The organism is uncultured Cellulomonas sp. (genome assembly GCF_947494015.1).
GTDB lineage: Bacteria > Actinomycetota > Actinomycetes > Actinomycetales > Cellulomonadaceae > Pengzhenrongella.
The window spans coordinates 1-57,671 of the sequence record NZ_CANLTL010000002.1 but is presented as its reverse complement, the minus strand read 5'-3'; the positions used below and the strand labels follow the sequence as shown (position 1 = coordinate 57,671).

44 protein-coding genes (1 of these 44 running past the window's edge) are annotated in these 57,671 nt (G+C 75.7%); 17 read left to right on the top strand and 27 right to left on the bottom strand.

Features of this window, described 5'->3' with window-relative positions:
• Nucleotides 1–1,367: the 3' portion of a PQQ-binding-like beta-propeller repeat protein gene (locus Q0840_RS02105; RefSeq protein WP_298455640.1), read on the top strand. It extends 106 nt beyond the left edge of the window; the window shows 1,367 of its 1,473 coding nt (coding positions 107–1,473); the start codon falls outside the window, past its left edge; it ends in the stop codon at nt 1,365–1,367.
• Nucleotides 1,368–1,544: 177 nt separating this feature from the next.
• Nucleotides 1,545–2,516 (top strand): YafY family protein, encoded by a 972-nt coding sequence (locus Q0840_RS02100; protein WP_298455637.1) that lies wholly within the window; start codon nt 1,545–1,547, stop codon nt 2,514–2,516.
• 30 nt (nt 2,517–2,546) lie between these two features.
• Here Q0840_RS02100 and Q0840_RS02095 read toward each other — a convergent pair whose 3' ends face one another.
• From Q0840_RS02095 to Q0840_RS02080, 4 genes are all read right to left on the bottom strand, one after another.
• On the bottom strand, nt 2,547–2,900 hold the full coding sequence (locus tag Q0840_RS02095) for a GntR family transcriptional regulator (RefSeq protein ID WP_367183056.1): 354 nt from the start codon (nt 2,898–2,900) through the stop codon (nt 2,547–2,549).
• On the bottom strand, nt 2,897–3,790 hold the full coding sequence (locus tag Q0840_RS02090) for a hypothetical protein (RefSeq protein WP_298455634.1): 894 nt from the start codon (nt 3,788–3,790) through the stop codon (nt 2,897–2,899). The genes Q0840_RS02095 and Q0840_RS02090 overlap by 4 nt, the downstream gene beginning before the upstream one ends.
• A gap of 88 nt (nt 3,791–3,878) precedes the next feature.
• Nucleotides 3,879–4,907, bottom strand: a complete 1,029-nt coding sequence (locus Q0840_RS02085; protein ID WP_298455631.1) for an LLM class flavin-dependent oxidoreductase — start codon at nt 4,905–4,907, stop codon at nt 3,879–3,881.
• Between the two features lie 37 nt (nt 4,908–4,944).
• A complete protein-coding gene (locus Q0840_RS02080) occupies nt 4,945–5,865 on the bottom strand; it encodes a serine/threonine-protein kinase (protein WP_298455629.1) in 921 nt (306 codons plus the stop codon).
• A 271-nt stretch (nt 5,866–6,136) separates the two neighbouring features.
• On the opposite strand from Q0840_RS02080, the gene Q0840_RS02075 reads away from it, so the two are divergent.
• Complete coding sequence (locus tag Q0840_RS02075; protein WP_298455626.1) at nt 6,137–7,318, top strand: ferrochelatase; 1,182 nt, start codon at nt 6,137–6,139, stop codon at nt 7,316–7,318.
• Nucleotides 7,315–8,094 (top strand): hydrogen peroxide-dependent heme synthase, encoded by a 780-nt coding sequence (hemQ, locus tag Q0840_RS02070; RefSeq protein WP_367183055.1) that lies wholly within the window; start codon nt 7,315–7,317, stop codon nt 8,092–8,094. The genes Q0840_RS02075 and hemQ overlap by 4 nt, the downstream gene beginning before the upstream one ends.
• 153 nt (nt 8,095–8,247) lie before the next feature.
• Here the strand turns inward: hemQ and Q0840_RS02065 are convergent, their stop codons facing one another.
• On the bottom strand, nt 8,248–9,903 hold the full coding sequence (locus Q0840_RS02065; RefSeq protein WP_298455624.1) for a S8 family serine peptidase: 1,656 nt from the start codon (nt 9,901–9,903) through the stop codon (nt 8,248–8,250).
• A gap of 369 nt (nt 9,904–10,272) precedes the next feature.
• On the opposite strand from Q0840_RS02065, the gene Q0840_RS02060 reads away from it, so the two are divergent.
• The 3 genes from Q0840_RS02060 (at nt 10,273) to Q0840_RS02055 (ending at nt 15,946) form a co-directional block, all read left to right on the top strand.
• Nucleotides 10,273–12,813, top strand: a complete 2,541-nt coding sequence (locus Q0840_RS02060; protein WP_298455622.1) for a bifunctional diguanylate cyclase/phosphodiesterase — start codon at nt 10,273–10,275, stop codon at nt 12,811–12,813.
• A gap of 212 nt (nt 12,814–13,025) precedes the next feature.
• A complete protein-coding gene (locus Q0840_RS19020) occupies nt 13,026–13,352 on the top strand; it encodes a DUF4232 domain-containing protein (protein WP_367183063.1) in 327 nt (108 codons plus the stop codon).
• Nucleotides 13,353–13,531: 179 nt separating this feature from the next.
• Nucleotides 13,532–15,946: an excinuclease ABC subunit UvrA gene (locus Q0840_RS02055; protein WP_298455619.1), complete on the top strand. Its 2,415-nt coding sequence runs from the start codon at nt 13,532–13,534 to the stop codon at nt 15,944–15,946.
• A 5-nt stretch (nt 15,947–15,951) separates the two neighbouring features.
• Here Q0840_RS02055 and Q0840_RS02050 read toward each other — a convergent pair whose 3' ends face one another.
• Nucleotides 15,952–17,169, bottom strand: a complete 1,218-nt coding sequence (locus Q0840_RS02050; protein WP_298455615.1) for an EAL domain-containing protein — start codon at nt 17,167–17,169, stop codon at nt 15,952–15,954.
• A 318-nt stretch (nt 17,170–17,487) separates the two neighbouring features.
• Between Q0840_RS02050 and Q0840_RS02045 the strand changes: the two genes are divergently transcribed.
• Both Q0840_RS02045 and Q0840_RS02040 read left to right on the top strand, forming a co-directional pair.
• Nucleotides 17,488–19,062, top strand: a complete 1,575-nt coding sequence (locus tag Q0840_RS02045) for an alpha-L-arabinofuranosidase C-terminal domain-containing protein (RefSeq protein ID WP_298455613.1) — start codon at nt 17,488–17,490, stop codon at nt 19,060–19,062.
• A complete protein-coding gene (locus tag Q0840_RS02040) occupies nt 19,055–20,200 on the top strand; it encodes an FAD-dependent monooxygenase (RefSeq protein ID WP_298455611.1) in 1,146 nt (381 codons plus the stop codon). The genes Q0840_RS02045 and Q0840_RS02040 overlap by 8 nt, the downstream gene beginning before the upstream one ends.
• A gap of 10 nt (nt 20,201–20,210) precedes the next feature.
• On the opposite strand, the gene Q0840_RS02035 is transcribed toward Q0840_RS02040, so the two are convergent.
• From Q0840_RS02035 to Q0840_RS02025, 3 genes are all read right to left on the bottom strand, one after another.
• On the bottom strand, nt 20,211–21,302 hold the full coding sequence (locus Q0840_RS02035; RefSeq protein ID WP_298455608.1) for an LLM class flavin-dependent oxidoreductase: 1,092 nt from the start codon (nt 21,300–21,302) through the stop codon (nt 20,211–20,213).
• A 60-nt stretch (nt 21,303–21,362) separates the two neighbouring features.
• On the bottom strand, nt 21,363–22,679 hold the full coding sequence (locus Q0840_RS02030; RefSeq protein ID WP_298455606.1) for a Glu/Leu/Phe/Val dehydrogenase: 1,317 nt from the start codon (nt 22,677–22,679) through the stop codon (nt 21,363–21,365).
• Between the two features lie 226 nt (nt 22,680–22,905).
• Nucleotides 22,906–23,691, bottom strand: coding sequence for an aldo/keto reductase (locus Q0840_RS02025; RefSeq protein WP_298455603.1), 786 nt, complete (start codon nt 23,689–23,691; stop codon nt 22,906–22,908).
• Between the two features lie 147 nt (nt 23,692–23,838).
• On the opposite strand from Q0840_RS02025, the gene Q0840_RS02020 reads away from it, so the two are divergent.
• Nucleotides 23,839–27,174, top strand: coding sequence for a bifunctional proline dehydrogenase/L-glutamate gamma-semialdehyde dehydrogenase (locus tag Q0840_RS02020; RefSeq protein WP_298455601.1), 3,336 nt, complete (start codon nt 23,839–23,841; stop codon nt 27,172–27,174).
• A gap of 18 nt (nt 27,175–27,192) precedes the next feature.
• On the opposite strand, the gene Q0840_RS02015 is transcribed toward Q0840_RS02020, so the two are convergent.
• From Q0840_RS02015 to Q0840_RS01980, 8 genes are all read right to left on the bottom strand, one after another.
• Nucleotides 27,193–27,726, bottom strand: coding sequence for a TspO/MBR family protein (locus Q0840_RS02015; protein WP_298455598.1), 534 nt, complete (start codon nt 27,724–27,726; stop codon nt 27,193–27,195).
• Nucleotides 27,727–27,800: 74 nt separating this feature from the next.
• Entirely contained in the window at nt 27,801–28,841 is a 1,041-nt protein-coding gene (locus Q0840_RS02010) for a LacI family DNA-binding transcriptional regulator (RefSeq protein WP_298455595.1), read from the bottom strand.
• Nucleotides 28,842–28,952: 111 nt separating this feature from the next.
• Nucleotides 28,953–30,005: a LacI family DNA-binding transcriptional regulator gene (locus Q0840_RS02005; protein WP_298456553.1), complete on the bottom strand. Its 1,053-nt coding sequence runs from the start codon at nt 30,003–30,005 to the stop codon at nt 28,953–28,955.
• 28 nt (nt 30,006–30,033) lie between these two features.
• A complete protein-coding gene (locus Q0840_RS02000; protein ID WP_298455592.1) occupies nt 30,034–31,506 on the bottom strand; it encodes a GH1 family beta-glucosidase in 1,473 nt (490 codons plus the stop codon).
• Entirely contained in the window at nt 31,503–32,411 is a 909-nt protein-coding gene (locus Q0840_RS01995) for a carbohydrate ABC transporter permease (RefSeq protein ID WP_298455590.1), read from the bottom strand. The genes Q0840_RS02000 and Q0840_RS01995 overlap by 4 nt, the downstream gene beginning before the upstream one ends.
• Nucleotides 32,408–33,397 carry a carbohydrate ABC transporter permease gene (locus Q0840_RS01990; RefSeq protein WP_298455587.1) on the bottom strand — a complete coding sequence of 330 codons (990 nt, stop codon included), beginning with the start codon at nt 33,395–33,397 and terminating at the stop codon, nt 32,408–32,410. The genes Q0840_RS01995 and Q0840_RS01990 overlap by 4 nt, the downstream gene beginning before the upstream one ends.
• 227 nt (nt 33,398–33,624) lie before the next feature.
• Nucleotides 33,625–34,938 (bottom strand): ABC transporter substrate-binding protein, encoded by a 1,314-nt coding sequence (locus Q0840_RS01985; RefSeq protein WP_298455585.1) that lies wholly within the window; start codon nt 34,936–34,938, stop codon nt 33,625–33,627.
• Between the two features lie 334 nt (nt 34,939–35,272).
• Entirely contained in the window at nt 35,273–35,773 is a 501-nt protein-coding gene (locus Q0840_RS01980; protein ID WP_298455584.1) for a DUF2505 domain-containing protein, read from the bottom strand.
• 233 nt (nt 35,774–36,006) lie between these two features.
• Here Q0840_RS01980 and Q0840_RS01975 point away from each other — a divergent pair, with 233 nt between their 5' ends.
• A complete protein-coding gene (locus Q0840_RS01975) occupies nt 36,007–37,467 on the top strand; it encodes a sensor histidine kinase (protein WP_298455581.1) in 1,461 nt (486 codons plus the stop codon).
• A gap of 108 nt (nt 37,468–37,575) precedes the next feature.
• Here the strand turns inward: Q0840_RS01975 and Q0840_RS01970 are convergent, their stop codons facing one another.
• A complete protein-coding gene (locus tag Q0840_RS01970; RefSeq protein WP_146906877.1) occupies nt 37,576–37,824 on the bottom strand; it encodes a WhiB family transcriptional regulator in 249 nt (82 codons plus the stop codon).
• Nucleotides 37,825–38,048: 224 nt separating this feature from the next.
• Here Q0840_RS01970 and Q0840_RS01965 point away from each other — a divergent pair, with 224 nt between their 5' ends.
• Nucleotides 38,049–38,660, top strand: coding sequence for a hypothetical protein (locus Q0840_RS01965; protein WP_298455572.1), 612 nt, complete (start codon nt 38,049–38,051; stop codon nt 38,658–38,660).
• A gap of 17 nt (nt 38,661–38,677) precedes the next feature.
• On the opposite strand, the gene Q0840_RS01960 is transcribed toward Q0840_RS01965, so the two are convergent.
• The 5 genes from Q0840_RS01960 to Q0840_RS01940 form a co-directional block, all read right to left on the bottom strand.
• The gene (locus Q0840_RS01960) at nt 38,678–43,468 is read right to left on the bottom strand and encodes an FtsK/SpoIIIE domain-containing protein (RefSeq protein WP_298455569.1); all 4,791 of its coding nucleotides are present in this window, start codon (nt 43,466–43,468) and stop codon (nt 38,678–38,680) included.
• Between the two features lie 90 nt (nt 43,469–43,558).
• On the bottom strand, nt 43,559–46,234 hold the full coding sequence (locus Q0840_RS01955) for an ABC transporter permease (RefSeq protein WP_298455567.1): 2,676 nt from the start codon (nt 46,232–46,234) through the stop codon (nt 43,559–43,561).
• Nucleotides 46,234–46,989 (bottom strand): ABC transporter ATP-binding protein, encoded by a 756-nt coding sequence (locus tag Q0840_RS01950; RefSeq protein WP_298456550.1) that lies wholly within the window; start codon nt 46,987–46,989, stop codon nt 46,234–46,236. Before Q0840_RS01950 ends, Q0840_RS01955 begins: the two co-directional genes overlap by 1 nt.
• Nucleotides 46,990–47,250: 261 nt before the next feature.
• On the bottom strand, nt 47,251–47,988 hold the full coding sequence (locus Q0840_RS01945; RefSeq protein ID WP_298455565.1) for a response regulator transcription factor: 738 nt from the start codon (nt 47,986–47,988) through the stop codon (nt 47,251–47,253).
• A gap of 69 nt (nt 47,989–48,057) precedes the next feature.
• Nucleotides 48,058–49,266 carry a sensor histidine kinase gene (locus Q0840_RS01940; protein WP_298455561.1) on the bottom strand — a complete coding sequence of 403 codons (1,209 nt, stop codon included), beginning with the start codon at nt 49,264–49,266 and terminating at the stop codon, nt 48,058–48,060.
• 153 nt (nt 49,267–49,419) lie between these two features.
• On the opposite strand from Q0840_RS01940, the gene Q0840_RS01935 reads away from it, so the two are divergent.
• From Q0840_RS01935 to purE, 4 genes are all read left to right on the top strand, one after another.
• Complete coding sequence (locus tag Q0840_RS01935) at nt 49,420–50,112, top strand: response regulator transcription factor (RefSeq protein WP_298455558.1); 693 nt, start codon at nt 49,420–49,422, stop codon at nt 50,110–50,112.
• Between the two features lie 3 nt (nt 50,113–50,115).
• Nucleotides 50,116–51,444, top strand: a complete 1,329-nt coding sequence (locus tag Q0840_RS01930; protein ID WP_298455555.1) for an ATP-binding protein — start codon at nt 50,116–50,118, stop codon at nt 51,442–51,444.
• 70 nt (nt 51,445–51,514) lie between these two features.
• Nucleotides 51,515–52,693, top strand: a complete 1,179-nt coding sequence (locus Q0840_RS01925; RefSeq protein ID WP_298455552.1) for a 5-(carboxyamino)imidazole ribonucleotide synthase — start codon at nt 51,515–51,517, stop codon at nt 52,691–52,693.
• Nucleotides 52,690–53,217: a 5-(carboxyamino)imidazole ribonucleotide mutase gene (gene purE, locus Q0840_RS01920; protein ID WP_298455549.1), complete on the top strand. Its 528-nt coding sequence runs from the start codon at nt 52,690–52,692 to the stop codon at nt 53,215–53,217. Before Q0840_RS01925 ends, purE begins: the two co-directional genes overlap by 4 nt.
• A gap of 16 nt (nt 53,218–53,233) precedes the next feature.
• On the opposite strand, the gene Q0840_RS01915 is transcribed toward purE, so the two are convergent.
• The 3 genes from Q0840_RS01915 to Q0840_RS01905 form a co-directional block, all read right to left on the bottom strand.
• Complete coding sequence (locus tag Q0840_RS01915; RefSeq protein WP_298455547.1) at nt 53,234–53,884, bottom strand: DedA family protein; 651 nt, start codon at nt 53,882–53,884, stop codon at nt 53,234–53,236.
• Between the two features lie 210 nt (nt 53,885–54,094).
• Nucleotides 54,095–54,349: a helix-turn-helix transcriptional regulator gene (locus tag Q0840_RS01910; RefSeq protein WP_298455545.1), complete on the bottom strand. Its 255-nt coding sequence runs from the start codon at nt 54,347–54,349 to the stop codon at nt 54,095–54,097.
• Nucleotides 54,346–55,008 (bottom strand): DUF2975 domain-containing protein, encoded by a 663-nt coding sequence (locus Q0840_RS01905; RefSeq protein ID WP_298455543.1) that lies wholly within the window; start codon nt 55,006–55,008, stop codon nt 54,346–54,348. The genes Q0840_RS01910 and Q0840_RS01905 overlap by 4 nt, the downstream gene beginning before the upstream one ends.
• A gap of 154 nt (nt 55,009–55,162) precedes the next feature.
• Here Q0840_RS01905 and Q0840_RS01900 point away from each other — a divergent pair, with 154 nt between their 5' ends.
• A complete protein-coding gene (locus Q0840_RS01900; RefSeq protein ID WP_298455539.1) occupies nt 55,163–56,422 on the top strand; it encodes an acyltransferase in 1,260 nt (419 codons plus the stop codon).
• Here the strand turns inward: Q0840_RS01900 and Q0840_RS01895 are convergent.
• A partial coding sequence (locus Q0840_RS01895) for an LCP family protein (RefSeq protein ID WP_367183054.1) occupies nt 56,370–57,671 on the bottom strand: 1,302 nt, incomplete at its 5' end. The genes Q0840_RS01900 and Q0840_RS01895 overlap by 53 nt on opposite strands.

Genomic DNA, 57,671 nt, shown 5'->3' with positions numbered 1-57,671 from the left:
CGGCGCTCGGCCGGGTCCCGCGCGAGGTCGCGATCACCGCGGTCGCCGCGATCCTGCTCGGCGGCAGCGGGGTCGCGGTCGCCCGGGTCGGTGCCGAGCGTGCGCTCGACGCCCGGCTGGCGGACGTCCCGGGGCTGACCTCGTCCCTGGCGGACCCGCTCCGCGAGGACTGGCGCGCGGCGGGCGGCGGCCTGGTCGCGACGACGGACGACCTCGTCGTGAACTGGGACGCCGATGCGCTGGCCGTGGTCGGGACCGAGCTGGACGACGGCTCCACGCGGTACTCGACACCGGGGGCGTGCCAGGTCGCCACCACCGACGGCGCGCTCGCGGACCGGTACGCCGCGGCCGGCTCGACCCTGCGGGTCCGACCGGGCGACGTCCTGGTGTGCGTCGAGGGCGGCGGCATGCGACCGCCCGGCGCGACCGGTGCGCAGCCGGCGTCCGCGCACGTCGTCGACCCCGCGACCGGCCGCACCCGGCACACGATCGCGATGCCCGCGGGCGACATGTGGCAGGTGGTCGACGGCGACCTGGTGAGCATCGGGCTCGATGCGGAGCGGCGCGTGGTGGCCGGCCGCTGGTCGCTGCGCACGGGAGAGCAGCGGTGGGCCCACCACGGTGCCGAGCCCGCCCCCGAGGTCCCGGCCGCCGCCGGGTGGGGATGGAGCTCGACCGGGGCGACGATCGGCCTGGACCTCGGCACCTGGTCGGTGGCCCTGGACCTGGCGACCGGCGCCGCGACCGAGGCCCCGGCGGGCGGCCCGGCGTCCGTGCCCCCCGAGCGGGTCGGCCTGCCCGACGGCCGCTGGCTGGAGTACCGGCCGTCGGGCTCCGGCGCGTACCGGACCACGGTGCACCCCGCCGACGGCGGGCGGCCCGTGACCGTGCCCGGCATCGTGCCCCCGCTCGCCGTCGACGACGGCTCCGTGCCGGGCGCCGTCCCGGCTCTGGACGTCGACGGCGCGAGTGCCGACTGGCGGCTCGGGCTGGTGGACCTGGCCACCGGCCAGCAGCGCTGGACCTCCGAGGTGCAGGGCGGGGAGATCGGGGTGCTCGGCGGGGTGGTGCTGCTCGCGGACGGCTCGCGCACGGTCGCGCTGGACGCCCGCACGGGGGACGTGCGGTGGGAGTCGGCGCCAGGCTCGACGCCGTACTTCGCCGGCTGGGAGATCGTCACGGACGGCCGCCGCATCCTGGTCGCGGAGGGCGCCGGTGCCGACCGGGAGATCGCCGCCCGGGACGTGCGGACCGGTGAGCGGCTGTGGAGCATGGCGCCTCCTGTCGCGGAGGGCGCCCTGGTGCCGCTGCCCGACGGCACGGTGCTCGTGGTGGGTCCGGGGGAGATGGTGGCGATGCGTCCCTGACGGGTCGGCGGCAGGCACGAGCAGCCGTGGACCCGGACGAGACGGTGATCGAGGGGAGCGCCCGGATGTCTCCAGGCGACCGAGCGGTGCGGCGGCCGGCCGCACCCGCCGTCGTGCTCGTCGCATCCACCACCATCGGCCCGCGCCGGGCGGGTGACGAGGTGACGAGGTGACGGCGTGAGCGTCGAGGCGACCACCGAGCGGGTGCTGCGGCTGCTCGCGCTGCTGCAGCGCCGGCCGACCTGGACGGCGGCCGATCTCGCCGCCGAGCTCGGTGTCACCGACCGCTCGGTGCGCCGGGACGTGCAGCGGCTCCGTGCGGTGGGCTACCCGGTGCACGCCACGGCCGGCGTCGGCGGCGGCTACCGCCTGGGGGCCGGGACCCGGCTGCCGCCGCTGCTGCTGGACGACGAGGAGGCGATCGCGACCGCGGTGTCGCTGCGGCTGGCGTCCGGGGGGACGGTCGCGGGCGCCGCCGAGGCCGCGCTGCGTGCCCTGACCAAGCTCGACCAGGTGATGCCGCCGCGCCTGCGCGCCGAGGTCCGCGCCGTGCACGGCGCCACCGACACGCTCGTGGGTCCCGGCCCGCAGGTGGACGCCGAGGTGCTGGTGACGATCGCACGGGCGTGCCGGGACGCCGTCCGGGTCCGGTTCGGCTACTCCGGCCGCGACGGCGCCGCGCAGGACCGCACGGCCGAACCGGTCCGGATGGTCACCACCGGGCGCCGGTGGTACCTGATGGCCTGGGACGTCGACCGGGCGGACTGGCGCACCTTCCGCCTGGACCGGATGCGCGCCGTCACCGCGACGACCTGGCGGTTCGCGCGCCGCGAGCACCCGGACCCGGTCGAGCACGTGCAGCGGTCGGTGACCGGGTCGCCCTACCGGCACCTCGCGCGGGTGCGGGTGCACGCGCCGCCGGACCTGGTCCGGGCGCTCGTGCCGCCGCAGGTCGGCCGCGTCGAGGACGACCGCGACGGGTGGTGCGTGCTCGTCGTCGGCGGGGACGACCTCGGGTGGCTCGCGGCGCACGTGGCCCAGCTGGGCTTCCCGGCGCAGGTGCTCGAGCCGGCTGAGCTCCGCGCGGCCGCGGCCGAGCTCGCCCGGCGCGCGGCTGCGCTCGCCGAGCCGCCGGACCGCCCGGCGTGACGCCGGCGCGCGCGGGGCTCGCCGGTGGCCTCACCCGAACGCGTCGCGCACCAGGCGCAGCGCGCCGTCCACGTCGAAGCCGAGCTCGCGCAGGCGCCGCGCGTACTGCTGGGCTGCCAGCGCCCCCTCGCGGTCGCGATCGCGGCCCCGGGTGGCCACGAACGTCCCGTGCCGCCCGCGGGTCTCCACGACGCCGGACTGCTCGAGCTCGCGGTACGCGCGGGCGACCGTGTTCACGGCGAGCCCGAGGTCCCCGGCCAGGCGGCGGACCGTCGGCAGCCGGTGCTCGGGCGGCAGCGTGCCGTCCGCCACGAGCTGCTCGATCTGCCGCTGCACCTGCTCGTAGGGCGGGACGTGCGAGGCGGGGTCGACGACGAGCATCATGCGTGCGTCCGCTCCGTGGGCTGCGGCCACAGCCGGGTGCGGAAGTGCCGCTGCGGTTCGAGCGCGAGGCTGACCAGGGTGGTCAGGAGGCCGCCGCAGACCAGGACGAGGACGGCGCCGGCGACCAGGCCCACCGCGGGGTTGGCCGGCCAGCCGCCCTCGAGGCCGTCGCCGACCACGGCCAGCAGTGCGAGTGGCAGCCCGATCCCGAGGGCGAGCACGGCCCCGAGCATGTCCCGCAGGGTGTTCGAGCGCAGGGCGTCGTCCCAGGCGAGCTCGAGGGGCGTCATGGCGACCTGGGGGCGGTCCAGCAGTCGCGCGGCGGCCAGCTCGTAGGCCGCCATGACGGCCGCGGGCACGACGGCGGCCGCGACGACCAGCACCCACGGCAGGGGGCCCACGTCCAGACCGGCGCGGGGCGCCGCGCCGATCGCCACGGCGACCGCGAGCGACACGCCGGCGAGCACCCAGCCGCCCCACCGCTCGTGGCGGGCGACGTAGTCGCTGTGGGCGGGGGTCGACGCGCGCGCGATCCGGGCGCCGTCGCCGGGCACCCGGGTGGTCTCGCGCCAGGCCGCGGCCCCCTGCCCGAGGGCATGACCGCCGGCCGCCACGCACAGCGCGACGAGCCCACCGATCGCCAGGCGGTCCGGCCGGGCCGCGGCGAGACCGACCGTCAGGAGGGCGAGTCCGGCGAGCGCACCCCGGGCACCGGCCCGCTGGCGGCCGGCGAGCCGGCGGGCGACCACGGGCTCGAGGTCCGGCGGGAGCCCGAGGTCGACCCGGCGGGCGAACGCGTGCGCCGTCCGGGTCCGGCGAGGGCCCGTACGGTACAGAGCGCCGGCGGCGACCGCGGCGAAGAAGGCGATGAAGAAGGCGGTGTCGAGCACGTCGTCCTCCGTACTTGTCGCAGGTTTGTCGCAACCGTAGCACGACAAACCTGCGACAAACGAGCACGGCGACGGGCGCCGCTCCGGGCTAGCTCGTCGAGCCGTCGCGGACCAGGGGCGCGACCTCGGTGCCGAGCAGCCGGATGGCCTCGAGCACCCGCTCGTGGGGCAGCGTCCCGACGCTGAGGTGCAGCATGAACCGCTCGATCCCGAGCCACTCGCGCAGCTGCAGGATCTTGGCCGCGACGGCGGCCGGGTCGCCCAGCACGAGCGACCCCGTCCGCGAGCGCATGGCGTCGAACGCGGGCCGGGTCATCGCGCCCCAGCCGCGCTCGCGGCCGATCACGGACATCGCGTGGGCGTAGGACGGGAAGTACTCCTCGCCGGCCCGGTCCGTGGTGGCTGCCACGTAGCCGTGCGCGTGCACGGCGATCGGCACGGGGCTGTGCCCCGCCTGGGCGACGGCGCGCCGGTGCAGCTCGGCCAGCGGCGCGAACTGCTCCGGGCGCCCGCCGATGATGGCCAGCGCCATGGGCAGCCCGAGCGTCCCGGCCCGGACGACCGACTCCGGGTTGCCGCCGACGCCGACCCATACCGGCAGCGGCTCGCGCTCCGGGCGCGGGTACACGCCCTGGTCGTGCAGGGCGGCACGGTGCCGCCCGCTCCAGGTCACCCGCTCGGAGTCGCGGATCGCGAGCAGCAGCTCGAGCTTCTCGGTGAACAGCTCGTCGTAGTCGTCGAGGGAGTACCCGAAGAGCGGGAACGACTCGACGAACGAGCCGCGGCCCGCCATCACCTCGGCGCGGCCGCCGGACAGCCCGTCGAGCGTCGCGAAGTCCTGGAACACGCGTACCGGGTCGTCCGAGCTCAGCACGGTGACGGCGCTGGTGAGCCGGATGCGGCTGGTTCGGGCGGCCCCTGCGGCCAGCACGACCGCCGGGGCCGACGCCGCGAAGTCGGCCCGGTGGTGCTCGCCGACGCCGTACACGTCGAGCCCGACGCTCTCCGCGCACTCGATCTCCTCGACCACCTGCCGCAGCCGCTCGCCGTGCGCCGTCGGGGCGCCGGTCACCGGGTCCGGGTAGGTCTCGGCGAAGGTCGTGATCCCCAGCTCCACGTTCCGGCTCCCGGTGTGCTCGTCGGTGGTCAGGTGGTCAGGTGGTCGGTGTCGCATCGGTGCCGGCGGCCGCCTCGGCCTCGTCGAGCGCCGGGCGGCGCAGGGTCCGCAGCCGCTCGGCCACGGCCGACGGCGTCGGGCGGTCGTCCGGGTGGGGTGCGAGCATCGCCGTCAGCAGCGCCCACCAGCCGCGGCCGAGGCTGCGCGGCACCTCCACCGGCTCGATCAGGCGCGCGAGGGAGCTGGTCAGCGGCGCTCCGGAGTAGGCGCGCTCGCCGGTGATCGCCTCCAGCAGCACCAGGCCGAGGGAGTACACGTCCGACGCCGGCCCGAGCGGCTTGCCGAGCGCCTGCTCCGGGCTGAGGTAGCTCGCGGTGCCCAGGGTCGCCTCGGTCGGGCGGGCATCGGGGTGGGCCGAGCCCCGCTCGGACTGGGCGATGCCGAAGTCGGCGAGCTTGACGGTGAGCACCGGGGCATCGGGGTCGCCGCTGAGCGTGGCCTCGTCGGTGATGAGCACGTTCGCCGGCTTGATGTCGCGGTGCACCACCCCCGCCGCGTGGGCATGCCCCAGGGCGTCGGCGAGCTGCCGGCCGACGTCAGCCACCTCCAGGGGGGTCAGCGGCTCGTCCTCGATGCGCTGCTGGAGCGTGGGGCCGTCGACGAGCTCCATGACGAGGAAGGCCAGCGGCTCCGAGCTGGGGCCGGTGTCCGCCCCGACGTCGTACAGGGCGACCAGGCTGGGGTGAGACAGCCCGGCCAGCACGCGCGCCTCGTCGGCGTAGCGGCGAATGTCCTGGGCTCCCGCGCCGGCCAGCGAGAAGATCTTCAGCGCCACCGGGCGTCGCAGGCGGTCGTCCGTGCCGCGGAAGACGTCGCCCATGCCGCCGCTGCCGAGGTGGCTCTCGAGCCGGAACCGGTGGCCGAGGGTGGCACCGACCAGCACGGCGTCGTGCACCATGGCCGCTCCTCCCCGCCCTGCGCCGGCCGTGGGCCGCCGCGCTCGGTCGATCCGGCCGCCGGCGAGCGGCCGCGTGTGCCCCTGCCCGACGCTAGGAGGAGCAGACGCCGGATGCACCCCGGCTCGCCGAGGACCACCCGTCCGGCTGCGGCCGTCACCGGTCCGTGATCTGCCCCGCGCGGCACGTCGCGACCCGACGTGTCGACAAGATCACGGGCGGCGGACGCCTCCCAGCGCGGGCGACGTCGGCGGGCGGTGCGAGAATCGTGGCGTGTCCTCACCGACTGCGCCGCGCACGCCCAGCCCCTACGACGCCCTGCTGCTGTTCTCGTTCGGCGGGCCGAACGAGCCCGACGACGTGCTGCCCTTCCTGCGGAACGTGACCCGGGGCAAGAACATCCCCGAGGAGCGCCTGGTCGCCGTCGGGGAGCACTACTACCACTTCGGCGGTCGCAGCCCGATCAACGAGCAGAACCTCGCGCTGATGGCCGCGCTGCGCGCCGAGCTCGAGCGGCGCGGTGTCGACCTGCCGGTCGCGTGGGGCAACCGCAACTGGGAGCCGTACACCACCCAGGCGCTCGCCGAGCTGCGGGACGCCGGCGCGACGCGGGTGCTGGCCGTCGTGACGAGCGCGTACGGGTCGTACTCCGGCTGCCGCCAGTACCGCGAGAACCTCGCCGCGGCGCTGGTCGAGCTCGGGGCGACCACGCCCACCGGCGACGACGGCAGCGCGGGCCTCGTGGTGGACAAGCTGCGCCACTACTTCAACCACCCGGGCTTCGTGCGGGCCAACGCCGACGCCGTCGTCGAGGCCTACACCCAGCTCGCCGAGAAGACGGGCCAGGACCTCCCGGGGGTGGCGGGGTCGGCCCCGCTGGTGTTCGTGACCCACTCCATCCCGGACACCATGGAGGAGGCCTCGGGCGCGCAGCGGCCGAGCTACCGCACCCAGCACCTGGACGTGGGCGGACTGATCGCCGCCGAGGTCGGCGAGCGGCTGGGCGCTCCGGTCCGGTGGTCGCTCGCGTTCTGCTCGCGGTCCGGCCCGCCGAGCCAGCCGTGGCTCGAGCCGGACGTCAACGACGTCCTGACGGAGCTGTCCGAGGCCGGTACCCGCAGTGCGGTGATGTCGCCGATCGGGTTCATCTCCGACCACATGGAGGTCGCCTACGACCTCGACACCGAGGCCATGGAGACCGCCGGCGAGCTCGGCATGACCGCCGTCCGCGCGGGCACCGTCTCGACCCGGGCGCCGTTCGTCGAGGCGCTGGTGGACATGGTCCTCGAGCGTGCCGCCGCCGAGCGCGGTGAGGAGGTCGAGGCCGTCACCGTGGGCTCGCTCGGGGCCTGGCCCAGCCCGTGCCGGCCCGGCTGCTGCCGGCTGCGCGCCGGTGAGGACTCCGGCGTGCCCGCCGCGTGCGGCTCCGACCCGGTCACGGCGGTGACCCGATGAGCGCCCGCGACGAGCGTCCCGGCGCCGGCGACCCGTCCGGGGCCGCCTCGTCCGCCGCGCCCGTGGGCGGCCACGCCCCCGATGTCGCCGACGACGTGAACAGCCGGATCCGCTACGCGATGTGGTCGGTCTTCTCCCTCGAGGTCCCGCTGCCCGCCGACGACGCCGAGCGGCTCGCCGTCGTCGTGCAGGCGGAGACGGCGATCGCCGAGGCCGGCGGTGACCTCGTGGTGCGTGGCTGGTACGACGTCGCGGGGCTGCGGGCGGACGCCGACCTCATGGTGTGGTGGCACGGCGAGACGGTCGAGGCCGTGCAGGGCGCCTACCAGCGACTGCGCCGCAGCCCGATGGGTCGCTACCTCATGCCGGTGTGGTCGGTCGTCGCCCTGCACCGCCCGGCGGAGTTCAACCGGGGTCACGTCCCGGCGTTCCTGGCCGGTGAGCCGCCGCGCGAGTACCTGTCGGTGTACCCGTTCGTGCGGTCCTACGACTGGTACGTGCTGCCCGAGGACGAGCGCCGGACCATGCTGATCGAGCACGGTCAGGCGGCCCGGGACTACCCCGACGTCCGCGCCAACACGCTGTCCGCGTTCGCCCTGGGTGACTACGAGTGGATCCTGGCGTTCGAGGCCGACGAGCTGCACCGCATCGTCGACCTCATGCGCGAGCTGCGTGCCACCGAGGCCCGCCGGCACGTGCGTGAGGAGATCCCCTTCTACACCGGTCCGCGGGTCACCCTGCGGGCGTGGGCGGACAAGCAGCCGGTCGAGGACTGAGCGCGGCGCTCCCCGGGGCAGCCGGAGGACGTGCCCGGCTGCCCGCCGGGCGCTGAGACCTCACCGTCCCGCCGGGGCCCGGCACGGCGACGGGCGGGCGGCACCGAGCTGGTCTCGGTGCGGCCCGCCCGCAGGTGCTCCTCGGCGGTGCGATCAGCTCCAGGCCGAGCCCGACCAGCGCGCCCGCTCCCACGAGGCGTCGCTCCACCGGGCACGCGACCACCGCGCGCGCTCCCACGAGACGTCGGACCAGCGGGCGCGGGACCAGGTCTCGCCGGACCACCGGGCACGCGACCAGCCCTGCGAGGTCCAGCCGTCACCGCTCCAGCGCGCGCGGTTCCACGTGCCGCCGGACCAGGTGGTCCCGGCGGCGGACTCCCGAGCCCAGGTGGTGGCGTCCCACGGCTGACCCTGCACGTCGACCTCGCCGACCAGCAGCGCGCCGGTGGTCGGGTCGACCAGGTTCGCGCCGCCGCGGGCCAGCTCGAGCGAGCCGGTGCCGGTGGCGACGGGGAAGGACTGCCGGGCAGCCAGCGGGGTGGCTGCCGGCGTCTTGGAGCCCGCGGCCTTCTTGACGACCTCCACGGCGTCGTCGACGTCGATCTGGCCCGCGCCGGCGTCGATCGGGTCGGCGTTGCCCTTGAGCTCGGTCGCGCTCTGCATGAGAGCGGCCTTGACCTGGTCCGGTGTGAGCTCGGGGTACGCCTGCACCATGAGGGCGACCGCACCGCTGACCACGGCCGCCGCCTGCGAGGTCCCTGAGCCGCGGAAGAGCCGACCGGACTGGTCACCGGCGACGCGGCCCTCGGGGTGGTTGAGGTCGACCCACGAGCCGGGGCCGCGCAGACCGACCACGGAAGCGCCGGGTGCCAGGAGGTCGACGTGTCGCTCCTGCGTGCCACGTGAGGAGAAGTCGGCGACCCGCGGGTGCTTCGTCCACCCGTCCACCTTGAGGTTGGCGTCGCTCGCGCCGACGGCGAGCACGTACGGGTCGATGGCGGGGTTGGTCAGGCCGTTCGCGTCCCGACCGCCGTTGCCGCCGGACACGACGACGATCAGACCCTTGCGCCAGGCGTTCTCGGCGGCGGCGGCCAGCGGGTCGGCCTCGTAGGGCTGCAGCGCCTCGGTGCCGAACGACAGGTTGACGACGCGGACGTTCATCCCGTCGTCGTCCTTGTGCTCGGTGACCCAGTCGAGCGCGGCGATGACCTGGCTGACGTCGGTGCTGCCGTCCGTGCTGGCGAGCTTGAGCGCCAGGACCTGTGCGTCCGGAGCGACACCGAGCTGGACGGAGGCGTCCCCCGCCTTGAGCGCGCCCGACCTGGGGTCGACGGCGGCAGCGTCCTTGGCCGCGATGATGCTGGCCATGTGGGTGCCGTGCCCGAAGGTGTCGTACCCCAGCTCGGTCTGGCTGTTGTTCTCCAGCGACAGGTCCGGCCCGCGCACGATCTTCCCCGGTGCGTCCAGTCCGGCGACTCCGGCCACACCGGAGTCGATGACGGCGACGGTCACGCCCTGACCCGTGACGGGTCGCCCCTGGGCGTCCTTGGACTTCCACACGTCACGGGCGCCGATGGCGTCCGTGATGGTGTACAGGGAACCCGGGTCCTTCTTGGCATCATTCTTGTCGTACCAGTCGAGCGACTTCTTGTCGGCCTTCTCGTCGCCCCACGTCGTACCGACGACATCCGTGTCCGTCGGCGGCTTCGGTGCTCCCGCGTACGCGGGACCGGCCACCAGGGTGCTGGCGCACACGGCCCCGGAGACCGACACGAGCAGCCAGCGCCGCGGGCTTCTGCCCAGTTTCATCATCCGATTCCCTTCGGAAAGCGCGGCGGGTCCGCCGCGCGGAATCAGTATGGACGCGGGATTCAGAAAGCCCTCGGGAGCCGGCGTCGACACCACTCCGTCGGCTCAGCGGCGGCGTCGGACCGACCGATTTGGGATACCCGTACGGCGCACAGCACGTCCACGTGCCGCACCGGTCGGTGCCGTCGCAGGCGCGGCCGCGGACGACCCTCGGACCCGTGCTGGCCGGACCCCCCGTGGGGGCACCGGAGGGGAGCAGCCACGCGAGTGCGGCGCGCTCGGGAGCGATCGACGTCCCGGGACTCCTGGCCGGGGACCCGGGGCTGCCGATAGGGCGGCCACAGAGACGGACGGGGCGGGGGAGCTGACGTGGAACACCGAGGGACGACGGACCATCCGGCGGCTGACGCGCTCGGCCGCCGGGTGGTCCGGTGGTTCGCGGGTCCGATGGCGCTCACCGGCGCACTGACCGTCGCGCTCCTGGTGACGGGGACGCTGCTCGCTGTGCGCCTGCCGTCGGCGCCGCTGCTGCCCGTGCCGGCCGGCCCCTCCACGATGCTCGCAGCGGTCGCGGGGCTGACCGTCATGTTCTTCCTCACCGAGCTCGGCCAGGCGCGCATCGAGGTGCGCAGTCAGGCGTACTCGTTCTCGCTCTCCGGCGTGCCGTTGCTGCTGGGGCTCCTGTACTGCCCGCCGCACCTGCTGCTGGCGGCACGGCTGGGCGCGGCGGTCGTCGCGTTCGTCGTCCAGCGCGTGCCCCCGGTGAAGTTCGCCTTCAACACGGCGAGCTACCTGGTGGATGTGGGCGCCGTCATCACGTTGACCCACCTGCTGGTGGGCGAGCGGTCGCAGCTGTCGTTGGCCGCCGCAGGCCTGTGCTTCGTCGTGCTCGCCATGGTGGACCTGCTCATGAGCGGTCTGGTGCTGGTCGTCATCCGCGTCAACGGCGGCCCGGTGGGACGCGACGACGTCGTCGAGGTGCTCGTGTCCGCCGGCGCCTTCGTGGGGCTCAACACAGCGATCGGGCTCATCAGCGCGGAGCTGCTCGTCTCCGGGTCGCTCGGCATGGTGCTGCTCGTCGGCGTCGCCGTCGTGGCCGCGCTGTCGTACCGCGCCTACCTCGTGCTGCGCCGCCGACACCGGTCCCTGCAGGACCTGCAGGACTTCATCCGCCTGGGCGAGGGCGCGGGCGACGTCACCGAGCTCGCCCGGCGCCTGCTGCCCAAGGTCCGGGACCTGCTGCACGCCGAGCGGGCCGAGCTGACCGTCCCCGGTGGCGACGACGGCCCCGACACGGTCCTGTGCGTTGCCGAGGACGGGGTCCTGGTCGTCGCCGAGGCCGCCACAGCCGCGGGTACCGAGACGCTGGCTGTCCCGGTCGAGGCGGCGGCCACGCGGGGGACGCTCGCCGTCCTCGACCGACTCGGGGACCGCACCCGGTTCACCGACGACGACCTCGCGCTGCTGCGGACGCTCGGCGGCCATCTCGCGGTCGCCCTCCACAGCGTCCGGCTGCTCGAGCAGCTGCGCTACGAGGCCACGCACGACGTCTTGACCGGCCTGGCCAACCGCGCACTGCTCGCCGACCGCCTGGCCGACCTGATGGGCGGCCTCCCGGAGGCCGGCCGGGTCAGCGTGCTGCTGCTCGACCTGGACCGGTTCAAGGAGGTCAACGACGCCTTCGGGCACCACGTGGGGGACCGTCTGCTGCAGGTGGTCGCGCACCGGCTGGTGGAGGCCGTCCCGCCCGGCTGCACCGTCGGGCGGCTCGGGGGCGACGAGTTCGTCGTCGTCATCCCGCCGTCCCTGCACCCGGAGAACGAGGCGCTCGCACTGGCGCAGCGCATCACCCGCTCGCTCGGGCAGCCCGTCGAGCTGTCCGACGCCGCAGTCACCACCGGTGCGTGCGTCGGGGCCGCCGTCGCGGCCGACGGCCAGGACGGCGCGGACCTGCTTCGCCACGCCGACACCGCGATGTACGCAGCCAAGGACGCCCGCCTGCCGGCGGTGGTCTACACCGACCGCCTGGACGAGGGCCGTCGTGAGCGGCTCGCGCTGCTGGTGGACATGCGTGCCGCCCTGGACGACGACCGGTTCGACCTGCACTTCCAGCCCAAGCTCGACATCCGGTCCGGCGTGGTGACCAGCGTGGAGGCGCTCGTCCGCTGGCAGCACCCGACCCTGGGCCCGGTGTCGCCGGCCGTGTTCATCCCGGTCGCGGAGTCGACCGGCCTCATCGAGGAGCTGACGCAGACGGTGCTGCTCAAGGCGCTGCGGCAGTGCCGCCGGTGGCGCGACGCGGGTCACGACATCGCGGTCGCCGTGAACCTGTCGGCCCGGAACGTCAACGACCCCCAGCTTCCCGAGCGGGTCGCCGCGGCGCTCGCCCTCGCCGGCGTCCCGGCGCACCGGCTGATCCTCGAGATCACCGAGAGCAGCGTCATGGGCGACCCCGAGCGCACCGTGCCGACGCTCGAGCGGCTCGAGGCGATCGGCATCACCCTGTCCCTCGACGACTTCGGCACCGGGTACTCGAGCCTGGCGTACCTCCAGCAGCTGCCGGTGGCCGAGCTGAAGATCGACCGGTCGTTCCTGCTGGGGCTCGCCCGCCAGGACGACGCGAAGGCCAGCCGTGTGCTGGTGCGCAGCATCATCGGCCTCGGGCAGAGCCTCGGGCTGAGGGTGGTGGCCGAGGGGGTCGAGACCGTCGAGATCCTCGACGAGCTGCACGGACTCGGCTGCGACCTCGCCCAGGGCTACCTCGTCTCGCGTCCGGTGCCACCCGCGGAGCTCGTGCCGGCGGTTGAGCGTGCCGGGTACCGCACGGCGCGCATCGCGCCGGTCACGCTCCCGACGCAGTCGGCGCGTGCCGTGCTGCCGCGGTCGTCGGCGCGCCAGGTGGTTCCCTGAGGCACCCGCGACAGCGCCGACGGCGCCTGGGACCGACACCTGCTCGGTGGCGGACGGACGGCCCCGGGGCGCTGAGCGCCGCGCTCGCCGGAACCGTCCGGGAGGCATGGTTGATCGCCTGGGGCGACGTCTAGAGGCATGACCCGGAGACCACGTACCCGTCAGGCCCTCGTCGCCCTCGTGCTCGCCGGGGCCGTCTCGACGGTGCCGGCCTGCACCGGGGACGGGGGCTCGCCGGGCACCGGCGCGCTCCGTGCACGCTGCAGGGCTGGCCCGGGGTGTCATTCGTCGCTGAGGGCGACGGCACACAGCTCGGCGCCGGCACGGCCGACCCCGACCGTGCCGGCGAGCGACCCACGATCACCCCGGACCCCGGTGCATCGGCGCGGGCGCCGCTCAGCATCGCCCGCGCCGCGAGCCTCCCGGGGACGAGTGCGACCCGCAGACGCCGGACGGCATCCGGGTCTACCCGCCGGGCGAGACCGATCCCTTGGACCTCGCGCAGTCGCGGCACACGGCGGGCGCGGACGACGACGTGACTCTCCGGGCGTGCGCGCCTTCCTCCCCGTCACCGGCTGAGCCGCCCCGTCGATGACTTCGCCGGCACCGGCCGGTCTGCACCGTGTCGCCTCGACCGGCCACTCCCGCGCGGCGTCGGCGACCGACAGAATCGACGCGTGCGACGTCGTCGTGCGCCCGCGACCCGATCGGAGACCCCATGACCACGGCCACGAGGACGTCGTCGAGCACGTCGTCGAGCACGGACCCGCACGCGTCCTCCCACGCCGCCGACAGCCACGACGTGATCCGGGTGCACGGGGCGCGGGAGAACAACCTGCGGGACGTCCGCATCGAGATCCCCAAGCGCCGGCTCACGGTGTTCACGGGTGTGTCCGGGTCGGGCAAGAGCTCGCTGGTCTTCGGGACCATCGCCGCGGAGTCGCAGCGGCTGATCAACGAGACCTACAGCGCGTTCGTGCAGGGCTTCATGCCCACGCTGTCCCGGCCGGAGGTGGACCTCCTGGACGGACTGACCACGGCGATCATCGTCGACCAGGAGCGCATGGGTGCCAACCCGCGGTCCACCGTCGGCACCGCCACCGACGCCAACGCCATGCTCCGCATCCTGTTCAGCCGGCTCGGCCGGCCGCACATCGGCGGCCCCGGCGCGTACTCGTTCAACGTGCCATCCGTGCGGGCCAGCGGTGCGATCACGGTCGAGCGGGGACCGGGCAGGACCAAGGCCGAGAAGGCGGAGTTCAACCGGCTCGGCGGCATGTGCCCGCGCTGCGAGGGCATGGGGTCGGTCACCGACATCGACGTGTCCGCGCTGTACGACGACACGAAGTCGCTCAACGAGGGCGCGCTGACGATCCCGGGCTACAGCATGGAGGGCTGGTACGGCCGCATCTTCCGCGGCTGCGGGTACTTCGATCCCGACAAGCCGATCGCGCGGTACACGACGAAGGAGCTGCACGACCTGCTGCACCGGGAGCCCACCAAGGTCAAGGTCGACGGGATCAACGTCACCTACAGCGGGCTGATCCCGGCCATCCAGAAGTCGTACCTGTCCAAGGACGTCGACGGCCTGCAGCCGCACATCCGCGCCTTCGTGGAGCGGGCGGTCACCTTCACGACCTGCCCCGAGTGCGACGGCACCCGCTTGGGCCCCGAGGCGCGGTCGTCGCTGATCGACGGGCGGAGCATCGCCGACGTGTGCACGTGGCAGATCAGCGACCTGGCGCAGTGGGTGCGCGGCCTCGACGAGCCGTCGGTGGCCCCCCTGCTGACCGGTCTGCGCCACCTGCTGGACTCGTTCGTCGAGATCGGCCTCGGCTACCTCTCGCTCGACCGGCCGGCCGGCACCCTGTCCGGCGGCGAGGCGCAGCGCACCAAGATGATCCGGCACCTCGGCTCCTCGCTCACCGACGTCACGTACGTCTTCGACGAGCCGACGGTGGGGCTGCACCCGCACGACATCCAGCGCATGAACGACCTGCTGCGCCAGCTGCGCGACAAGGGCAACAGCGTGCTCGTCGTCGAGCACAAGCCCGAGGTCATCGAGATCGCCGACCACGTCGTCGACCTGGGGCCGGGTGCCGGCGCCGCGGGCGGTGAGGTGGTGTACGAGGGCACGGTGGACGGGCTGCGCACCAGCGGCACACTGACCGGCCGGCACCTCGGCGACCGCGCCTCGCTCAAGGCCCAGGTGCGGACGCCGACGGGCGCCCTGGAGGTGCGCGGGGCGACGTCGCACAACCTGCAGGACGTCGACGTCGACATCCCGCTCGGCGTCCTCGTGGTCGTGACCGGCGTCGCCGGGTCGGGCAAGAGCTCCCTGGTGCACGGGTCGGTGTCCGGCCGGGACGGCGTGGTGTCCGTCGGCCAGGAGGCGATCCGGGGCTCACGCCGGAGCAACCCGGCCACGTACACCGGGCTGCTCGAGCCGATCCGCAAGTCGTTCGCCAAGGCGAACGGGGTCAAGCCCGCCCTGTTCAGCGCGAACTCCGCCGGCGCCTGCCCCGCCTGCAACGGCGCCGGCGTCATCTTCACCGACCTCGGGATGATGGCCGGGGTCGCCAGCACGTGCGAGGAGTGCGAGGGCAGGCGGTTCGGCGCCGAGGTGCTCGAGTACCACCTCGGTGGCCGCGACATCAGCGAGGTGCTCGCGATGCCGGTCACCGAGGCGCAGTCGTTCTTCGCCGAGGGCGACGCGCGCACGCCCGCCGCCCTGGCGGTGCTGGACCGGCTCGCCGACGTCGGCCTCGGCTACCTGACGCTCGGCCAGCCGCTCACCACGCTGTCCGGCGGCGAGCGGCAGCGGCTGAAGCTGGCGACCCACATGGGGGACAAGGGCGGGGTCTACGTGCTCGACGAGCCCACCGCGGGCCTGCACCTGGCCGACGTCGAGCAGCTGCTGGGGCTGCTCGACCGGCTCGTGGACTCCGGCAAGTCGGTCGTCGTCGTCGAGCACCACCAGGCCGTGATGGCGCACGCCGACTGGATCATCGACCTCGGCCCGGGCGCCGGGCGGGACGGCGGCCGGGTGGTGTACGAGGGTGCGCCGGCCGACCTGGTGGCGACCCGCTCGACCCTCACGGGGGAGCACCTGGCGGCGTACGTGGGGGCGTGACGGGCTCAGTCCAGCAGCGCGTCGGCCGCGGCCCTGAAGCTGTAGCGCGCCGCACGCCAGCGGCTGAGCAGCGCCCGGTCGGTGCTCGGCCGGGCCAGCAAGTAGCCCTGCACGTGGTCGACGCCGAGCGCCTCGGCCGCGGTGAGGTCGGCCAGCTCCTCGACGCCCTCGGCGACCACGTCGGCACCGGTCTCGTGGGCCAGGGCGACCAGGGCGCCCACGACGCTGCGGCGCACGGGATCCTTCCAGACGCCGTCGATCAGCGACCGGTCGATCTTGATGATGTCCGGGCCGAGCTCGACGATGTGCTGCAGCGAGGAGTACCCGGCGCCGGCGTCGTCGATGGACAGGCGGACCCCTCGGCGCCGTGCCGGGGCCAGGCGCCGCCGGAGCTCGGAGTAGTCCTCGACGGCGACGTGCTCGGTCATCTCCAGCACCAGCCGGTCCATCGGCAGGTCGTCGCGACCGACCATGTCGGTCAGCTCCAGCGCGGTGGCAGGGCTGAGGTTCACCGCCAGGAACAGGTCGTCGGTCAGGAGGGGCAGCAGGGCCAGGGCTCGCCGGACCGCGTGCCGTTCGAGCTGCGGACCCAGCCCGAGCCGGTGCGCCTCGGCGAAGACGGCATCGGGCGCGCCGAGGCACGGGTCGAACCGCGACAGCGCCTCGACGCCGATGACCGTGCCGCCGGCCAGGTCGACGACCGGCTGCAGGGCGATGTCCAGGCGGTCGTCGTCGATCACGGCGCTGACCCGGGCCCGGGCGCGCCGGTCCTCCACCTCGCGGTCGAGGTCGGCCGCGAGGAGGTCGGCGAGCAGGCTGAGCAGGCGTGCGTCCTTGGCGTCGACGGGGCGGGCGTCGTGGCTGATCCCGCACAGGCTCCCGTACAGCGACCCGTCCGACAGCCGGACCGGGGCCCCGACGTAGGAGCCGATGCCGGCGCCCGCGGTGCCCGGCAGGTCACGGACAGCCGGCTCGACCGCGGCGTCCGGGATCGCGCCGTCGATGACCCCGGCGGCCATCAGCGCGCAGTACGAGTCCTCCAGCGCAGGTCCGGCGCCGAGCCCCAGGCCGAACGAGACGGCGTCCCCGTCGAGCCAGCGGTAGACCTGGCGACCGTCGGTGAACTCGGACAGCACCGCGAGGTCCATGTCGAGATGTCGTCGGGCGAGCTCGACGACACGCGCGACAGCGCCGACCGATGAGGGGGTCAGTGCCGGGCTCATACCATCCAGAGCGTGCGCTGGGAGCTGCCATTCATGTGTCACAGCATGCCTTGACTTCCCCGGGCCGGGCGAATGCACGGCGTGGCGTCGGCGGCCGGGCGGACGCGGCCCCGGCAGTCAGGCCGCGGGCGTCCCGGCGCCGGCGTCGGCGGTCCGCTCGGAGGCGTACATCGCCCGGTCGGCTGCGGTGAGCGAGTCGGGGGGTGTCGCCGTCGACGCCGGCCACGGCCGACCCCACCGCGCTGCCAGACTGGGCCGACGCGCGCCGACCGGGCCCGACGGCGGTCCCGGCGCCACCCGCGCGGCGGAGGAGTCACGGTGCACTACGACGGCGGGACGGCGGCGCAGGCGGCGGTCGACATCCACCTCTCCGGTCCGGCCGGGGCCTGCTCGCGGAACCTGTTCGGCCACTTCATCGAGCACTTCCACCGGCAGGTGTACGGCGGCCTGTTCCAGCCCGGCTCACCGCTCAGCGACGCGCGAGGCTTCCGACTCGACGTGATCGAGGCCATGCGCGAGCTGCGCCCCTCGGTCGTGCGGTGGCCCGGGGGATGCTTCGTGTCGAGCTACCACTGGGTGGACGGCGTGGGCCCGCGTCGTCGCCCGCACTACGACAAGGCCTGGCGCGTGACCGACCCGAACACGTTCGGCACGCGGGAGTTCGTCGAGTGGTGCGCCGCGATCGGCGCCGAGCCGTACATCTGCACCAACGCGGGCACCGGGACGGCGGAGGAGATGAGCGACTGGGTCGAGTACTGCAACCTCCCGGCCGGCTCGGGACGCTGGTCGGACCTGCGCGTGGAGCACGGCAGCCCGGAGCCCTTCGACGTCCGGTACTGGAGCATCGGCAACGAGAACTACGGCGACTGGGAGATGGGCGCCAAGGACCCGCACGAGTGGGCGCGCCTGGTCACCGAGTCGGCCAAGATGATCCGCCGCGTCGACGAGCACGCCACCCTGCTCACCGCCGCGCGGGCTGACCTCGACTGGATGCTGCCGCTGCTGGCGGGCGCCGGGCAGCACCTGGACGCCCTGTCCATCCACGGCTACTGGGACGTGCTGAACGAGGTCAACCGGCCGGCCGACTACCTCACGGCGCTGTCGCGGTCGCTCGGCCCGCAGCACGACATCGAGCGGACCCGCCACATCATCGGGGCCACCGGGCTGACCGGCCGCGTCACGATCGCGTTCGACGAGTGGAACCTTCGCGGGTGGCACCACCCGTCCGGCACGGGCGCCGACGCCCTCGCGGCGCGCGACCAGAACGACGACAACAGCACCTACACGATGGCCGACGCGCTGTTCACGGCCGGCTTCCTGAACACCTGCCTGCGCAACGCCGACGTCGTCACCATGGCGAACATCGCACCGAGCATCAACGCCCGCGGACCGCTCTTCGTGCACGACGCCGGCGTCGTGCGGCGGACCACGTTCCACGTCCTGGCGATGTACGCGACGCTGCTCGGCGAGAGCGCGCTGACCAGCACCGCGCACTCGCCGTCGCTGGCCGGGGCGGACGTGCCGGTGCTCGACCACCTGCCGACGCTGCACGCGGACACCGGCACGCTGACGGTCGCGCTGGTGAACCGGCACCCGTCCGCGGAGCTGTCCTGCGACCTGTCGGTGGGCGGCCAGCCGGTGACCGGCGAGCTCGACGCCACCGTCCTGGCGGGTCCGGGCGTGGACGCGTACAACGACGTCGGCACGCCGTCGAGGGTGGTCCCCGAGCGCACCCGGATCCGCGTCGACGAGGGCCGGGTGGTGCTGCCGCCGCACTCGGTGTCGGTCGTGGACGTCCCGCTGCCGGTGACGCGGACACCGGGCACCGTCGGGGCGCGGCAGCGGCGCAGCGACTGGTACCTCGACCACCGCGTCTGGCGTCCGGGTGCGTGAGGTGCCGGCGCCGGGCGGACGGCCACCGCGGGTCCTGATCTGCGGTGCGGGGATCGCCGGGTCCGCGCTGGCCTGCCTGCTGACCCGCGGCGGCCACGAGGTGACCGTGGTGGAGCGGCACGGGTCGGCGCGCTCGAGCGGGAACCCGGTCGACGTGCGCGGAGCCGCCTATGACGTCGTGCAGCGGCTGGGGCTGCTGGCGCCGCTGGAGGACGTGGCCACCCGGGTCCGCGAGGTGGTGTTCGTGGACACGGTCGGGCGCCCGGTGGCCCGGATGCCGACCCGCCGCGGCGACCGCGAGCTGGAGGTGTCGCGCGCCGACCTGTGCGGGCTGCTGCTCGAGCGCGCCCGCGGCGACGCCGACGTCCGGTTCGACGAGACCGTGACCGGCCTGCACGCCGACGACGACGGCGTCGACGTGTCGTTCGCACGTGGCCGCCCCGAGCGGTTCGACGTCGTGGTCGCCGCGGACGGGCTGCACTCGACCGTCCGTCGGCTGGCGTTCGGCCCCGAGGACGCGTTCGTCACCTCGCTCGGCCTCGTGGTCGCCACGGTCCGGCTGCCGGGGGTGCTCGACGGGGACGAGGACGTGGTGGTCATGCACAACCGGCCCGGCGCCGCGGTGGCCCTGCACCCCGGCGCGGGCACGCCCGGTGCGGCGTTCATGTTCCGCACCCCGGCCCGGGTCGACCCCAGGGACGCGGACGCCGCGGACCGGCTGCTCACCGAGGTGTACGCGCCGATGGGCTGGCGGGTTCCGGAGCTGCTCGCCGGGTTCCTGGCCGCCGACGACCGCTACCTCGACACCGTCAGCCGGGTCCGGGTGCCGCGGTGGTCGCGTGGGCGCGTGGTGCTGCTCGGCGACGCGGCCTCGTGCGTGTCGCTGTTCGGCGACGGGTCCAGCGCGGCCATCGCCGGTGCCGCCGCCCTGGCCCGGTCGCTGGTCCAGGCGCCCGACGACACCGCGGGCGCCCTGCGCCGGTACCAGTCGCTGCAGGAGCCGCTCACCCGGCGGGGGCAGCGGGGCGCCGCCGTCGTCGCCCACCTGCTCGTCCCGGCGACCGGCACCGGCATCGCGCTGCGCGACCGCGCGCTGCGCCTGGCCGGCCGGCGGCCGGCCGCCACCGGGCCGGGGTGACGCCGCGGCCTCAGACCCAGGCGCCGCGGAGCCGCTCGAGGGTGTCGATGCGGGTGGAGACGTCCCAGGTGGTCGCGGTGACCAGCAGCTCATCGGCGCGGGTGCGGTCCACCAGGTCCTGCAGCTCGGCGACCGCCCGGTCCGTCGTGGTGGCGACCTGCGTGCCGGGCAGCTGGGCCAGGACGGCCGCCAGCGGGCCGTCGTCGACCCCGGCGAGCACCTCGGCGGCGGTCCGCGGGTCGGTGATCGGTGCCAGCCGACCGGTCCGCAGGCTCAGTGACATGACGCGGCTCGGGCCGGCGAGGTAGCGGGCCTCGTCCTCGGTGTCGGCGATGATGACCGACGCGCTGATCATCGCGTGCGGCCGAGGCAGGTCCGCGGACGGACGGAACTCGGCGCGGTAGGCGGCCATGGCCTCCATGGTCTGCGTCGCCCCGAAGTGGTGGGCGTAGGCGAACCGGATGCCCAGCGCCGCGGCGAGCCGCGCGCTGAACGTGCTCGACCCCAGCAGCCACACCTCGGGCGTCGAGCCCTGCACGGGCGTGGCGGAGAACCGCCGCACGAACGGCGACGGCGGCCGTCCGGTGCTCGCCTCGTCCGCCTGGCCCAGCAGGCCCAGGACGTCGAGCAGCTCCGAGGGGAACTCCTCCGCGCCGAGCCCGTCGGTGGTGCGGCGCAGCGCCGCCGCCGTCGCCGGGTCCGTGCCCGGCGCCCGGCCGATCCCCAGGTCGATCCGCCCCGGATGGAGGGCCTCGAGCATCGCGAACTGCTCCCCGACGACGAGCGGCGGGTGGTTGGGCAGCATGACCCCGCCCGACCCGACCCGGATCCGCTCGGTCGACGCGGCCAGGTGCGCGATCAGCACCGCCGGGGACGTCGAGGCGACGGCCGGCATGTTGTGGTGCTCGGCCACCCAGAAGCGGTGCAGGCCCAGGCGGTCGGCGGCGCGGGCGAGCTCGGTCGTGGCGAGCAGCGCGTCGCGGCTGGTGCCCTCGTCCGCGACGGTCGACAGGTCGAGCACGGACAGCGGCACGCGCGTCCGTCCGGCCGGCTCGGTGGGCTGGGCTGCGGGTGCGCTCGTGGTCGCGAGATGGGTGGTCACACCGGGCGCAACGCGTCCGTCCCGTCGCCGCTTCCCGTGGCGGTGGTGGCGACCCTCACCTCACGGGTACAGCCCCCGGATCTGGTGCGCCTCGGCCACGCGGCGCACGCCGATGACCAGCGCGGCCTCGCGCAGGCTGAGCCCGTCGGCGCGCGCGGCCTGCGACACCGCGGCGTAGGCGCTGAGCATCCGCTGCTCGAGCCGTTCCTCGATCTCGTGCTCGGTCCACCAGTACGCCTGGTTGGCCTGCACCCACTCGAAGTAGGAGACGACCACGCCGCCCGCGTTGGCCAGGATGTCCGGGACCACGACGACGCCCCGCTCGGCCAGCACCCGGTCGCCGTCGGCGGTGGTGGGGCCGTTGGCGCCCTCGATGACCCAGCGCGCCTTGACGCCCAGCGCGGTGCGCTCGTCGAGCACGCCCTCGACCGCGGCCGGGACCAGGACGTCGACGTCCAGGCCGAGCAGCGACCGGTTGTCGATTGGGTCGGCGTCGGGGAACCCCACGACGCTGCCGGTCTCGGCGACGTGCGCCATCAGCGCCGGCACGTTCAGGCCGCCGGGGTCGTGCACGCCGCCGTCCTGGTCGCTGACGGCGACGACCTTGGCGCCGCCCTCGGCGTAGAAGCGCGCCGCGTGGGAGCCGACCTTGCCGAAGCCCTGCACCGCGACGCTGACCTCTCCCAGCCCGAGACCGGCGTCGGCGAGCGCGGCGCGGGTCGAGTGCACCACCCCGCGGGAGGTCGCCGTCGCGCGCCCGAGCGAGCCGCCCATCTCCAGCGGCTTGCCGGTCGTCACGGCGGGGATGGTGTAGCCGCGGTTCACCGAGTAGGTGTCCATGACCCAGGCCATGGTCTGCTGGTCGGTGCCGATGTCCGGCGCCATGATGTCCCGCTCCGGCCCGATCATCGGCATGATCTCGCTGGTGTAGCGGCGGGTGACCCGCTCGAGCTCGGTCCGGGAGTAGCGCCGGGGATCGATCGTCACCCCGCCCTTCGCCCCGCCGTACGGCAGCTCGACGACGGCGCACTTCCACGTCATCCACATCGCGAGGGCGCGCACCTCGTCCGGGTCGACGCTCGGGGCGTACCGCAGGCCGCCCTTGCCCGGTCCGCGGGAGATGTTGTGCTGCACGCGGTAGCCGGTGAACAGCTCCGTGCTGCCGTCGTCGCGCCGCAGCGGGACGGCGACCGTGATCTCGCGCCGGGGGGTGGCGAGCATCGCGTGCAGGCCGTCGTCGTAGCCGAGCAGGCCCACGGCGGTCGCCAGCTGCGCGCGCGCGGTGCCGAGGGGCGTGCGGTCCGGTGAGGCCGCGGTGGCGGACCCGGCGTCGGCCGCGGGCGGCGGGGAGGTGGGGGAACTCTCGGTCGCCGTCATGCTGCGCTGGCCTCCTGCTCGGCGGGCCCGGCACGCACCGGCCTCGTCGCCGGCGGACCCGGGGTGTCCGCCGACCACCTTGCCACGCTGCTCCGACACCGGCAGGTCGCCCCGGGCCGCGAATCCGCCGGGTGACCCGCGCGACCCGCCCGCAGACCGCCGACGCCGGCACCCCGCGCGCGGTGGCGCGGGGTGCCGGCGTCGGGCCGGGCGGTGCGGAGGCGGGTCAGCCGGCGGTGCTCAGCCCGTCGATCCGGGCGACCTCGTCCTCGGTGAGCGTGAAGTCCGCCGCCTGCAGGTTGGCGTCGATGCGCTCGGGGGTCGTCGACTTCGGGATCACCACGACGCCGTGCTCGATGTGCCAGCGCAGCACGACCTGCGAGGTCGACACGTCGTGCGCGCGGGCGATCTCCACCAGCGTCGGGTCGTCGAGGTTCGTCCGCTTGAACGGGCTGTACCCCTCGAGCACCACGCCACGCTCGGCGTGCGCCGCCACCAGGTCGGCGTCGTGGTCGCTCGGGCTCCACGGGATCTGGTTGATCGCGGGCGCCTCGCCGGTCGCCTCGATCAGCTCGTCGATCTGGGCCACGGAGTAGTTCGAGACGCCGACGGCGCGCACCAGGCCCTCGTCGCGCAGCGCGAGGAACTGCTTCCAGGTCTCGGGCGTGGCCTGCTTGTTCGGCGGCCAGTGCACGAGCCACAGGTCCACCTGGTCGACGGCGAGGTCCCGCAGCGACGCCTCGAGCGTCTCGCGCTCGCGGCCCGCGCGGTCCGGCGGGAGCTTCGTGGTGAGGAACACCTCGGCGCGGTCGACGCCCGAGGCCGCCAGGCCGCGGCCGACCTGCGCCTCGTTGCCGTACGCCGTCGCGGTGTCGATGTGGCGGTAGCCGGCGCGCAGGGCGTGCTCGACGGCGCGCTCGGCGTCGTCGCCCTCGGACTGCCAGGTGCCCAGGCCCAGGACGGGGATGTCCGCACCGCGCAGCGGGATGGTCAGGATCGTGGGGGGAGTCATCTGTCCATCCTCACCCGGTGCGGCGGTCCGGTCGAGTCGAGTCGAATCGAATCGACCCGCCGTGTGCGAGGGCGGTCCGGGTGACGTGCGGGCGATGCGCGGCCGATGTCCGAGACGCGGGACGGGTCACGGCGTGACCATGGGGGGATGACGACGACCGCCGTCCCCGTCACCGACGCGGACCTGACCGATGCCGCGCTGCGCCTCGCCGACCGGTGGGTGGCCGCGACCGCGGCCGGGCAGACCCGGGCCGAGCGCCGCACGACGGGCCGGCTCGCCGCGCTGGTCGCCGACCCGGCGGGCCTGGAGCTCGCGGTCCGCTTCGTCGACCGGGTCGCCCGTCCCGACGACCTGGGCGTCGCGGCGCGCGAGCTGGGTCACCTCGCGCGGTCGGCGTCGGCCGCGCGCGGCTTCCTGGGGCCGGCGGACCGCGCGCTGCTGCGGGTCGGCGCCGCGGTCGCGTCCGTGCTGCCCGGCGTGGTGGTGCCCGCGGCGCGGCTGCGGCTGCGCCAGCTCGTCGGGCATCTCGTGGCCGACGCCGGTCCGGGGCTGGGCCGGCACCTCGCGGCGGCGCGTGCCGAGGGGTTCCGGCTCAACCTCAACCTGCTGGGAGAGGCCGTGCTCGGGGAGGCGGAGGCCACCGCGCGCCTGGACCGGGTCGCCGCCCTCGTGCGCCGGCCCGACGTCGACTACGTGTCGGTCAAGGTGTCGGCGGTGGCCAGCCAGCTGTCCACGTGGGACACCGCGGGCAGCCGCGACCGGGTGGTCGAGCGGCTGCGGCCGCTGTACCGGACCGCGGCCGCGCACGGCACGTTCCTCAACCTGGACATGGAGGAGTACCGGGACCTGGAGCTGACGCTGGAGGTGTTCGAGCGGCTCGTCCTGGATCCCGAGCTGCTGGGCGCCGAGGCGGGCATCGTGCTGCAGGCGTACCTGCCCGACTCACTGCCCGCCCTGGACCGGGTGACCGACCTGGCCGCACGGCGCCGGGTCGCCGGGGGAGCGCGGATCAAGGTGCGGCTGGTCAAGGGCGCCAACCTCGCGATGGAGCGGGTGGAGGCCGAGCTGCACGGCTGGCCGCAGGCGCCGCTGCCGACCAAGGCGGACGTCGACGCGCACTACGTCCGGCTGCTCGACCGGGCGCTGCACCCCGACCGCACCCGCGACGTGCGGATCGGGGTCGCCAGCCACAACCTGTTCCACGTCGCCCTCGCGCACGGGCTCGCCGAGCGGCGGGGCGTCACCGAGGCGGTCGACGTCGAGATGCTCCAGGGCATGGCGCCCGCCCAGGCGCGCGCCGTGCGGGACACGGTCGGAGCGGTGCTGCTGTACACGCCGGTGGTCGCCCGGTCGGACTTCGACGTCGCGATCTCCTACCTCGTGCGGCGGCTGGAGGAGAACGCGGCGCCGCAGAACTACCTGCACGCGCTGTTCGCCCCCCAGCCCGCTGCGGGGCACGCCGCGGGCCTCGCCGGCCAGCGGCACGCGTTCCTGGCCTCGGTCCGTGACAGCGCGCTGCCCGCCCCGGCGCCCCGACGCACCGGTCGGCCGGCGCCCGCCGAGCCCGCGGCCGGGGCGCCGTTCGCCAACACCCCCGACACCGACCCGGCCGTGGCCGCCGCCCGGGCCTGGGCCGCCGACGTCGTCCGCCGGACCGTCGACGTCCCGGCCGCCGTGACCGTCCGGACCGCGGCCGACGTCGACGCCGCCGTCGACCGCGCCCTGGTGGTTGCCGACAGCTGGGCGCGCACCGACCCCGCGGACCGTGCGGCCCTGCTGCGGCGTGCCGCGCTGCGCCTGGAGGAGGCGCGCGGCGACCTCGTCGCGACGATGGTGCAGGAGGCCGGCAAGACGGTCGCCGAGGCCGACCCGGAGGTGAGCGAGGCGGTCGACTTCGCCCGCTACTACGCCGACCGCGCGGCCGAGCTCGCCGACGGCCGGGTGCCCGGCGCGCGCTTCCGGCCCGAGGGCCTGACCGTCGTCACGCCGCCGTGGAACTTCCCGGTCGCCATCCCGGTCGGGTCGGTGCTGTCCGCGGTCGCGGCGGGCTCACCGGTGCTGGCCAAGCCCGCGCCGCCGACGCCGCGCTGCCTGGCGGTCGCCGCAGGCGCGGTGCACCGCGCGATGGACGACCTCGGCGTGCCGCGCGACGTCCTGCAGGTGCTGCTCGCCCCCGAGGGCGACGTCGGGCGCCGCCTGGTCACCCACCCCGCGGTGACCCGGGTGCTGCTCACGGGGTCGATCGAGACCGCGCAGCTGTTCAGCAGCTGGCGGCGCGACCTGGACGTGCTCGCCGAGACCTCCGGCAAGAACGCCCTGGTCGTGACGCCGTCGGCGGACCTCGACCTCGCGGTGGGCGACGTGGTGCGCAGCGCCTTCGGGCACGCCGGCCAGAAGTGCTCGGCGGCGTCGCTGCTGATCCTGGTCGGCTCGACCGGGGCGTCGCGGCGGCTGGCGCACCAGCTGGTCGACGCCGTCCGCTCGCTGCGGACCGGGTGGCCGACCGACCTCGCGACGACCGTCGGTCCGCTCACCGAGCCGGCCGACGGCAAGCTGCTGCGCGCGCTGACCACGCTCGAGCCGGGGGAGCGGTGGGTGGTCCGGCCGCGCCGGCTCGACGACGACGGCCGGCTGTGGACGCCCGGGGTCAAGGACGGCGTCGCCCCCGGCTCGTGGTTCCACACCACCGAGGTGTTCGGCCCGGTCCTGGGGATCATGCGGGCCCGCACGCTGGACGAGGCGATCGACCTGCAGAACGCGGTCCCGTTCGGGCTGACCGGCGGTCTGCACTCGCTCGACGAGGACGAGATCGCGCACTGGCTGGACCGGGTCGAGGTCGGCAACGCCTACGTGAACCGCCACATCACCGGCGCCGTCGTGCAGCGTCAGCCGTTCGGCGGGTGGAAGGCGTCGGTCGTCGGTCCCGGCGCCAAGGCGGGCGGTCCGCACTACGTCGCGGGCCTGGGGCGGTGGTCCGACTCGCCCGACCTGCCCGCCGACGACGACGCCTGGCTCGCCTGGGCGGCGGCGGACGACGCGCGGTGGTGGGCCGGGCGGGCCGGGGTCGAGCACGACCCGAGCGGGCTCGCCGTGGAGTCCGACGTGCTGCGCTACCGGCCGGTGCCGCACCTGACGGTCCGGGTCGGCGCCGACGCGCGGGACCGGGACGTGGTCCGGGTGCTGTCCCTGGCGCGACGGGCCGGGGTCCCGGTCACGGTCAGCCGGCACGGCGAGGAGGACGACGACGCCTTCGCCGACCGGGTCCGGGCCGGGTCGGTGACGGGTCGGGTGCGGGTGGTGGGGACCGCCCCCGGGCTGCGCGCCGCGGCCCGCACCCGGGTGGGTGACGTCACCGTGCTCGACGGGCCGGTGCTCGCCGGCGCCGAGCGCGAGGGCCTGACGGTGGTCCGGGAGCAGGCTGTCAGCCGGACGCGGCACCGGTTCGGGCACCTGCCGCCGGGGGACGCGGGCGCACGGCGCTGATCCGGCCCGAGCCGCGTCCTACGGGGTGTTGCGGTACCAGATGCTCTCGGTGAGCGCCGTGGCGAAGAGGTTCCACGCGAGGTAGGGCAGCAGCACGACGCCGGCGGCGCGGTCGTGGCGGCCGACCGTCCTGATCAGCGACACCGTCGACGCGTCGAGGGCGACCGCCTCGGCGACGGCGAGCCCGGGACGCTGCGCCCGGAAGAACGCCCAGGTCCAGCCGGCGTTCAGCGCCAGGTTGGTGCCCAGCGTCGTCGTCACCTCTCGGCGCCGGCCGCGCGGTGCGCGGTTGAGGGCGCGGGTCGACGACCACGCGATGGCTCCGTACAGCGTCGTCCACACCACCGGGAACGCGGCCTGCGGCGGGTACCACGACGGCTTGGCCAGCGAGCGGAACCATCGGCTGTCGGCACGGACACCGGCCGAGCCCGCCACGGCGGCGGCGGTCACCGCGGCCCCCACGAGCACGGCGTTGCGGCGCCGGCGTCGACGCTCACGCGCGGTCCGGCGGGTACCGTCCGAGGTCGGTCGGACATCGAGTGCGAGATCCATGCGAGCACACGCTACGCCGCGACCGGGAGGTCGCCACCGGGTGCGCCGGGCCGGTGGGACACCCTCGCCGGGGGTCAGGCGGACTGCCGCACCACGAGCTCGGGGGCGAAGATGACCGGCTCGGTCGGGACCGTGGCGCCGGCGAGCTGGTCGACGAGCATCTCCCCGGCGCGGCGGGCCATCGCCACGACCGGGTTCGTCACCGTGGTCAGCGGCGGCTTGGTGGACTCGGCCACCCCCAGGTCGTCGTACCCGACGACGGCGACGTCGTCGGGCACGGCCAGGCCGCGCTCGGCGAGCACGCCCAGGGCACCCACCGCCATGAGGTCGGAGGCGGCGAACAGCGCGTCGATGTCGGGGTGGCGGTCCAGCAGCTCCGCGGCCGCCGCGGCGCCACCGGCGACCGTGAAGTCGCCGGTGACGACCGCGTCGTCGGGCAGGCCGACCTCGCGCAGCGCCTCGCGCCACCCGGCCAGCCGGTCCAGGCCGGCCGCCATGTCCTGCGGTCCGGCGAGGGTCGCGATCCGGCGGCGACCGAGCCGCACGAGGTGGTCGGTGGCGATCCGACCACCGAGCCGGTTGTCGAGGTCCACGTGGCGCACGTCCCGGTCACCCTCGAGCGGGCGGCCGACGAAGACGTGCGGCAGGCGGGAGTCGGCCAGGGCGCGGTCGAGGGAGTCGTCCTGGTGGTGGGAGACGACGATGGCGCCGTCCACGTGGCCGTTGCGCAGGTACCGGGTGGCGCGGGCGTTGTCACCGGGACGGACGATGAGCAGCACGAGCTGCAGCTCCGTGGCGGACAGCGCCGCGGACAGGCCGTTGAGGGTGCCGGCGAAGAACGGGTCCGTCAGGACCCGCTCGTCGGGCTCGGGCACCACGAGCGCCACCGAGTCGCTGCGGCGGGTCACCAGGGACCGGGCGGCACGGTTCGGGGTGAAGCCGAGCTGGGCGATCGCCGCCTCGACGGACGCCTGCGCCTCGGGGGAGACCCGCAGGCCCCCGTTGATGGCGCGCGACGCCGTGGACCGGGACACGCCCGCGAGCTCGGCGACCTCCTCCAGGGTCGGTGCGCCGGGGCGGCGGCGGGGCGGGGTGGTGACCGTGCTGTCGGCCATGGCCGCCACCTCCGGGTCGGGCGCCGGACCGGGTGTCCGCCGCTGCGTCGCGAGGATACCCAAGCGCCCCGGCCGGCTGGTGCGCCGGTCGCGTCCCGGACGGCGCCGGGCTCACGCCGACGCCCGCACCACCAGGTCGGGGCTGAGGATCACCGGGGAGACGCAGGGAGCGGACCCGGTGAGGCGGCTGACCAGCAGCTCGCCCGCGGCGCGCGCCATCGAGGCGACCGGGCTCGCCACGGTCGTCAGCGGGGGGGACGCCGAGGCGGCCAGGGCCGCGTTGTCGTACCCGACGACGGCCACGTCACCGGGCACGTCCAGGCCGGCGTCGGCCAGCACGCCCAGGGCGCCGACCGCCATCAGGTCGGACGCGACGAACACGGCGTCGAGGTCGCGGTGCCGGTCGAGCAGCTCGCGGGCGGCGCGGGCGCCGCCCCGGGTCGTGAAGTCCCCCGACGCGACCGCGTCGCGGGGCAGCCCCGCGTCGGCCAGCGCGTCGTGCCAGCCCCGCAGCCGGTCCACGCCGGCGGACATGTCCAACGGCCCGGTGACCGTCGCGATGCGTCGCCGCCCCGAGCGGATGAGGTGGTCGGTCGCGAGCCGGCCGCCCGCGACGTTGTCCACGTCGACGTACTCGGCCCGGGGACCGGACAGCGGGCGTCCGATGAAGACGCTCGGCAGACCGGACCGCTCCAGCTCGACCGCGAGCGCGTCGCCCCGGTGGTGGGAGACGACGACGGCGCCGTCGACGTGCCCGTTGCGCAGGTAGCGCAGCGTGCGGGTCGCGACCTCGGTCGGCCGGGCCAGCACGAGCACGAGCTGCAGGTCCGACGCGCTGAGCGCGGCGGTCAGCCCGCTGATGGTGCCGGCGAAGAACGGGTCGGACAGCACGCGCTCGTCCGGCTCCGGCACGACGAGCGCGATGGAGTCGGTGCGGCGGGTGACCAGCGAGCGTGCGGCCCGGTTGGGGGTGAACCCGAGCTCGGTGACCGCCGCGTCCACGGCCGCCCGGGTCGCGGCCGAGACCCGCGGCCCGCGGTTGATGGCGCGCGACGCGGTCGACCGGGACACGCCCGCGAGCCGCGCGACCTCGTCCAGGGTCGGGACCACGTGCTCGCGCCCGGCCGTCAGCGGGCGCGGGGCGGCACGGCGCCCGTCGTCGATCACCGTGCCGCCTCTCCAGGGTGCGCCGTCAGCCCAGCGCGGGCAGGGCGTTGGCGCCGGCGACGCCGGCGTACCAGCGCGCGCTGGCCTTCGGGGTGCGCTCGAGCGTGTCGTAGTCGACCCGGACGATGCCGAAGCGCTTGTGGTACCCCCAGGCCCACTCGTAGTTGTCCATGAGCGACCACGCGAAGTACCCACGCACGTCGACGCCCTGCTCGATCGCGGCGTGCACGGCCCGCAGGTGCAGGTCGAAGAACTCGCGGCGGTCGTCGTCCTGGACGAAGCCGGTCGCGTCCGGGACGTCGTCGTAGGCGGCGCCGTTCTCGGTGACGTACAGCGCGATCCCGGCGGGCCCGGTGTAGTCGCGCTGCAGGCGCAGCAGCAGCCGGGTCAGGCCCTCGGGCTGGACCTCCCAGTCCATCGACGTCACCGGCAGCCCGCGCGGGTGGTTGTGCACCCCGTCGGCCGCCGGGTACGGGCTCGACGTCGGTCGCTCGACGGGCGCGGCGCCGTCCCGGGCCCCCGGCGCGGGCCGGGCGCCGACGAGCTCGCCGTGGTAGTAGTTCACGCCGAGCGCGTCGATCGGGGTGGAGATGATCGCCAGGTCGCCGTCGCGCACGTGCTCGAGCAGGCCGTACTGGGCGACGTCCTCGAGCAGGTCCTCGGGGTAGGCGCCGCGGACGATCGGGTCGAGGAAGACGCGGTTGAACTGCGCGTCGATGCGCCGTGCGGCATCCACGTCGGCCGGGTCCTGCGGGTCGGCCGGGTCCGGGACGGTGAGGTTGAGCGTGATGCCCAGGTCCAGCCCGGCGTCGCGCGACCGCAGCTCGCGCACCGCGAGACCGTGCCCGAGCAGCAGGTGGTGCGCCGCGGCGAGCCCGTCCGGGCGGCTCTGCCGGCCCGGCGCGTGCACGCCCCCGGTGTAGCCCAGGAACGCCGAGCACCACGGCTCGTTCAGCGTCGTCCACACCCCGACCCGGTCGCCGAGCGCGTCGTGCACCGTGGCGGCGTACTCCGCGAACAGGTAGGCCGTGTCGCGGTTCGCCCACCCGCCGCGCTCCTCGAGCGCCTGCGGCAGGTCCCAGTGGTAGAGCGTCAGCCACGGCTTGATGCCGGCGCCGAGGAGCTCGTCGACCAGGCGCGAGTAGAAGTCGAGCCCCTGCGGGTTCACCGCACCGCCGTCGGGCCGGATCCGCGCCCACGAGGTGGAGAACCGGTACGAGCCGAGGTTCAGGCTCGTCATGAGCGCGACGTCGTCGCGGTAGCGGTCGTAGTGACCGCACGCGACCTCGCCGTCGTGGGCGTCCAGGACGGCGCCCGGCACCCGGGCGAACGTGTCCCAGATCGAGTCCGTGCGACCGTCGCGGTGCGCCGCGCCCTCGACCTGGTAGGCCGCGGTGGCCGCCCCCCACAGGAAGCCCTGCGGGAAGGTGAGCGCGCCGCCGTCGAGCCGGACGCCCGGGCCGGTGAGGAGGTCGCTGGTGGCTACGGTGCTGTTCATCCCTTGACTGCCCCTTGCATGATGCCGGTCACGAGCTGCCTGCCCGCGACGATGAACACCAGGACCAGCGGGATCGTCGAGGCGACGACGCCGGCCATGATGAGTGAGTAGTCCTTGAAGTACGACGCCTGCAGCAGCTGCAGCGCCACCGGCAGGGTCGGGTTCCCGGCGCCCAGGACGATGAACGGCCAGAAGAAGTTGGTCCAGGACCCGACGAACGTGAACAGCGCGAGCATCGCGGCTGCGGGCCGGGCGGCCGGCATCGCGACGTGCCAGAACGTGCGGATCATCGAGCACCCGTCCACGCGGGCCGCCTCGATCAGCTCGTACGGCAGCGCCTCCTCCAGGTACTGGGTCATCCAGAACACCCCGAAGGCGGTGACCATGCCGGGGATGATCACGGCGGCGAGCTTGCCGGTGAGGTCCAGCTCCGCCATCACGATGAACAGCGGCACGATGCCGAGCTGGGTCGGCACGGCCATCGTCGCGATCACGAACACCAGCAGCGGCCCGCGACCGCGGAAGCGCAGCTTGGAGAACGAGAACCCGGCGAGCGTGGAGAACACCACGACCGAGAACGCCGTCACGGTGGCGACCACGATGCTGTTCCACATGGCCGGCCAGAACTGGATGTCCGAGGCGATGACCCGGCCGATGTTGGTGAAGAGGTTGCCCTCCGGCAGCAGCGACGGGATCGGGTTCTGCGCGATCGTGATGGCGTCGGACGACGCGAGCAGGACGGCGTAGTACAGCGGGTAGGCCGAGATCAGCAGCACCGCGCCGAGCACGGCGTAGGTCACCCACCCGGGACGGCGGTTGGCGCCCCGGGCCAGGCCGCGGCGTCGGGCCGCGCTGCGCGCGGCGCCGGCCCCGGCGGTCTGCTGGATCATGGGGATCGAGGTCATCGCTTGCCTCCGCGAGTCGATCCGGACGACGAGATCCGGCGGGTGATGGCGAAGTTGATCAGCCCGATCACCACGATGATGAGGAAGAGGATCCAGGCGACGGCGGCGGCCCGGCCGAAGCTCTTCTGGGCGCCCCAGCCGAGCTCGTACAGGTACATCGTCACGGTCATCCACTGACGGTCGGAGCCGCCCTGGCCGAGCTGGTCGAACATGCGCGGCTCGTCGAAGATCTGCAGGCCGCCGATGGTCGCGGTGATGACGATGAAGATGATCGTCGGGCGCAGCATCGGGACGGTGATGGAGAAGAACTGCCGCAGCCTCGAGGCGCCGTCGATGACGGCGGCCTCGTACAGGTCGCGTGGCACCGCCTGCATCGCCGCGAGGAAGATCAGGGTGTTGTAGCCGGTCCAGCGGAAGTTGACCATCGAGGCGATCGCGACATGGCTGGACAGCGGGTCCGCGTGCCAGCGGATCGGGCCGAGGTCCACCGTCGCCAGGACCGCGTTGATCAGACCGGACTGGTCGGCGAAGAGCTTGGAGAAGATCAGCGAGACGGCCACGGGCGCGACCACGTAGGGCAGCAGCACGCCCATCCGCCAGAAGGTCCTCGCCCGCAGGTTGGCGTCCAGCACCGCGGCGATGCCGATCGCGGCCAGCACCTGGGGCACCGACGACAGCAGGAAGATGCTGAACGTGTTGCGCAGCGCGGTGAGGAACCGCGGCTGCTGCACGACGTCGACGAAGTTCTGCATCCCCACGAACGCGCCCTGGCCGCCGATCAGGTGCCAGTCGTGCACCGACACGTACGCGGTGTAGGCGAGCGGGAAGAGCCCGGTGACGGCGAATAGCAGGAAGAACGGGGAGATGTACAGGTAGGGGGAGAGCTTGACGTCCCAACGGCCCGCCCGCTGGCGGAACGCGATGCGGCGTGGCTCGCGGGGGACCTCCGGCGCCCGGCGGGGCTTCGGGGGGCTGATGACGGACATGCGACTCCCTGAGGGGGCGGACGAGCGACGGTGGTCGACCGGCGTGGCGCAGCGCAGGGCTGCGCCGGTGGAGCGGCCCGGCCGGTGAGGTCGTCCGGTGGGCGTACGGGGCGGCCGCGACCACCGGTGCCGGTTCCGGTGGGGTGCGGCCTGGTCCGCCGGCAGCAGGCGGCGGACGGGCGACCGGGTGGGCGCGTGCCCGCGCCCACCCGGTCTCACGCGTCGGCTCAGCTCAGGCCGAGGGACTCGTACGCGTCCAGCGCCTTCTCCCAGGACGACGCGGCGTCGTCGGTCTGGTCGACGTCCACGCGGGTCAGCGCGTCGGACACCGTGGTGTGGATCGGGAAGTAGTTCGGGCCCTTGAACGGCGTGGCGGTGATCGCCTCGGCGCGCTTGGCGAGGATCTCACCGGTCGGGGCGTTGTTGAAGAACTCCTCGGTGGTGCCGAGCAGCTCGGGGCTGTCCAGCGCCTCGACCTGGCTCGGGAAGGTGCCCTTGGACTGGAAGGCCTTGACCTGCTGCTCCGGCGCGGTCAGCCAGGCGGCGAGGGCCTTGGCCTCCTCGGGGTGCTCGGACTGGGCGGGGACGGTCAGGTACGACCCGCCCCAGTTGCCCCCGCCACCGGGGAACACGTCGGCGACGTCCCAGCCGGTCACGCCGGCCGCGTTGCCCTCGATGACACCGAGCATCCAGCCCGGGCACAGCTGCGTGGCGAAGGCGCCGCTCTGGAAGCCGGCGGCCCAGTCGTCGCTCCACTGCAGCAGGTGCGCGGACAGCTCGTCGTCGACCGAGGCGGTCAGGACGTCGCCGTAGATGTCCTTGACGGTGTCGTGGTCGATGCCGATGACGGTGCCGTCGTCCTCCTCGTAGGCGTTCTCGACCTGGTTGATCATGCCCTGGTAGGTCGCGCCGGCCGAGTCGAACCAGGCGGCGTCGGAGTTCGCCACGAACTGCTTGCCGACCTCGAAGTAGTGGTCCCAGTCCCCCTCGAGCAGCGCGGCGACCTCCTCGCGGTCGGTGGGCAGCCCGGCCGCCGCGAACAGGTCGGAGCGGTAGCAGACCGCCTCGGGGCCGATGTCGGTGCCGTAGCCGATCAGCGTGCCGTCCTCGGTCGTCGCGGCCGCGGTCTTCCACTCCAGCCAGCGGTCCTCGACCTCGGGGTCGGACAGGTCGACGAACATGTCGGAGTACTGCATGAGCTCGGAGAGCCAGTCCACCTCGACGGCCTCGATGTCGGAGAGCCCGGAGCCGGCCGCGAGGCGGGTGTTGAGGTTGTCGCGCGCCTCGTCGGAGGTCGCGGCCTTCTTGTGCTCCACGGTGATGTTCGGGTTGAGCTCCTCGTACTCGTCGAGCAGCTCCTCGTATCCGAACTCGTTGAACGTGGCGACGGTCAGGGTGATCTGCTCGTCCCCGCTGCCGCCGGTCGAGGAGCCCTCACCCGCGTCGGCCTCGGTGTCACCCCCGCCGCAGGCGGTGGCGAGGAGGGCGATGCCGGTGGCCCCGGCCATGAGCGCCCACGTCTTGCTCGTGGTCTTGCGCACTGTGACTCCCTTGTCAGTCGGACGGCGTCCTCGCCGTTACCCGGTGGTGTGTCGAGACCTGAGCAGGCACCCGACCGGGCCGCGAGGGCCCAGCAGGGAAGCGCTCCCACCCACAGGTGCGGGAGCGGTTCCACTGCGATGAGGAGATCGTGAGGGGTGGGCGACGAGGGTGTCAACCACCGGACCGGGTGGTAGCGCTACCACAGCGCGTCCGTGCAGGTCAGGGCCCTGCCGTGGCCAGAGTTGTTACGCGATCGTTACCGCTGGTGGTCCCGGGGAGGCCCGGACGCTGGCGCGCGTGGGGGCCGTTGCGCAGGCGGTCACGCCGGTCGGGTCAGTGCCCGGCGAGCCACCGCGCGCCGGCGTCCTGCTCGGCCTCCAGCGCCGACCGGACGGCGCCGGCGGCGGCGTTCTCGACGGCCGACGCGAACAGCGGGATCGACGCCTTCAGGTCGCCGTCGTAGGTCAGCGTCGCGGCCCCCGGGCCGTCGGCGGCCAGAGTCGCGGTGCCGGTCAGCCGCACCGGTACGCCGCTGATCTCCACGACCACGGTGCCGGCGCGCGGGGCGTCGCCCTCCGGGGCCTCCCAGGCCTCGACCTGCCGGACCTCGAGCGTCGAGCCGACGAAGGAGCGGGCCTGGGCCGGGATCTGGTCGGTCGGCAGCGACCGGCGGGTGGTGACGGTGAACGCACCGGCCGCGTCGCCGGTGACGTCCGCCTGCTCCACGGCCGCGCCGCTGGCCTCGACGCGCGCGCGGGCGTAGCCGGCGTCGGCCAGCATCGCGGCGACGGCGGACGGCTCGGCTGCGTAGCGCAGCTGCACCTGGACGTGCACGGTGGACCTCCTCCTCGGGCGGGGCCCGGTGGCCCGCGCCGGCGTTCTGCCGATCCGGGCGAGGCTATCGCCCGGCGCCCGTAGGCGCCCCCGGTCGGTATGGTCGCGCCGCGGCCGTCCCGCTCGGCCGTCCCGCTCGGCCGTCCCGCTCGGCCGTCCCGCTCGGCCGTCCCGCTCGGCCGTCCCGCTCGGCCGGGCGGGCTCGCGGCGGTGCGCTGTCTAGGCTGGCGGGCGTGTCCACGCTCAGCGACCTCGTCCACCGCCACGCCGATCTCGAGGCGGGCGACGTCGAGTGGCTGCACCTGCTGGTCGGCGACTGGCAGGTCGTGTCCGACCTCGCCTTCGCCGACCTCGTGCTGTGGCTGCCCACCCGTGCGGGCGACTTCGTGGCGATCGCGCAGTGCCGGCCCAGCACCGGGGCGACCGTCCACTACGACGACATCGTGGGCGCGAGCGCGCCCGAGGGGCAGCGGCCCCAGCTGGAGCGCGCGCTGACCGAGCTGCGGCCGCAGCGCTCGCGCGAGCCGCGCTGGTTCGGGTCCTACGCCGTGCGCGAGGAGGCCATGCCGGTGGTCCGCGACGGACGTGCCGTGGCCGTCGTCGCGCGTCAGACCAACCTCGGTGGGGCGCGCACGCCCAGCCGGCTGGAGCTGAACTACATCGAGGCCGCCGACGACCTCATGGGCATGGTCGGGCGCGGGGAGTTCCCGGTCGCGAACTCCGCGACCGGGTCACGCCGCGGTGCCCCGCGGGTCGGCGACGGGCTGATCCGGCTCAACTCCGAGGGCGAGGTGCTGTACGCGAGCCCGAACGCGTTGAGCTGCTTCCACCGGTTCGGGGTGATGGGCAGCCTGGTGGGCCGCTCGCTCATCGAGGTCACCACGGACTTCGTCGAGCACCAGTCCCCGGTCGACGAGTCGATGCCGCTGGTCATCATGGGCCGCGCGCCGTGGCGCACCGACCTCGAGGCGCACGGCGTGTGCCTGTCGCTGCGGGCGGTCCCGCTGACCGAGGACGGCCAGCGGCTGGGTGCCGTGCTGCTGTGCCGCGACGTGTCCGAGCTGCGCCGGCGCGAGCGCGAGCTCATCACCAAGGACGCGACGATCCGCGAGATCCACCACCGGGTCAAGAACAACCTGCAGACGGTCGCCGCGCTGCTGCGCCTGCAGGCGCGGCGCATGACGACGCCCGAGGCCAAGGACGCCCTCGAGGAGGCGATGCGGCGGGTCGCCACCATCGCGCTGGTGCACGAGACCCTCTCCCAGACCCTGGACGAGGCGGTGCCGTTCGACGACCTGATGGGCCGCAGCCTGCGGCTGACCGCCGACGTCGCCTCGGCCGGCGGCCAGGTGCGCACCCGCAGCACGGGTACGTTCGGGCTGGTGCCGGCGGAGGACGCCACCGCCCTGGCGCTCGTGCTGACCGAGCTCGTCACCAACGCCGTCGAGCACGGACTGGCGAGCACGGACGGCGGCACGGTGGAGATCATCGCCAGCCGGGACGGTCAGAGCCTGCGCGTCGTGGTCGCCGACGACGGCGTCGGGCTCACGCCGGGCAAGGGCGCGGGCAGCGGGCTCGGGACGCAGATCGTCTCCACCCTGGTGGCCAACGAGCTCGGCGGCTCCATCGAGTGGCTGCCGCGCGAGGGCGGTGGGACGCAGGTCGTGGTCGACGTCCGCCTGCGCACGCCGTGACGCGGGCGGCTCAGGTCCGCGGAGCAGCACGGAGCCCGGGCGACGTGGTCGCCCGGGCTCCGGTGCGTGGTGCCGGTGTGGTGGCCGGCGGGTCCGGTCGGACCGAGGTCAGCTCGCGCGGCGCTGACGGGCCGTGCGGCGCTTGAGCGCACGGCGCTCGTCCTCGGACAGACCGCCCCAGACGCCGGCGTCCTGACCGGACTCGAGCGCCCACTTCAGGCAGGTGTCGACGACGGGGCACCGGCGGCAGACCGCCTTCGCGTCGTCGATCTGCAGCAGCGCGGGACCCGTGTTGCCGATCGGGAAGAACAGCTCCGGGTCTTCGTCCAGGCACGCAGCGCGGTGGCGCCAATCCATGAGGGCTCCTAGGCACAGGTCGAGCCCGTCCCTCCCGGCGGGGGAGGGACAAGCGGCTCGGTTTGAGGGTTCGAACAAACTCCGAATAGGTTCACACCTGCCCGGCAGGCGCACAAGGGGTGACGGGCAGGTTTCGGGGTGGTGACGCCTGAGGTGTTCATCACACCTGTGACCTGTGGTTCTGCCCGATGACGCCGCTCGCTCACCGCGCGTACCGTCGGCTCGTGACTCCATCCGGCCGGTCCCGGCCTCGCGGCCCCGCTGCGCGCGGTCCTGTCCAGCCCGGCAACGCGGGGCCGGCACCCGCGGCTCCTCCCGCCTCGCCAGGGTCGACCGCCCCGGGCGGCGCGCGCCGGCGGCGCGGGCGCGCGGACGCACCGTCCGGCGACGCGCCCGCGGCCGCGCCCTCGTCCGGGCGCTCGCCCTCGTCCGCGCCGCCGTCCGCGCCGCGCCGGCGGCCGGCCGCCCTGGTCGCGGTCTGCGCGCTCGTCCTGGTCGAGGCGGGCGTCCTGGTCGGGCTGGCCGGTGCGTGGGTGCTCGAGCTCGTCCGGGGCACCGTCCAGCTGCCGGGCGCGACCGTCTTCCTCGCCCTGTTCGCGCTCGGGGTGGCCGGCGTGCTGGTGCTCGCCGTGCGCGGGCTGTGGCAGGGCCGCCGCTGGGCGCGGTCGCCGGTGATGACGTGGCAGGTGCTGCTCGTCGTCCTGGCGGTGAGCGGGTTCGGCGACGACCCGTCGCCGTGGGTCCTGGCCATGCTCGCGCTCGGTCTGCTGGTCGGGATCGGCCTCGTCCTGCCGCCGGTGGTGGCCGTGACCCTGGGGCGTCCCGACCGACGCTGAGCCGGCGAGGGCGCACGTCAGGGTCCGTCGGCGAGCTGGACGGGGACGACGTCGCGGCCGTGCACCACGGCGCCCGCCCCGGGGGCGTGCCGGCGCGCCGGGTCCGTGGCCCACGCCAGGTCCACCCCGAACACCTCGGCGCTGCCCGGCTCGCCGGGATCGAGCACCACACCGCACCGACGTGCGCGCAGGCCGCCGAGCAGGCCGCGGAACGCCATCGATGCCGGGCCGGTCTGGGCGGAGGCGACCACGAGGACGGGGTACGCGCCGTCCGGCGGCCGCGCGCTGGGGGCGTCGTCGCCGTCGGGGTCGGTCGTGAGGGCGGCCAGCCGTGCCGCGGCGCCCGGTGCCACCCCGTCGAGGCGGTCGAGGTCGTCGACCACCACCACGAGCGGCCCGGCGGGCGGCAGGGCGAGCGGCGCCTCGAGCAGCGCCTCCAGCGCGCGGGCCAGCCCGGTGAGGGAATGACCGCAGGTGCGGTCGGCGGCGCGGGCCTCGCCGAGGGCGCGCAGCGGTCCGTCGTGCGCCACGAGGACGACCGGTCGGTGCTGCTCGAGCAGCCCGGCAGCGATCACGGCCAGCGCGGTGGACCGGCCCGATCCCGGCGGACCGGCGACCAGGGCGCCCTGGCCGACCGCGAGCCGGACGGGGCGGCCGTCGTCGCCGCCGATCCCGAGCGGCACCCCGACGAGGGGCGGGCCGCCCCCGGTCCGGGTCGTGCCGACGCGACCGGTCCCGCGCGGCTCCCGGCGCACGGCTCGCCGCAGCGCGTCCGCCGTGACCGCGGCCGGGACGCGCACCAGCCGCGGCGCGGTGGGCGCCGGGCCGCGGGCAGGAGCGGGCGGCGCCGCCGCCGGGACGGCCACCTGGCACAGCGCCGGCTCCCACCACCGCGGTGCACCCGCGCCCGCCGGCTCGGGCGCGTCCGTCACGGTGGTGCTGCCGGGCAACCAGATCGCCCGGCCCGGGCCGCGCCGGCCGCCGCACAGTGCGGGCGGCACGCCGGCCATCGACTCCGCGACCGCGTCGCCCACCGGCAGCACCAGCCGGTCGGTGAAGAGTGCGGCCAGGGTGTGCGACCCCCCGGGGGGCGCGGTGGCGGCGACCGCGAGCCCGTGCCGCCGGCCGTCGCGCACGAGCTCGAGCAGCAGGTCCGCGGCCCGGCCCCGGGCGACCTCGCCCAGTGCCGACAGGACGGCGTCCACCCGGTCGACCAGGAGCAGCCGGGGCGGGGGCGGTGGCCCGGTCACCCGGGCGCCGGACGTCACCGGCGACGCGGCCGCGGCCGACCGCAGCTGCTGCAGCAGCCGCGCGGCCCCGAGCGGGTCGTCGACGGTCAGCTCCGTCCCGGCGCCCGGGTGACCGGGCCGCACGTCGAGCACCGGGCCGCCGGTCGTCAGCGCGTGCACGTGCCAGCCACGGTCGAGCGCCGCCGAGGCGAGCGTGCGCAGCAGCGCCGTGCGCCCCGAGCCGGACGCCCCGACCGCGAGCAGCGGTCCGTCGCCGGGCCGCCACACCACGACGGCCCGGCGCTGCTGCGCGGGCAGGTCGGCCAGGGCGAACGGCAGCCCACCGTCGCCCGGTGCCGGCGGCAGCGGGGTGCTGCCTGCGGTGCCGGGTGCGGTGACGTCCGCCCGGCCGTGCGCCGTGGTGGCGGCGGTGACGGGCTCCGTGGTGGGGCCGGTGCCGTGGATCGAGGACCCGTGCAGCGCGTCGGCGGGGACCCGGTCCGGCAGCGCGGGCAGCCACGGTGGCGCCGGTCGGGTCAGACCCGCCCGGTGTGCCGCGGTGCGTGCGGCGGCCACCCAGGCCGCCGTCGGGTCCCTGGTCGGGTCCCTGGTCGGGTCCCGGGTCGGGTCTCTGGTCGGGTCCCGGGTCGTGGCTGTCGCGGGCGCGGCTGCGGCCGCCGGGTCCGCGCCCGCGGCGTGGCCCGGACCCAGGGGCCACGGTGCCGAGGGCGCCCCCGGGGGGCGTGGCGGTGAGCCGGCGTGCGACCACGACCGGGGCGCCACGGGCCGCACGAGCACCGCGCGGGACCGGGGTGGGGCCGCGATGTGCGCGACCTGGAGCAGCTCAGGGGGCGCGGGACCGCGCCGGAGCAGGGCCCGGCCGACCTGCCGCTGGCCGATGCGCGCGGCGTCGGGGACGTCCAGCACGTCGAGCGACTCCCCGACGTCGGTGACCCGCAGCGCGATCCGCACGCCGAGGTTGGCCCGCAGGTCGGCACCGACCGCACCGCCGGGTCGCTGGGTCGCCAGCACCAGGTGCACGCCCAGGGACCGGCCCTGCGCCGCGACGCGCAGCAGCCCCGGGACGAAGTCCGGCAGGTCGTCGACGAGCGCGCGGAACTCGTCCACGACGACCAGCAGCCGCGGTGGCGCGGCCCCCGGCTGCCGGTCGCGCAGCGTCACGAGGTCCGGCGCGCCGTGCTCGGCCAGCAGCCGCTCGCGGCGGCGCAGCTCGGCACGCAGACCGGTCAGCGCACGGGCGGCCGCGGCCGGGTCCAGGTCGGTCACCTGCCCGACGACGTGCGGCAGCCCCGTGCACGCCCCGAGCCCGGCGCCCCCCTTGTAGTCGACGAGCAGCACGGCGAGGTCGGCGGGGGAGTGGGTCAGCGCCAGCGCCAGCACCCACGTCTGCAGCAGCTCGCTCTTGCCCGCGCCGGTCGTCCCCGCGACCAGCGCGTGCGGCCCGTCGCGCACGAGGTCGAGCTCGACCGGGACGTCACCCGGCCCCGCGCCGAGCGGTGCCCGCAGCCCGCGGTCGCCGGCGCCGACCCCTGCCCCCGGTGCGCGCCCCCAGCGGCGCAGCACCGCGTCGGCGTCCGGCGGCGGGATCCCGGGCAGGTCGGCGACGGCGACGACGTCGGGCGGCATGGGCGTCGGCCCCGTGCCCGGCCCGGCGGGCCGGCGAGCCCTGCGGTACGCGATCGCGCACAGCAGCCTGGCCTGGCGCTCGGCCCAGCTCGCCGACACCCCGCACAGCACGGCCGACGCCGGGGGACGCGCGGGCCGGGTGACGCCCACCGTGGGGCCGCCGTCCGTCACGTGCAGGACGGTGGTGCACCAGGGCGGCACCCGTGCCGCCTCCGACTCCACGACCAGCACGGTCGCTCCGGCCGCCGCGCGCCGGGCGAGCCAGGTCGCCCGGCTGATCGGCGCCGGGTCGGGGACTCCGGCGTCGTCCCGGTCGCGGGCGTCCCCGCGCCCGCGTCGTGCGGGCGTGCTCGCCGACGCGTGCCGGTGCGCCGCGTCGCGCGCGCCCTCGCCGCAGGACGGCGCCGCCCTCGCCGTGCCCGCAGGTGCGGTCGGGTCGGCGGTCCCGTCGACCACCAGCAGCGCCGTACCCGGGTGCCCGTCCCCGGGCTCGATCCCGTCGGGCAGCAGCCACCGGCACCACGCCCACTCGTCCGGGGCACGGGCGTCGCCCAGCACCCGGATGCCGAGGAACGGATGGTGCGGGTCGTGCGACCCGGCGCCGGGCGGACCGGTGCCCTGGCCGAGGCGGACCGCGGCCTCGTCGCAGACCAGCAGGCGCGCCACCGCGAGTGCGGTGTGGCGCGACCCCACCACGGCGAGGCAGCGGTCCGGGGCGAGCGCACGCAGCGCGCCCGTCCCGAGCCTGCGACCGGACCAGCCCGGCGCGGGGCCGGGGGTGCGTCCGTGCGGCTCGCCCCAGTGGAGTCCCGGTGCGCCGCCGATGCCGCCGCCGCCGACGCCGATGCCGCCGACCCCCACACCGGCGTCCGGCCCGCCCGGCGCCCGCAGCGCCTCACCCGCCGCCGCGCCGAGGTCCTGCAGCGCCCGGGTCCGCAGGTCCGCCGGGGACGGGAGAGCGATGTCGTCGCCGAGCCCGGCCAGCTCCCACCCCGCCGCCCCGCCGGCCGCCCCGTCGGCCGCCCCGACCGGCGCGCCCCGGGCATCCGCTACCGCACCGGTCGCCCCACCCGGCGTGGCCCTCGATGCGGCCGGGTGCCGCCGCGCCCGCCACCGGGCGACCGGGCGACCGGTCCGGCCGGCCGCCGCCCCGACCAGCGCGGTCACCGGGCCGACCGCCGCCAGGCCGAGCAGCATCCGGTTGCCCGTCGCTGCCGCCAGCACCAGGGCACCGGCGGTGGGTGCGACCAGGGTCGGCAGGGCGCCCGCGCCGCGCGCCGGCGTCCGGGCTGGCCGCGGGGCGGTGCCCGGCCGGAGCTGCCGGTCGACGGCGGCGCCCGCGCGGACCTCGAGCGTGCTGACACCCACCAGCAGCCGGTCACCGTCCCGCAGCCGCCGCGCACGTGCGGTGCGACGCCCCACCGCGACCGGCCGTCCCCGGCGTACCAGGACGGTCCCGTTGCGCGACCCGTCCTCCCGGACGACCGGCGACCGGCGGCCCGGTGCCACGACCAGCTGGCGGCCGGAGACGGCCGGGTCGGCCAGAGCGAGTTGCGGCTGCCGCCCGCTCGCGCGCCCCGTGCGGCCGACCGTGACCGCCCCGTCCAGGGCGACCAGGGCGCCGGCGTCGGGACCGGCGACCACCGCCAGGTGCCACCGGCTGTGCAGGGCGAGCCGGTCCGCGGCCGGTGCCCGGGCACCCACGTGGACGATCGCGCCGGGCAGCAGCGGCACGTGCCCGGTGACCTGGTCGTCGTCGAGGACGACGTCGTCCACCGCGAGCCGCACGCCGGGGCGACCGGCCGTGCCGGTGAGCTCGGGCCGGCCGGTCGCCCGGGCCAGGTGCGGGCGGAGGTCGCCCAGCCGGATGTCGTCGGGCACGTCGAGATCGACGTCGGGGGAGCCGGGGTGCCCGGCGACGGTCAGGCGCACGCGTCCACCGTGCCGACCGCCCCGGACGCGGCGACGCCGCGGGCCCGTGGAGCCGGGGACGTGCCCCCGCTCCACAGGCCCGCGGGTCGGTCAGTCGACCGCCAGCGCCGCGACCGGGGACGTCCGCGCCGCCGACCGCGCCGGCAGCACGCTGGCGAGCAGACCCGCGGCGAGCGCGACGGCGAGCACGAGGGCCAGGTCGCCCCACGGCATCTCGAGGCTCACGTCCCCGACCACGCCCAGCACGGTCACGGCACCGGCCCAGCCGTACACCACGCCGAGCCCGATGCCCAGCACCGCGCCGACGCCGGCGATCAGCACCCCCTCGATCGCGAGCGTGCCGCGCAGCTGGGAGCGGGACAGGCCGATCACCCGCAGGGTCGCCGACTCCCGGCGCCGCTCGAGCACCGACAGCGACAGGGTGTTCGCGACCCCGATGAGCGCGATCACCACGGCCACCGCGAGCAGCCCGACGACGACCGCGAGCAGCGTGTCGATGATCCCCTCGAACAGCGCCCGCTCGACGGCAGCGCCGGTCACCATGACCGCGGTGTCCGACACCGCGTCCTGGATCGCGGGCACCACCCGGGACGGGTCCGCCCCGTCGGCCAGGCGCGCCCACGCCACGTCCTGGGCGTCCGGGACCGTCAGGGCGCTGAACGTCGTCGGCGTCAGCGCGACGCCGCCGGGCAGCTCGGTGACCACGACGGTGCGCTGCACCGCGTCGCCGGCCGCCGTCTCGGCGCCCGTCGACGGGTCCGTCTCGGTCCCGCTGACCGACACCGTGTCACCGTCGGACAGCCCGAGGTCCTGCGCCAGGCTCTGCGCCACCACGACGGTGTCCGGCGACAGGCCGGTCACCATCGACGGGGTGCGCAGCAGTGCGGTCGCGTCGGCGGGCTCGATCGCGGACGCGGTGACCGAGCCGGTCGCCCCGTCCGTGGCGGTCACCAGCACCGGGCCCTGGGCCACCGTGGTGACCAGCTCGACGCCGTCGACCGCCCGGACCGTGCTCAGCAGCGCCGGGCCGACCAGGGGCGCGGCGCCGTCCTGCTCGGCGCCGCCGTCGGCCAGCTCGACATCGACCGGGAACTGCCGGTCGAGCTCGTCGGACAGGGTCACCCGGGCGCTCGCGGCGCCCGTGCTCATCATGGTCACCAGCGTGACGCCGATCAGCAGCGCGGTGCTCGTGGCGGCGGTCCGGCGCGGGTTGCGCACGGTGTTCGCGGCCGCGAGCCGGGCGCTGGCCCCGCCGCGGCCCACGAGCCGCCCGCAGGCCCCCACCACGCGCGGCAGCCAGAACACCGACCCCACCACCACGCCGACGAAGGACAGGGCACCACCGAGCACGCCCACGAGCGGGCCGAGCAGGTCCCCGAGGCTGCGACCGAACACGGCGGCGATCGCGAGCAGCGCGAAGCCGCCGACCGTGAGCAGCACCGACAGGACGAGCCGGGGCCGGTTGCGGCGCTGGGTGACGGCCGGTGCGTCGGCCGGCCGCAGGGCCGCGAGCGGGGCGACGCGGGTCGCCGCGCGCGCCGGGGCGAACGAGGCCAGCACGGTCACCAGCGTGCCCACCAGCAGTGGCACCAGCACGACGGCGGGCGTGATGCTCACCGTGGCCGGCAGCGGCACCTCGAGGCTCATCCGGCCCAGCGCCCACAGCGCCGCCTGCGCCGCGCCCGTGCCGAGCAGCAGCCCGGCCAGCGACGCGGCGAGGCCGAGCAGGGTGGCCTCGAGCAGGACCGACCCGCGCAGCTGGCGGCGGTCGGCGCCCACGCACCGCAGCAGCGCCAGGGTGCGGGTCCGCTGCGCGATCAGCACCTGGAAGGTGTTGGAGATGACCAGCGCCGCGACCAGCAGCGCGACTGCGGCGAAGCACAGCACGATCACCGTGAACACGTCCGCGCCGTCGGTCAGCTCGGCGGTCATCACCTGGGCCTGCTCGTCCTTGGTCCGCACCGTGGCGTCCGCGGGGACCGCCTCGCCGAGGGCGGCGCGGGCGGCCTCGACGTCGGCGCCGTCCGCGAGGGCGACGACGGCGCTGTCGTAGGTGAGGTCCCCGCCGTCGACGGCCTGGTCGCCGGCCCACTGCTCGAGCTCGGCCCGCGTGAGCACGCCGGCGCCGCCGGACTGGGCGTAGGCGCCGTACGGGTCCTGCACGACGCCGACGACGGTCAGCTCCTCGGTCCGCTCGACCCACCGGGGTCCGGCCTCCGGGTCGACGCCCGGGTCGACGCCCGGGTCGCTCGCCGCGCCGTCCGCCGCCGCGCCGTCCGCCGGCGCGCCAGGGGCGTCGTCGGCCCACTGCCCGACGTGCGCGGTCAGGGTGTCACCGATCCCGACACCGAGCCGCTCCGCGACCGCGGGCGGCAGAGCGATTTCGCCGGCCTCGTCCGGTGAGCGGCCGTCGACGACGCGCTGGGCGTCCAGTCGGGGGTCGGACGCGACCGGGACGAGCTGCTGGACGGTGCGGCGCGAGCCGTTGCTCAGCTCGACCCACGTGGACAGCCGTCCGTCGACCGCGGCGACCGCGTCCCCCTGCGCGAGCGCCTCCACGGTCGCGGCCGACACGCTGTCGTCGCTGGTCACGACGAGGTCGGCGTCGGCGTAGGACGCGGCGACGGCGTCGTAGCTGGTGCGGGTGATCACGGCACCGGCGATGAGCGTCGCGGCCACGAACGCGGTGCCGATCGCGATGGCGACACCCGCGGCCGTGAGCCGGCCGAGGCTGCGCCGCATCTGGGCGAGGGTGAGGCGCAGCATCAGCGGGTCACCCCGTCCCGCTGCGGCGTGCCCTGGACGGGGGCCTCGAGGGACCGCAGGGCGTCCAGCCCGGCGAGCACCGACTCGGGCGTGGGGTCGACGATGTCCCCGGCGATCCGGCCGTCGGCGAGCAGGACGACGCGGTCGGCGTACGCGGCGGCCGTGGGGTCGTGGGTCACCATGATGACCGTCCGGCCGAGCTCGCGGACCGAGCGCCGCAGGAAGCTGAGCACCTCGGCCCCGGCCCGGGAGTCCAGGTTGCCGGTCGGCTCGTCGGCGAAGACCACCTCGGGCCGGGCGATGAGGGCGCGCGCGATCGCGACCCGCTGCTGCTGGCCGCCGGACAGCTCGGCCGGGCGGTGCGTCAGGCGCCCGCCGAGCCCCAGCGTGGTGACCAGCGTGTCGAACCACTCCCGCACCTCGGCGTCGACGCGCGACCCGGCCAGCTCCAGCGGCAGCAGGATGTTCTGCTCGGCGGTGAACATGGGCAGCAGGTTGAAGGACTGGAAGACGAAGCCGATGCGGTCCCGGCGCAGGCGGGTGAGCTCGGCGTCACCCAGCCGGGTCGTCTCGGTGGTGCCCAGGTAGGCGCTGCCCGACGTCGCGGTGTCCAGCCCCGCCAGCAGGTGCATGAGGGTCGACTTGCCGGACCCCGACGGACCCATGATCGCGGTGAAGGCACCGGCGGCGAAGTCGACGTCGACGGCGTCCAGCGCGCGCACGGCCGAGCCGCCGGCTCCGTAGACCTTGCTCAGGGTGCGGGCGCGGGCCGCGGGGACGTCGGGGGTGGTGCGGTCGCGGTCCGGCTGCGCGCCGGTCCGGTCGGTGGGGACGTACACGGTGGTGTCCACTTCGGTGCTCCTGCGATGGGTGTCGGGGTACGTCACCGACGCTACGATCCGGGGCACCGCGCCGGCATCGGGCCCGGGACGGGTCCGGCCGTCATCCCGGGGGTGGAGGCCCGGTGGCGACGTCCACCGGCGGGCGGGTCACCGGCGGGTGCGGCGACCGGCGGGCTACAGCCCGGGCTGGACCAGGCCGGTCTCGTACGCGACGACCACGGCCTGCACCCGGTCCCGGGCGCCGAGCTTGGCCAGGATGCGCCCGACGTGCGTCTTGACGGTCGCCTCCGCGACGAACAGGTCCTGGCCGATCTCGGTGTTGGACCGGCCGCGCGCCATGAGCACGAGCACCTCCCGCTCGCGGTCGGTCAGGCCGGCCAGCGCGTCCCGGGAGGCCGCGGCGGAGGCGTCGTCGGGCGAATCCGGGGGCAGTGCGGTCACCAGGTGCTCGAGCAGGCGGCGTGTGCTCGACGGCGCGATCACCGCGTCACCGGCGTGCACGGTGCGGATCGCGGCGAGCATCTCCTCGGGCTGGGCGTCCTTGAGCAGGAAGCCGCTCGCGCCGGCGCGGATGGCGGCGAGCACGTACTCGTCCAGGTCGAACGTGGTCAGCACGATGACCCGCGTGCCGCCCCCGCCGGCAGGTGACCCCTGGGTGAGCCGGGCGGTGGCGGCCAGGCCGTCCATCCGCGGCATGCGCACGTCCATGAGGACCACGTCGACGTCGGCCCCGGCCAGCACGCGCAGCGCCTCCTCGCCGTCGCCGGCCTCCGCGACGACCTGCAGGTCGGGCTGGGAGTCGATCACCATCCGGAACCCGGCCCGCACGAGCTGCTGGTCGTCGACCAGGGCGATCCGGACGGGGCCGGCTGCCCGGGCGGGGTGCGGCTCGGTCGTCTGCGGCGTGGTCACTGCGGCTCCAGGGAGAGGGGGCGGGTCGAGCGCGGCCATGGTGGCAGACGCCGTCGGGACGGTCCGGCGTCACGCCGACGAGGGCAGCGGCAGGCGCGCCCGCACCCGGAACCCGCCCCCCGCGCGCGGCCCGGCGGTGACCGTCCCGCCGAACATGGCCGCCCGCTCGCGCATCCCGGTCAGCCCCTGCCCGGCGCCGTCGCCGGTCGCGGCGGCGCCCCGGCCGTCGTCGGTCACCTCGACGGTCAGGGCGGTGGGGGACCACTGGACGAGCACGGTGACCGACGGGTCCGGCCCCGCGTGCTTGAGCACGTTCGTCAGCGACTCCTGGCAGATGCGGTACGCGGTCAGCCCGGCGCCCGGCGGCAGCGGGCGCGGGGTTCCCATCCGCACCAGGGACACGGTCATGCCGCTGGCGCGCATGCTGTCGACGAGGCGCTCGATGTCCTGCGCCGCGGGCTGCGGGACGAGCTCGGCCGTGCCGCCGTCGCCGTCCGCGCCGGTCTCGTCCGCGGTCCGCAGCACCCCGAGCAGCCGCCGCATGTCGGCCAGCGCGGCGCGGCCGGTCTCCGCGATCGTGCCGAGCGCACGGCCCGCCGCGTCGGGGTCCGCCTGGGCGGCGTACCGACCGCCGTCGGCCTGGGCGACGACGACCGACAGCGAGTGCGCGACGATGTCGTGCATCTCCCGGGCGATCCGCGCCCGCTCGGCGGACGTGGCGATCCTCGCCTGCTGGTCGCGCTCGACCTCGAGCCGTTCGGCGCGGTCCCGCAGCGCCAGCAGCGTCTCCCGGCGCGCACGCTTGGCCAACCCCGACGCCCAGACCGCGACGCACGCGGTCGAGGCGAAGACGCCCACGATGATCATGGCGCCGAGGTCGGCGGCCCCGGTCGTGAGGTACAGCGCCACGCCGAGCAGGAACGAACCCACGATCCCGCCGGCCACCGCCGTGCGGTGCGCCCAGCGCGGCCCGTAGACCGTGACCGAGTACAGCGCCACCAGCACCGCCATGTCGGCGGGCCACAGCAGCGGGCTGCCCAGGACCGTGTGCAGCAGGCCGACCGTGTAGACGCCCACCACGGACGCGACCGGGCGGGTGCGCCGCCAGGCGAGCGGCACGACGACGGCGACCGCCCACAGCGGGCCGTCGACGCTGGCCGCCACGGACAGTACCAGCGTGCCCGCCAGGCCGACGAGGGCGAACACGGCGGTCCCGGCGGCGTCCAGGTGCCAGACGTGCCGCTCACGCCACCGGTCGGACCGCTCCCACCACCCCATCGCGCCAGCGTAGGCACCGGCGGGGCGCATCTCGTCGGACCGGGGACGGACCCGCCGGGCGGCCGTCCACCCCCGGGAGGACCGGCGACACCGGGCGCACAATCCCCCCACGGGTCGACCCATCGGGGGCGGCTCGTGACCTAGCATGGCGGAATGACGCAGGTACTGCTGGCTGAGGACGACCCTGCCATTGCCGAGCCTTTGGCTCGCGCGCTGTCCCGCGAGGGCTACGACGTCGTCGTGCAAGGAACCGGTCAAGGGGCTGTGGACCACGCGGCGGCCGCCGACCTCGTGGTCCTCGACCTGGGTCTGCCGGACATGGACGGGCTCGACGTGGCGCGGGCGATCCGCAACCAGGGGCTGACCACCCCGGTGCTGGTCCTGACCGCGCGCGCGGACGAGGTCGACCTCGTCGTCGGGCTGGACGCCGGCGCCGACGACTACGTGACCAAGCCGTTCCGGCTCGCCGAGCTGCTGGCCCGGGTGCGCGCGCTGCTGCGCCGCACCCACGGCGAGCCGGTCGACGAGGACGAGCTGCACGCGCAGGACGTCCGGGTGGACGTCGCGGCGCACCGGGCGTTCCAGAACGACCGCGAGCTGCACCTGACCGCCAAGGAGTTCGAGCTGCTGCGGGTGCTGGTCGCCGCCTCGGGCACGGTGGTGGCCCGCGAGACGCTCATGCGCGAGGTGTGGGGCACCGACCCGTCCGGCTCCACCAAGACCCTGGACATGCACGTGTCCTGGCTGCGCCGCAAGCTCGGTGACGACGCCAACGCGCCGCGCTACGTGACCACCGTGCGCGGGATGGGCTTCCGGTTCGAGACCGGCGCGCACGCGGCGGCGTAGGACGTGCGCCGCCGCGTCCTGCAGGCGACGATCGCGGCGGTCACCGTCGCCGTCGTCCTGCTCGGGATCCCGCTGGCCTTCTACGGGGCGCAGTACGCGCGGGACAACGAGCTGCGCGACCTGCAGACCCGCGCCGACCAGCTGGCCGCCGCCATCGACTTCCGCGCGTCGCGCGAGCCACCCATCGAGGTGACGACGACGACGCTCGAGGGGTACACCGGGGAGCGCAACGGGCTGCCCGCCGCGGTCACCGTGCTGCTGCCGGACGGCACCCAGCTGCGGGCGGGCGAGCCCATCGAGGGCCGGACGCTGTCCGCGGTCGCGACCGCGGAGTCCGGCGCGACGGTCCTGGTCGTCATCTCCTGGTGGGACGTCTTCTTCCTCAGCGCGCGGATCGTCGCGGCCGTCGTCGTGGTGGCGGTGGTGGCCTTCGGCGCCGGCATCGTGATGGCGATGTGGCAGGCCAACCGGCTGGCGGCACCCCTGGTGTACCTGGCCGCGTCCGCCGAGCAGCTCGGCTCGGGCCAGGTGCGGCCGCAGGTCGAGCCGTCCGGCGTCGAGGAGATCGACCTCGTGGCGGCCGAGCTGGCCCGCAGCGCCGACCGGATGGCGGGGCGCCTCGCCGCGGAGCGGCAGTTCGCCGCGGACGCGTCCCACCAGCTGCGCACGCCGCTGACCGCGCTGTCGATGCGGCTCGAGGAGATCATGCTCGCCACCGACAAGTCCGAGGTCCGCGAGGAGGCCCGCATCTCGCTGGAGCAGGTGGAGCGGCTGGTGACGGTGGTCGACGACCTGCTGCAGCGGTCGCGGCGCGCGCAGGGCGGCACCACCGAGGCGCTGCGCCTGCTCGACGTCGTCCGCCAGCAGGAGGAGGAGTGGGCCCCCACCTTCGCCCAGGCCGGCCGGGAGCTGACCATCGAGGTGTCGGCGACCGCGCAGGTGCTCGCCACGCCGGGCGCGCTGGCCCAGGTGCTGGCGACCCTGCTGGAGAACTCGCTGCGGCACGGCGGCGGCCGCACCACGGTGCGGTCGCGCACCAGCGGTCCGAGCGGCGCCGTCGTCGTCGAGGTCGCCGACGAGGGCGCGGGTGTCCCGGACGAGCTCGCGCCGCGGATCTTCGAGCGCGGGGCGACCTCGGGTGCGGGGACCGGCCTGGGGCTGGCGCTGGCCCGCGACCTCGTCGCCGCCGACGGCGGGCGGCTGGAGCTCGCGCAGCGCCGACCCGCCGTGTTCGCGGTCTTCCTCGCCGGCGTGCCGCGGTCGCTGGACCCCGACCTCGTGCTGCCGAAGGGATCCCTGATCTCCCCGCGCCGGGTGCGGCGCGGCCGCTAGCCGTCCTGCCCCGCGTGCACCGGCGGACGCCGACCGCCCCCGGGGCACGGCTCCACTACGCTCACCCTCCGTGGCAGCACCCGTGGTGGCAGTGGTCGGTGGTGGGCAGCTCGCCCGCATGATGGTGCCCGCGGCCACCGCGCTCGGGGTGCACCTGCGGGTCCTGGTGGAGGCACCGACGACGTCGGCGGCGCAGGTCGTCCGGGACGCCCCCGTCGGCGCCGCGGCCGACGACGACGCCGTCCGCGGGCTCGTCACCGCCGCCCCCGCGGCCGACGTGCTGACCTTCGAGCACGAGCACGTGCCGAACGCGCTGCTCGAGGCGCTCGTGGCCGAGGGGCATCCCGTGCACCCCGGGGCGCACGCCCTGGTGCACGCCCAGGACAAGATCGTGATGCGCCGCCGCCTGACCGCGCTGGGGGTGCCGTGCCCGCGCTGGACCGAGCTGCCCGACGCCGCGGCGCTCGACGCGTTCCTCGCCGAGGTCGGGCCGGCCGCCGTCGTCAAGACCGCCCGCGGCGGCTACGACGGCAAGGGCGTGCGCGTGGTCCGGTCCTCCGGGGACGTCGCCGACTGGTTCGCCGCGCTCGCCGACGGCGGCGTCCCGCTGCTCGCCGAGGAGCGGGTGCCGTTCACCCGCGAGCTCGCGGTGCTCGTCGCCCGCCGTCCGTCCGGAGAGGTCCGGGCCTGGCCCGTGGTGGAGTCGGTGCAGCGGCACGGGGTCTGCAGCGAGGTGGTCGCCCCCGCCCCCGACCTGGACCCCGGGCTCGCCCGTGAGGCGACCGCGCTCGCGGTGTCCGTCGCCGAGGGGCTCGACGTCACCGGGGTGCTGGCGGTCGAGCTGTTCGAGGTCCCGGGGGCCGACGGCGCCCCGACCGTGCTGGTCAACGAGCTCGCGATGCGCCCGCACAACTCCGGGCACTGGACCATCGACGGCTCGGTGACCAGCCAGTTCGAGCAGCATCTGCGGGCCGTCCTCGACCTGCCCCTGGGTGAGACCCGGGCCCGCGAGCGGTGGTCGGTGATGGCCAACGTGCTGGGCAGCTCGCACGCCGACCTGGCCGACGCGCTCGGTGCGGTGACCGCGCACGACGCCGGCGCCAAGGTCCACCTGTACGGCAAGGACGTCCGGCCCGGACGCAAGCTCGGCCACGTGACCGTGACCGGGGACGACCTGGACGACGTCCGGGCGAGGGCCCGCACCGCCGCGGCGGTGCTGCGCGGCGACAGCACCGAGGAGGACGCATGAGCGGCGGGCCGCAGGTCGGGATCGTCATGGGGTCGGACTCGGACTGGCCGGTGATGCAGGCCGCGGCCGACGTCCTGGGCGAGTTCGGCGTCCCGGTCGAGGTCGACGTCGTCTCGGCGCACCGGATGCCCGAGGCGATGATCGCCTACGGGCGCGAGGCCGCGGGTCGGGGGCTGCGGGTGGTCGTGGCGGGCGCCGGGGGAGCGGCGCACCTGCCGGGGATGCTCGCGGCGGTGACGCCGCTACCGGTGATCGGGGTCCCGGTGCCGCTCACGCACCTGGACGGGATGGACTCGCTGCTGTCGATCGTGCAGATGCCGGCCGGTGTCCCGGTCGCGACGGTGTCGATCGGCGGGGCGCGCAACGCCGGGCTGCTCGCGGTGCGGATCCTGGCCGCCGGCGGCGACGAGGGGGCGCTGCGGCTGCGCGCCGCCATGGTGGACTTCCAGGACGACCTGCGCGCCCAGGCGACGGCCAAGGGCGAGCGGCTGCGCGCGCGGTCCGGGGGCGACGCCGCCGGCTGACGGCGCCGAGGGGTGCTCAGCGCTCCCCGCGACGCCGTTCGCCCAGCCGGCGCCGGACGAACACGGCCAGACCCACCGCGAACGCGGCGTAGATCGCCCAGTTGATGACGTCGCTGTACCGGCCGATCTCCGTCCACCGACTGCCCAGGAGGTAGCCCGCCGCCACCAGCGCCGCGTTGTAGACGGCGCTGCCCAGGGTCGTCCAGGCCACGAACCGCACGAGCGGCATCCGCTCCACACCGGCCGGGATCGACACCAGGCTGCGCACCACGGGCACGCACCGGCCGATGAGGACCGCGGTGCCGCCGTGCCGGTCGAACCAGGCCTCGGCGCGCTCGACGTCGCCCCGGTCCACCAGCGGCAGCCGGTCGGCGATCCGCCGCAGCCGCTGCGCACCGAGCACCGCGCCGGCCCAGTAGAGCACCAGGGCTCCGACCACGGACCCGATCGTGGCGCCGACCACCGCCAGGACCAGGGACATCCGGCCCTGGCCGGCCAGCAGCCCCGCCACCGGCAGCACGACCTCGCTGGGGATGGGCGGGAAGACCGTCTCCAGCGCGACCAGCGCCGCGACCCCGGCGGGCCCGAGCGCGTCGATGGTGTCGACCACCCAGCCGGCGAGCCCGGTCAGCTCGGCGGGGTCACCTCCGGCGGCCGCGCCGATCATCGGGCGGGGTCGGGCGCGGGGGACGGGGCGGGGGCGGGGGCGGGGGACGGGGCGAGGAGCTGCGCAGGCACCGGCGGCTGACTGCCCAGGGGGCCGCGAGGGGTCATGGCCTCCACCCTACGAACGACGCGGCCGGGCGGCCCGAGGAGCCGGGCGGCCCGGGGAGCCGGGCGGCCACGGGCGCGTCGCCCTGCGACGGCGCACACCGGGTCAGCGGCGCGGCGGTGCCACGCTGAACAGGTCGCCCGGCTGGCATCCCAGCGCGTCGCAGACGGCCGTCAGGGTGGAGAACCGCACGGCCCGGGCGCGGTCGTTCTTCATCACCGAGAGGTTGACCACCGTCACGCCGGCGCGGGCGGCGAGCTCGGTGAGGGTCATGTCGCGGTCGGCGAGCAGGGCGTCGAGGTGGCACACCACCCGGTGCCCCGCGGCGTCGTCGTCGGGCGCGGCCGTGCGTGGGCTCACACGAGTCCCGCGGTGTCGTCGGCGATCTGGGTGCCGCGGCGGAAGGCCTCGGCGACCACGAAGAGCAGGGCGGCGACGCCGACCGGCGCCAGCTCGAATCCCATGCCGACCACGAAGGGACTCCCGGGCCCGACCAGCCCGAGCCCGTCGAGCACGATCACCGCGGCGAGCTGCGGCAGCAGCGGTGCGACGATCCCGGCGAGCAGCACGATGGTCGCGGTCCAGCCGATGCGGGCCGAGTTCCCCCGGCGGAACGGCTCCCCACCGGCGACCGCCCGCAGCACGGGCGCGAGCAGCACCGCGCACAGCCCCACGGCGAGCCCGCCGAGGGCGGCGTCGCCGCGGGCCAGGAACCCGGTCCACCGGCCCGTGCCGGTGGAGTCGACGAGCACCAGGCCGTCGTCGGAGGCACGCAGCCACGTCCCGGACGGCAGGTCGACGCCGTCCACGTCGACGGGGACGGGTGCGCCGACCCCCACGCCGTCGGGCTGCTCCGAGGGCTGCACGGCCACCGGGACCAGGACGTTGCCGGGGGCCTGCGTCGCGCCGTTGACCGCGTAGCCCACGCCGCCGACGGCGGCCACCGCGCCGACCACGAGCAGCAGCACGGCGATGAGCTCGGTGGTGCGCGGGCCGACGTAGACGGGGTCCGACGTCATGTCGCGCCACCGCTGCCTGAGGTCCATCGCCGCTCCCGTCGCCGCCACCATATCGACGGTCGATATGGCCCGGGCAGCACGCTAGATATCGAGTGTCGATATGTCAACGGCTCCTCGACGGGCGGGCGGCCCGGAGCCGACCTAGCGTGCAGGGGTGGCAGCCACGACCGTGACGTCCCCGGCCACGCAGGCGCCGCTCCCCGACGGCGACCGCGTGCCCGCGGTGGCCCGACCCCGGCTGGTGGCGCTGGACGGGCTGCGGTTCGGCGCCGCGGTCGGCGTGCTGCTCTTCCACTACCTCGTGCGTGACTCCCAGGCGTGGGGCCGGCCGCCGTCGGAGGTGTTCCCCGGGCTGGGGCCGTGGCTCGTCTACGCCGCGCTGGGGCCCGAGCTGTTCTTCGTCATCAGCGGGTTCGTCATCCTCATGACCGCGTGGGGACGCAGCGTGCCCGACGTCGCCGCCTCGCGGGTCGCGCGGCTGTACCCGGCGTACTGGGTCTCGGTGCTGCTCACCGGGGCCCTGCTGCTGTGGCTGTGGCCCGGCGGCAAGGACGTCACGCCGGGTCAGGTCGCGGTCAACCTCACGATGCTGCAGAGCCTGGTCGACGTGGGCAACGTCGACGGCGTCTACTGGACGCTGTGGACCGAGCTGCGGTTCTACGCCATCGTGCTCGTCCTGGTGGCGGTCGGCCTCACGCGCCGCCGCCTGCTGGTGTTCGCCGCCGGGTGGCCCGCCGCCGCGCTCGTCGCCGACGCCGTCGGGCCGCACTGGCTCCGCGAGCTGCTCGTCTCGGGGTACGCGCCGCTGTTCGCGGCCGGGATGATGCTGTACGTCGTGTTCCGCGAGGGGCACTCGCGGGTGCCCTGGGCGCTCGTGCTCGCCAACGTGGCCGCCTCGGTCTGGGTGGTCGTCCCGCACCAGCTCGCCCAGCAGGCTCGCAACACCCACGAGGCGCCGTCGGCGGTCGTGCTCGGGGTGCTCGTGGTCGCCTGCGTCGGGCTCGTCGCGGCGGTGACCCTCACCCCGCTCGCGCGGCTGCGCTGGCGCTGGCTCACCGTGGCCGGGTCGCTGACCTACCCGCTGTACCTGCTGCACGAGCACTGGGGCTGGTGGGTCATCGTGCACGTGCGCGACGTCGTGCCCACCTGGGCGGCGCTCGGGCTCGCCACCGGGTTCAGCCTCGCGCTGGCTGCGGCCGTGCACCACGGCGTGGAGCGCCGGATCGGGCCACCGCTGCGCAGGGCCGTGCGCAGCGGCCTCGAGCGCGCCGGGGGCACGGCCCGAGCCCGGGTCGCGCCGGCCCGGGACGGGCGGGCGCCGCGGCCCGGGCCGGTGCTGGACCGCCCCGTCCGCCGGGACGTCAGCCGGTCGGCAGTCCGCCGACCGGTCCCGCCGGCAGCGTCCCGTTCATGACGGCGGTGAAGAAGCCCGGGGCCGCGTCGGGGTCCAGCAGCACCGTGGACCCGAGGCCACCGGGGCGGTAGTCGGCGTCCGCGATCGGCGGGGTGCCGCGGATCCCGTCCGGGCCGGTCGCGCTGCGGAAGGCCAGCGCGAGCCGCGCGAGGTCGATGATGCCCGTGCGCTCGCTCACCTGCAGGGCGCCCAGGCCTGCATCCACGAGGGACACCTGACGCAGCGGGTTCACCACGAGCGACGGCCCGGCCGCGGTCGACGACAGCGCGGCGATGAGCTGCTGCTGGCGCTTGGCGCGGCCGATGTCGCCCTCGCGGTCGGCCTTGCGCATGCGCGCGAACGCCAGCGCCGTCCTGCCGTCGACCACCTGGCAGCCGGGCTCGGCCCACGTCAGGCCGGAGTCCGGGTCGTCCAGCGGGAACGACACCTGGTTCACGGCGGGGTCCAGGCACAGCTCGACGCCACCGACGGCGTCGACCACCTGCGACACCCCGCCGAGGCCGACCTCGACGTAGTGGTCGACGTGCAGGCCGGTCAGGCCCTCCACGGACTGCACGAGCAGCGGCGCGCCACCCCAGGAGTACGCCGCGTTGAGCTTGCCGGCGCCCTGGCCGGGGATCTGGGTGAGGGTGTCGCGGGGCAGGGAGATCAGGGCCGCGGGGCCGCTCGGGGGCACGTGCAGCACCATGATGGTGTCCGTGCGGGCGCCCTCGGTCCCGTCCTCGGCGATGCCGCCCTCACCGCCGCGCGAGTCCGACCCGGCGAGCAGGTACGTGGTGCCGGGGGTGTCCGGCGTCGCGGTGAGCGCGTCCACGTGCTGGATCTTGCCGTTCGCCCAGACCAGCAGGCCGATCGGCCACGCCAGCAGCGCGACCGCGACGACCGCGGCGACCAGGGCCAGGCGCCGCCGGTGCCCCCGGGCGTCACCGGCCGGCCGCGCGGTGGACGTGCCGGTCCGGGGCGGCGCACCACCGGCGGCGCCGCCGTCACCGGTCGCCGCGGCGCCCGGTCCGGACGGGGTGACCGGCTGCGGGGCGACCGGCTGCGGGGCGACCGAGCGCGGGGCCGCCGGTCGCACGGCCGCCGGACGGGCCGGCGCCGGGCGCGCCGCGGTGGTCGAGGACCGGACCGGTGCCGGGCGACCCGAGGAGACCCGGCCGACCGGCACGGCGTCGTCGGCCGACGGGCGGGCGCCGCCGGCCGGGGTGAAGCTCGGCGGGACGGCTCCGGGCTGGGCGCCGCCGGCCCC

Coding starts and splice junctions, on each gene's coding strand:
- Q0840_RS02095 (WP_367183056.1), bottom strand. CDS start 2,900: ATGATGCTCGTCGTCGACCCCGCCTCGCACGTCCCGCCCTACGAGCAG.
- Q0840_RS02080 (WP_298455629.1), bottom strand. CDS start 5,865: ATGGTGCACGACGCCGTGCTGGTCGGTGCCACCCTCGGCCACCGGTTC.
- hemQ (WP_367183055.1), top strand. CDS start 7,315: ATGAGCGCCCGCGACGAGCGTCCCGGCGCCGGCGACCCGTCCGGGGCC.
- Q0840_RS02065 (WP_298455624.1), bottom strand. CDS start 9,903: ATGAAACTGGGCAGAAGCCCGCGGCGCTGGCTGCTCGTGTCGGTCTCC.
- Q0840_RS02055 (WP_298455619.1), top strand. CDS start 13,532: ATGACCACGGCCACGAGGACGTCGTCGAGCACGTCGTCGAGCACGGAC.
- Q0840_RS02050 (WP_298455615.1), bottom strand. CDS start 17,169: ATGAGCCCGGCACTGACCCCCTCATCGGTCGGCGCTGTCGCGCGTGTC.
- Q0840_RS02030 (WP_298455606.1), bottom strand. CDS start 22,679: ATGACGGCGACCGAGAGTTCCCCCACCTCCCCGCCGCCCGCGGCCGAC.
- Q0840_RS02025 (WP_298455603.1), bottom strand. CDS start 23,691: ATGACTCCCCCCACGATCCTGACCATCCCGCTGCGCGGTGCGGACATC.
- Q0840_RS02020 (WP_298455601.1), top strand. CDS start 23,839: ATGACGACGACCGCCGTCCCCGTCACCGACGCGGACCTGACCGATGCC.
- Q0840_RS02015 (WP_298455598.1), bottom strand. CDS start 27,726: ATGGATCTCGCACTCGATGTCCGACCGACCTCGGACGGTACCCGCCGG.
- Q0840_RS02010 (WP_298455595.1), bottom strand. CDS start 28,841: ATGGCCGACAGCACGGTCACCACCCCGCCCCGCCGCCGCCCCGGCGCA.
- Q0840_RS02000 (WP_298455592.1), bottom strand. CDS start 31,506: ATGAACAGCACCGTAGCCACCAGCGACCTCCTCACCGGCCCGGGCGTC.
- Q0840_RS01995 (WP_298455590.1), bottom strand. CDS start 32,411: ATGACCTCGATCCCCATGATCCAGCAGACCGCCGGGGCCGGCGCCGCG.
- Q0840_RS01990 (WP_298455587.1), bottom strand. CDS start 33,397: ATGTCCGTCATCAGCCCCCCGAAGCCCCGCCGGGCGCCGGAGGTCCCC.
- Q0840_RS01970 (WP_146906877.1), bottom strand. CDS start 37,824: ATGGATTGGCGCCACCGCGCTGCGTGCCTGGACGAAGACCCGGAGCTG.
- Q0840_RS01955 (WP_298455567.1), bottom strand. CDS start 46,234: ATGCTGCGCCTCACCCTCGCCCAGATGCGGCGCAGCCTCGGCCGGCTC.
- Q0840_RS01940 (WP_298455561.1), bottom strand. CDS start 49,266: ATGGGGTGGTGGGAGCGGTCCGACCGGTGGCGTGAGCGGCACGTCTGG.
- Q0840_RS01935 (WP_298455558.1), top strand. CDS start 49,420: ATGACGCAGGTACTGCTGGCTGAGGACGACCCTGCCATTGCCGAGCCT.
- purE (WP_298455549.1), top strand. CDS start 52,690: ATGAGCGGCGGGCCGCAGGTCGGGATCGTCATGGGGTCGGACTCGGAC.
- Q0840_RS01915 (WP_298455547.1), bottom strand. CDS start 53,884: ATGATCGGCGCGGCCGCCGGAGGTGACCCCGCCGAGCTGACCGGGCTC.
- Q0840_RS01905 (WP_298455543.1), bottom strand. CDS start 55,008: ATGACGTCGGACCCCGTCTACGTCGGCCCGCGCACCACCGAGCTCATC.